Source organism: Synechococcus sp. O70.2 (genome assembly GCF_047462135.1).
In the GTDB taxonomy this organism is placed as follows: Bacteria; Cyanobacteriota; Cyanobacteriia; order Thermostichales; family Thermostichaceae; genus Thermostichus.
Genome location: NZ_JANSIS010000006.1, coordinates 154,866 through 198,202, shown reverse-complemented (window position 1 = coordinate 198,202; position 43,337 = coordinate 154,866). Strand labels below are relative to the sequence as shown.

Annotated in this window: 41 protein-coding genes, 1 tRNA gene and 1 pseudogene; 14 read left to right on the top strand and 29 right to left on the bottom strand. The window is 60.7% G+C overall.

Translation table 11 applies throughout. From position 1 onward, the window contains the following. Positions 1 to 157: 157 nt before the first annotated feature. Positions 158 to 997 (bottom strand): DUF6671 family protein, encoded by an 840-nt coding sequence (locus tag NW812_RS08665; RefSeq protein ID WP_414395913.1) that lies wholly within the window; start codon positions 995 to 997, stop codon positions 158 to 160. Positions 998 to 1,049: 52 nt separating this feature from the next. Beyond that, complete coding sequence (locus NW812_RS08660; protein WP_414395911.1) at positions 1,050 to 2,741, bottom strand: SulP family inorganic anion transporter; 1,692 nt, start codon at positions 2,739 to 2,741, stop codon at positions 1,050 to 1,052. 201 nt (positions 2,742 to 2,942) lie between these two features. On the opposite strand from NW812_RS08660, the gene gyrA reads away from it, so the two are divergent. From gyrA to psb28, 4 genes are all read left to right on the top strand, one after another. Next, entirely contained in the window at positions 2,943 to 5,456 is a 2,514-nt protein-coding gene (gyrA, locus tag NW812_RS08655) for a DNA gyrase subunit A (RefSeq protein WP_414395909.1), read from the top strand. Between the two features lie 184 nt (positions 5,457 to 5,640). Then, positions 5,641 to 6,036 carry a DUF760 domain-containing protein gene (locus NW812_RS08650; protein ID WP_414395907.1) on the top strand — a complete coding sequence of 132 codons (396 nt, stop codon included), beginning with the start codon at positions 5,641 to 5,643 and terminating at the stop codon, positions 6,034 to 6,036. 44 nt (positions 6,037 to 6,080) lie between these two features. Beyond that, positions 6,081 to 7,253 carry a glycerate kinase gene (locus NW812_RS08645; protein ID WP_414395905.1) on the top strand — a complete coding sequence of 391 codons (1,173 nt, stop codon included), beginning with the start codon at positions 6,081 to 6,083 and terminating at the stop codon, positions 7,251 to 7,253. 26 nt (positions 7,254 to 7,279) lie between these two features. Further along, a complete protein-coding gene (psb28, locus tag NW812_RS08640) occupies positions 7,280 to 7,594 on the top strand; it encodes a photosystem II reaction center protein Psb28 (RefSeq protein ID WP_414395904.1) in 315 nt (104 codons plus the stop codon). Here psb28 and gatA read toward each other — a convergent pair. The 6 genes from gatA to NW812_RS08610 all read right to left on the bottom strand — a co-directional run bounded on the left by gatA (position 7,591) and on the right by NW812_RS08610 (position 11,036). Next, positions 7,591 to 9,090, bottom strand: a complete 1,500-nt coding sequence (gene gatA, locus NW812_RS08635) for an Asp-tRNA(Asn)/Glu-tRNA(Gln) amidotransferase subunit GatA (RefSeq protein ID WP_414395902.1) — start codon at positions 9,088 to 9,090, stop codon at positions 7,591 to 7,593. The two genes, psb28 and gatA, sit on opposite strands and share 4 nt — an antisense overlap. 45 nt (positions 9,091 to 9,135) lie before the next feature. Continuing rightward, positions 9,136 to 9,474 carry a hypothetical protein gene (locus tag NW812_RS08630; protein ID WP_414395900.1) on the bottom strand — a complete coding sequence of 113 codons (339 nt, stop codon included), beginning with the start codon at positions 9,472 to 9,474 and terminating at the stop codon, positions 9,136 to 9,138. Between the two features lie 81 nt (positions 9,475 to 9,555). Beyond that, a tRNA-Ala gene (locus NW812_RS08625) sits at positions 9,556 to 9,628 on the bottom strand. After that, positions 9,619 to 10,257: a Uma2 family endonuclease gene (locus tag NW812_RS08620; protein WP_414395899.1), complete on the bottom strand. Its 639-nt coding sequence runs from the start codon at positions 10,255 to 10,257 to the stop codon at positions 9,619 to 9,621. The genes NW812_RS08625 and NW812_RS08620 overlap by 10 nt, the downstream gene beginning before the upstream one ends. 70 nt (positions 10,258 to 10,327) lie before the next feature. Beyond that, a complete protein-coding gene (locus NW812_RS08615) occupies positions 10,328 to 10,603 on the bottom strand; it encodes a hypothetical protein (protein WP_414395927.1) in 276 nt (91 codons plus the stop codon). Positions 10,604 to 10,736: 133 nt separating this feature from the next. Then, positions 10,737 to 11,036: a ferredoxin gene (locus NW812_RS08610; protein WP_414395897.1), complete on the bottom strand. Its 300-nt coding sequence runs from the start codon at positions 11,034 to 11,036 to the stop codon at positions 10,737 to 10,739. Positions 11,037 to 11,477: 441 nt separating this feature from the next. On the opposite strand from NW812_RS08610, the gene NW812_RS08605 reads away from it, so the two are divergent. Continuing rightward, positions 11,478 to 13,265 carry an Ig-like domain-containing protein gene (locus NW812_RS08605; RefSeq protein ID WP_414395895.1) on the top strand — a complete coding sequence of 596 codons (1,788 nt, stop codon included), beginning with the start codon at positions 11,478 to 11,480 and terminating at the stop codon, positions 13,263 to 13,265. Between the two features lie 90 nt (positions 13,266 to 13,355). Then, positions 13,356 to 16,199 (top strand): tetratricopeptide repeat protein, encoded by a 2,844-nt coding sequence (locus tag NW812_RS08600; protein ID WP_414395893.1) that lies wholly within the window; start codon positions 13,356 to 13,358, stop codon positions 16,197 to 16,199. Here the strand turns inward: NW812_RS08600 and NW812_RS08595 are convergent. Genes NW812_RS08595 through NW812_RS08585 form a run of 3 tightly spaced genes read right to left on the bottom strand, consistent with a single transcriptional unit; the run spans position 16,186 to position 19,735 of the window. After that, positions 16,186 to 17,304 (bottom strand): glycosyltransferase, encoded by a 1,119-nt coding sequence (locus NW812_RS08595; protein ID WP_414395891.1) that lies wholly within the window; start codon positions 17,302 to 17,304, stop codon positions 16,186 to 16,188. The genes NW812_RS08600 and NW812_RS08595 overlap by 14 nt on opposite strands. Before the next feature lie 20 nt (positions 17,305 to 17,324). Beyond that, positions 17,325 to 18,194 (bottom strand): FkbM family methyltransferase, encoded by an 870-nt coding sequence (locus NW812_RS08590; RefSeq protein ID WP_414395889.1) that lies wholly within the window; start codon positions 18,192 to 18,194, stop codon positions 17,325 to 17,327. A gap of 26 nt (positions 18,195 to 18,220) precedes the next feature. After that, a complete protein-coding gene (locus NW812_RS08585) occupies positions 18,221 to 19,735 on the bottom strand; it encodes an FkbM family methyltransferase (protein ID WP_414395887.1) in 1,515 nt (504 codons plus the stop codon). Positions 19,736 to 19,857: 122 nt separating this feature from the next. On the opposite strand from NW812_RS08585, the gene NW812_RS08580 reads away from it, so the two are divergent. Both NW812_RS08580 and NW812_RS08575 read left to right on the top strand, forming a co-directional pair. After that, complete coding sequence (locus NW812_RS08580; protein ID WP_414395885.1) at positions 19,858 to 20,463, top strand: hypothetical protein; 606 nt, start codon at positions 19,858 to 19,860, stop codon at positions 20,461 to 20,463. Positions 20,464 to 20,478: 15 nt separating this feature from the next. Then, on the top strand, positions 20,479 to 21,327 hold the full coding sequence (locus NW812_RS08575) for a hypothetical protein (protein ID WP_414395883.1): 849 nt from the start codon (positions 20,479 to 20,481) through the stop codon (positions 21,325 to 21,327). Positions 21,328 to 21,329: 2 nt separating this feature from the next. Here NW812_RS08575 and NW812_RS08570 read toward each other — a convergent pair whose 3' ends face one another. The 15 genes and pseudogenes from NW812_RS08570 to rpmJ form a co-directional block, all read right to left on the bottom strand. Continuing rightward, positions 21,330 to 22,598: a class I SAM-dependent methyltransferase gene (locus NW812_RS08570; RefSeq protein ID WP_414395881.1), complete on the bottom strand. Its 1,269-nt coding sequence runs from the start codon at positions 22,596 to 22,598 to the stop codon at positions 21,330 to 21,332. Positions 22,599 to 22,650: 52 nt separating this feature from the next. Next, positions 22,651 to 23,771: pseudogene (locus tag NW812_RS08565) on the bottom strand (ABC transporter ATP-binding protein). A gap of 263 nt (positions 23,772 to 24,034) precedes the next feature. Beyond that, the gene (locus tag NW812_RS08560; RefSeq protein ID WP_414395879.1) at positions 24,035 to 24,475 is read right to left on the bottom strand and encodes an Hsp20/alpha crystallin family protein; all 441 of its coding nucleotides are present in this window, start codon (positions 24,473 to 24,475) and stop codon (positions 24,035 to 24,037) included. A 154-nt stretch (positions 24,476 to 24,629) separates the two neighbouring features. Continuing rightward, complete coding sequence (locus tag NW812_RS08555; protein ID WP_414395878.1) at positions 24,630 to 24,923, bottom strand: PepSY domain-containing protein; 294 nt, start codon at positions 24,921 to 24,923, stop codon at positions 24,630 to 24,632. A 68-nt stretch (positions 24,924 to 24,991) separates the two neighbouring features. After that, the gene (gene acnB, locus NW812_RS08550; RefSeq protein ID WP_414395926.1) at positions 24,992 to 27,625 is read right to left on the bottom strand and encodes a bifunctional aconitate hydratase 2/2-methylisocitrate dehydratase; all 2,634 of its coding nucleotides are present in this window, start codon (positions 27,623 to 27,625) and stop codon (positions 24,992 to 24,994) included. 61 nt (positions 27,626 to 27,686) lie between these two features. Next, positions 27,687 to 28,769, bottom strand: coding sequence for a peptide chain release factor 1 (gene prfA / locus NW812_RS08545; RefSeq protein ID WP_414395876.1), 1,083 nt, complete (start codon positions 28,767 to 28,769; stop codon positions 27,687 to 27,689). 53 nt (positions 28,770 to 28,822) lie between these two features. Further along, entirely contained in the window at positions 28,823 to 29,047 is a 225-nt protein-coding gene (gene rpmE / locus NW812_RS08540; RefSeq protein WP_414395874.1) for a 50S ribosomal protein L31, read from the bottom strand. Between the two features lie 78 nt (positions 29,048 to 29,125). After that, positions 29,126 to 29,539: a 30S ribosomal protein S9 gene (gene rpsI, locus NW812_RS08535; RefSeq protein WP_414395873.1), complete on the bottom strand. Its 414-nt coding sequence runs from the start codon at positions 29,537 to 29,539 to the stop codon at positions 29,126 to 29,128. Further along, positions 29,536 to 29,991, bottom strand: a complete 456-nt coding sequence (rplM, locus tag NW812_RS08530; RefSeq protein ID WP_414360726.1) for a 50S ribosomal protein L13 — start codon at positions 29,989 to 29,991, stop codon at positions 29,536 to 29,538. Before rplM ends, rpsI begins: the two co-directional genes overlap by 4 nt. Positions 29,992 to 29,996: 5 nt before the next feature. After that, the gene (gene truA / locus NW812_RS08525; protein ID WP_414395872.1) at positions 29,997 to 30,842 is read right to left on the bottom strand and encodes a tRNA pseudouridine(38-40) synthase TruA; all 846 of its coding nucleotides are present in this window, start codon (positions 30,840 to 30,842) and stop codon (positions 29,997 to 29,999) included. Positions 30,843 to 30,847: 5 nt separating this feature from the next. Then, entirely contained in the window at positions 30,848 to 31,198 is a 351-nt protein-coding gene (gene rplQ, locus NW812_RS08520) for a 50S ribosomal protein L17 (RefSeq protein WP_414395870.1), read from the bottom strand. A 66-nt stretch (positions 31,199 to 31,264) separates the two neighbouring features. Beyond that, entirely contained in the window at positions 31,265 to 32,257 is a 993-nt protein-coding gene (locus NW812_RS08515) for a DNA-directed RNA polymerase subunit alpha (RefSeq protein WP_414395924.1), read from the bottom strand. 114 nt (positions 32,258 to 32,371) lie between these two features. After that, entirely contained in the window at positions 32,372 to 32,758 is a 387-nt protein-coding gene (gene rpsK, locus NW812_RS08510) for a 30S ribosomal protein S11 (RefSeq protein ID WP_414395869.1), read from the bottom strand. A 58-nt stretch (positions 32,759 to 32,816) separates the two neighbouring features. Beyond that, positions 32,817 to 33,200 carry a 30S ribosomal protein S13 gene (gene rpsM, locus NW812_RS08505; RefSeq protein WP_414395867.1) on the bottom strand — a complete coding sequence of 128 codons (384 nt, stop codon included), beginning with the start codon at positions 33,198 to 33,200 and terminating at the stop codon, positions 32,817 to 32,819. A 149-nt stretch (positions 33,201 to 33,349) separates the two neighbouring features. Further along, positions 33,350 to 33,466 carry a 50S ribosomal protein L36 gene (gene rpmJ / locus NW812_RS08500; RefSeq protein WP_414395865.1) on the bottom strand — a complete coding sequence of 39 codons (117 nt, stop codon included), beginning with the start codon at positions 33,464 to 33,466 and terminating at the stop codon, positions 33,350 to 33,352. A 130-nt stretch (positions 33,467 to 33,596) separates the two neighbouring features. Here rpmJ and NW812_RS08495 point away from each other — a divergent pair, with 130 nt between their 5' ends. The 5 genes from NW812_RS08495 (at position 33,597) to NW812_RS08475 (ending at position 40,397) form a co-directional block, all read left to right on the top strand. Next, complete coding sequence (locus tag NW812_RS08495) at positions 33,597 to 35,501, top strand: carboxypeptidase regulatory-like domain-containing protein (protein WP_414395863.1); 1,905 nt, start codon at positions 33,597 to 33,599, stop codon at positions 35,499 to 35,501. Positions 35,502 to 35,561: 60 nt separating this feature from the next. Then, positions 35,562 to 36,617, top strand: a complete 1,056-nt coding sequence (locus NW812_RS08490) for a carboxypeptidase-like regulatory domain-containing protein (protein WP_414395861.1) — start codon at positions 35,562 to 35,564, stop codon at positions 36,615 to 36,617. 81 nt (positions 36,618 to 36,698) lie between these two features. Further along, positions 36,699 to 38,318 (top strand): phospholipid carrier-dependent glycosyltransferase, encoded by a 1,620-nt coding sequence (locus NW812_RS08485; RefSeq protein ID WP_414395859.1) that lies wholly within the window; start codon positions 36,699 to 36,701, stop codon positions 38,316 to 38,318. Between the two features lie 107 nt (positions 38,319 to 38,425). After that, positions 38,426 to 39,478 carry a Gfo/Idh/MocA family oxidoreductase gene (locus NW812_RS08480; protein WP_414395857.1) on the top strand — a complete coding sequence of 351 codons (1,053 nt, stop codon included), beginning with the start codon at positions 38,426 to 38,428 and terminating at the stop codon, positions 39,476 to 39,478. Positions 39,479 to 39,545: 67 nt separating this feature from the next. Then, positions 39,546 to 40,397: a sulfite exporter TauE/SafE family protein gene (locus NW812_RS08475; RefSeq protein WP_414395855.1), complete on the top strand. Its 852-nt coding sequence runs from the start codon at positions 39,546 to 39,548 to the stop codon at positions 40,395 to 40,397. Here NW812_RS08475 and pheA read toward each other — a convergent pair. Then, positions 40,388 to 41,302, bottom strand: coding sequence for a prephenate dehydratase (pheA, locus tag NW812_RS08470; RefSeq protein ID WP_414395853.1), 915 nt, complete (start codon positions 41,300 to 41,302; stop codon positions 40,388 to 40,390). The genes NW812_RS08475 and pheA overlap by 10 nt on opposite strands. Positions 41,303 to 41,307: 5 nt before the next feature. Next, positions 41,308 to 41,685: a late competence development ComFB family protein gene (locus NW812_RS08465; protein WP_414395852.1), complete on the bottom strand. Its 378-nt coding sequence runs from the start codon at positions 41,683 to 41,685 to the stop codon at positions 41,308 to 41,310. A gap of 444 nt (positions 41,686 to 42,129) precedes the next feature. Here NW812_RS08465 and gap point away from each other — a divergent pair, with 444 nt between their 5' ends. After that, positions 42,130 to 43,143 (top strand): type I glyceraldehyde-3-phosphate dehydrogenase, encoded by a 1,014-nt coding sequence (gene gap, locus NW812_RS08460; protein ID WP_414395850.1) that lies wholly within the window; start codon positions 42,130 to 42,132, stop codon positions 43,141 to 43,143. Between the two features lie 4 nt (positions 43,144 to 43,147). On the opposite strand, the gene NW812_RS08455 is transcribed toward gap, so the two are convergent. Continuing rightward, positions 43,148 to 43,337: 2-amino-4-hydroxy-6-hydroxymethyldihydropteridine diphosphokinase (locus tag NW812_RS08455; protein WP_414395848.1), on the bottom strand; the 190-nt coding region annotated here is incomplete at its 5' end.

Below are 43,337 nucleotides of genomic sequence, written 5' to 3'. Positions count from 1 at the left end.
AGAAAAGATGTACTCGCAAGCCTACTAGCTCAGCCCATCTCCGTCAAGGCAGGAGGTTGGTCATGCCACAAAGTGGCTGATTGTCCAGTGAATCAAGGACTAGAGGAGAGCCCTCGCCCTGGGATCCATTGAGGAAGTTGGAGGGGGCGCCGGGAAGCTAGGGGTTGCAAAAGGGGCACTGAGCCGGATCCGCCCAAGTCTCTGCCACAGGCTCGGTGTGGGTGTGGGAACAGCGGGCACAGCCATAGATCCATGCCTTGGTTACAGGGGTGGGAGCACCACACTGGCCGCAGGGCAAGCCTGCCAGGGGGCGGATGCGCCAGTAGCCGGGAGTGCCGCAGGCTGGGCAAAGGCTTTGGGCTTTGGCAATGAGGTTTTGGGTGGCTGCCGCGATGACCTGCAGGCGGGTTGGGTTGTACAGGGCCCGCATGTCGGTTTCCAGGTGCAGCCCCTGCTGCCGGGCCAGCAGCTCCTCCACCACCTGCCTCAGGGTTGCTTCGTCTTGGATCCCTTTGTGGATAACTTGGGGGTTTTCCGGCTGGTCGAGGGCGATCAGGGCATGCTCGGGGAAACCGACTTTTTGGGCAAAGTCAAGCGCTTCCGCAAAACTTTGCACCCAGCGATGGCTGAAATTGGTTTGGGTACTTTCTGCATAGCCCACCAGCTCCAAGGGATCCGCGCCGGATTCAAAAACCTTGAGCATGACCCATTCCTGGTTCCAAGGAATCCAAGGGATCTGGGGATGGGGGCCGAAGGATCCCTCGCTGGCCAAAACCAAGGGGGCAGGGTAAGCTTGGCGGGCTCTCTCGATCTTTAGACGTAGGGTGTGGAGGGGATCCCCTGGCCGGGGGCGCTCCCGCGAGAAGGTGCCGAATTGGTCGGTGTCTAGAGGTATCACCTGCACCTGGATCCCCAGATGCTCGGCCAAGAGAGGGGCAATCACCTCCTCTTTGCGATGCAGGGTTGCCAAGTAGGCAATCCGGCCCTTCCAGTCCATAGAGGTGCTGCAAAAAGCCTACAGCTTTTGTCCTCGGGCCAGTCGAGATGGCTCAAACTAGGGGGCTGGGTTTTGCCGCCAAGCCCAAGTGGGCGACGGCCTCGGCCAAAGCGGCCTCTCGGCTTTCCACAAACCGCTCCGCCGGTAGGGGCAAACGTAGGCTTTCCAAGCGCTGCCGGATGCGGCCTCTGGCGCCGACGATCCACACCTGTTTGCCGCGATCTAGGGCCTCGCGAATGGCATTTTCCAGGGAGAGGGTCGCCGAAACCCCCAGCATCGGCACATCCGATAGGTCCACCACCAAAGCTTGGCAGGAGGCTACCGCCTGATATTGGCGGGAAATGGCCTGGGAAACCCCGAAGATCATCGGGCCGCTCAAGTAAAACAACAGCACCTGGCCGCGGCCCTGGCGCAGCAATTCCTTTTCCCGCGGGTTGAGGTCTACGGCATCGTCCGCATCGGTAATGGCTTTCACCTCTTCCGACTGAAGCTCGCTCAGGCGCTGGATGGTGAGCAAGTTGGCCACGAACACCCCCACTCCCACGGCGGCGATGAGATCCACAAACACGGTCATGAACATCACCCCGTACATAATGGCTGCCCCTTTGAGGGAGAGGCGGTGGGCCCGCTTCAGGAAGCTCCAGTCGAGGATGTCCACCCCCACCTTGAAAGCAATCCCCGCCAGCACGGCCATCGGGATCCCTTGGGTCAGGGGAGCAGCAAACAGCACCACCATCAAGAGGATGAGGGCGCGGAGGATACCGGCCAAGGGGGTACGTCCCCCCGACTGGATATTTACCACCGTGCCCATGGTGGCGCCGGCCCCCGGCAAGCCCCCCAGGAAGCCAGAGACCAGGTTGGCAATTCCCTGCCCAATCAGCTCTTGGTCAGAGTCGTGGCGGGTGCGCGTGAGGTTGTCGGCAATCACCGCCGTCAAGAGGGTATCGATGCAGCCCAGCATGCCCAGCACCACCCCGTCCAACACCAGGCTGGCCAAGGCAGCAAAGGGCAGCTGCGGCCATTGCACCTGCGGCAAGCCGGTGGGGATGGGGCCAATGCGCCGCAAATCCCAATCCGCCATGAACAAGCTGGCCACCAACGTTCCCAACACCAGGGCCACCAGCTGGGGCGGCACCGCCCGCCGCCAAGGCTTGGGATAGCCAAAAAGGATTGCCAGCGTTAGCAGACCTAACCCCAGTTCCGGCACCTTGAGGTTGAGCAGGTAGGTCGGCAGGTTCCGCACGGCCCCAATGACTCCCCCCTGGCTGGCGTGGCCCAACAGCGGCGGGATCTGCAGCAAAATCATGATCCAGCCAATCCCCGACATAAAGCCAGAGATAACGCTATAGGGCATGAGGGTAATGTATTTGCCCAGCTTTAGGGATCCAAACACGATCTGAAACAGGCCCCCCAGCATGACCACCGTGAAGGCCGGCGCCAGCCCCTGCTCGGGATAGCGGGCGGTAACCTTGGCAATGACTGCTGTCATCATCACCGTCATCGGCCCGGTGGGCTCGGAGATGAGGGTGGGGGTACCGCCGAACAGGGCCGCAAAAAAGCCCACACACACCGCTCCGTACAAACCTGCCACTGGCCCCGCCCCGGAAGCCACTCCAAAGGCTAGGGCCATCGGCAAGGACACAATTGCCGTCGTCAGGCCACCGAAGAGATCCCCGCGCCAGTTTTCTAGACTTAGACGCTGACGCCAGCCCCTTAGAAGATTGCCTCCGCCAGCCTGTACCATACCTTGCCACTCTCAACGCTATAGGCAGCCTATCATTGAGGGTTACCCTAAGGCTAAGTTAGAGAATAGACTTTTATCTATGAACTTCTTCAGGGATCCCCGAGTAGCCCCGGCGGGAAGCTCCTCACAAGGCCGATGGTAGACTGAGACTAGGGCTACCTTGCCTGCGTCAAGCTAACTGGCTGGCATTCTTCCCATCCCATGAGCGACAACGAGTTGGCCGCGCGCATCATCTCCACTGACCTGCAGCGGGAGATGACGCAGTCCTACCTGGAATACGCCATGAGCGTTATTGTCGGGAGGGCTTTGCCGGACGCGCGGGATGGCCTCAAGCCGGTGCATCGTCGCATTCTCTATGCCATGTACGAGTTGGGCCTGACGGCGGATCGGCCCTTTCGCAAGTGCGCTCGGGTGGTGGGGGATGTAATTGGAAAATACCATCCCCACGGGGATCAGGCAGTTTACGAGGCCCTGGTGCGCATGGCCCAGGACTTCTCCATGCGGGAGCGCCTGGTGGATGGGCACGGCAACTTCGGCTCCATTGACAACGATCCGCCAGCGGCCATGCGCTACACCGAGTGCCGCCTCACGGCCTTTGCCCAGGAAGCCCTGCTGCAGGACCTCGACGCTAACACCGTTGACTTTGTCGACAACTACGACGGATCCCAGCAAGAGCCGCTGGTGCTGCCGGCTCGGATCCCGCAGTTGCTGCTGAACGGCTCTTCCGGTATCGCCGTGGGCATGGCCACCAACATTCCCCCCCACAACCTGGGAGAGCTGGTGGACGGCCTGATTGCCCTCATCGAAAACCCCAACCTGAGCAGCCTGGAGTTAATGCAGTGGATCCCTGGGCCAGATTTTCCCACGGGCGGGCTGATCCTGGGCCAGGAGGGCATCCGCGAAGCCTACGCCACCGGGCACGGCTCCATCACGCTGCGCGGCGTGGCCACCATCGAAACCCTCGAGCAGCCGGGCCGGCCAGCGCGAGAGGCCATTGTCATCACCGAGCTGCCCTACCAGACCAACAAGGCAGCCATGATTGAAAAAATTGCCGAGTTGGTCAATGAGAAAAAACTGGAGGGCATTGCCGACATCCGCGACGAGAGCGACCGCAGGGGCATGCGGGTAGTCATTGAGCTGAAGCGGGATGCCCAGCCCCAGGTGGTGCTCAACAACCTCTACAAACAGACCCCCCTGCAGACCAGCTTTGGGGTCAACATGCTGGCCATCCTCAACGGCAGGCCCTGCACCTTGACGTTGCGGGACGCGCTCCAGACTTTTCTGGACTTTCGGGTAGAGCTCATCGAGCGGCGCACCCGCTACGAGCTGCAGAAAGCCGAGGAGCGAGCTCACCTGCTCCAGGGGTACCTTGTGGCTTTGGGGCAGCTGGATCGGGTCATTGCTCTCATTCGGGAAGCGGCTGATACTGCCACCGCCCGCGCCGAGCTGCAGAGCCAACTGGGGCTAAGTGAAGTGCAGGCCGAAGGCATCCTCCAAATGCAACTGCGCCGGCTCACGGCCCTGGAAGCCGAGAAGATCCAGGCCGAGCACGAGGACTTGCTGCGGCAAATTGCCGATTTGCGGGACATTCTCACGCGGCGGGAACGGGTGATGCAGATTATCCGCGAGGAGCTGTTGCAGCTCAAAGCCCGCTTTGGGAGCCCGCGCCGCTCCCGCTTTTGCCTGGAGGACGGTGAGCTGGAGGTGGCCGATCTCATCGAAAACCGCGAGACGGTCATCTTCCTCACGGAACAGGGCTACATCAAGCGCATGGACCTCGAAGAGTTTCGGGTGCAAGGACGAGCTACCCGCGGCAAGGCTGGCGCCCGCATCAAAGAAGACGACGCCATTGCCCAATTTTTTGCCTGTTGCAGCCACGACACCCTTCTCTTTTTCACCAATCAGGGGGTGGCCTATACTCTGCCCGCCTACCAGATCCCCCAAGGGAGCCGCACCGCCCGTGGCAGTGCCATTGTCCAGTTGCTGCCGCTGAGCCGGGAAGAGCGGGTTACCTCGATGGTGCCCGTGGGCGAGTTTAGCGAGGACGAATACCTGGTGATGCTCACGCGTAGGGGCTACATCAAAAAGACGGCCCTCAGCGCCTTTGCCAACGTTCGCTCCAATGGCCTGATTGCCATTTCTCTTGAAGAAGGTGACGAGTTGTGCTGGGTGCGCCGTGCCCGCCCGGCTGACGACGTGGTCATGGCAACTCGCCAGGGCATGGGTATTCGCTTCCGGGCTGACGACGAGCAACTGCGTCCCCTGGGGCGGCCAGCTCGCGGTGTGCGGGCCATTACCCTCAACGCCGGCGACGCCATCGTCAGCATGGATATTCTCTCTGCCGAGGCGGTGAGGGCTGCTGAGCAAGAGGGAGAGCGGCTTGCCAATCCCTGGGTGCTGGTCATCACCAAGGAAGGTCGGGGCAAGCGCTTGGCCATTGACCATTTCCGCCAGCAAAACCGTGGCGGCAAGGGGGTGATCGCCACCAAGTTCCGCCAGGCGTCGGATGAGCTAGCGGCCCTGCGCATCGTCAATGCCGAGGACGAGATCCTCTTGGTCACTGCCAGGGGCATGGTCATGCGCCAGCTGGCTAAGGCCATTCCTGCCCAGTCGCGCGAGGCAACGGGTGTGCTGGTGCAGCGCCTGGATCCCGAGGACAGCATCGTCGGGGTAACAGTGGTGCCGGCCTCATTTGTCGGGGATCCCTCGCCCTAGAGCTCCGGCTGCTTTTAGGTACGGCATTTGCCGCCTCAAAAGGGTGGGATCCCGTACCGAGGGCGGCAAGGTGTAGGTGGTAAGCTGGGCGTAGCCCAAGTTGGGGGAGCGGCAAGAGCCTGACGGATCAGGCAGGCCATCCCGTTGGGCTTTAGTTGCTGTGTTTGGGGAGCTTGGTAACTCCATGTCCAGCCCAATCAACTTCATTCCTGGCTTTGAGGCTGTGCCAACGCCTAGCCCCAACAACCGGCTCTGGCAATACCTCCAGGCGCAGGATCCCAGCGTTTTTCAGGATATTGCCCGCAATTCTTCTCCAGAAGTGCTAGAGATCTTGGGCTATAACATCCGCAGCCTGCTGGGCAGTCTGCCGTCCGACCAATTTGGCGTTCAAATCGTTACCAACCGTGAAAGTTTGGCAAAGATGCTCTCTGGAGCGATGATGGGGGGCTATTTTCTGCGGGTGATGGAGCAGCGCCTGGCCCTGGAGCAGTCTCTGGGCAACTCACCCGCTGCCATCGACGCCTCCCAGGCCTCCAGCGCGGATCAACCTTCGCCAGCAGAAGGCGAAAGCGCTCAGTAGCCGGGGGCTAGGCTTTGTCGGCCTGCAGCCCAGTCCACCCTCTGGTGCCACCAAGGACAGTCAAGGCATCCCAGCTCAGCCGCCCGCTGCGGCGAATTTTAGTCTGCCCGGATAGCTTCAAGGGATCCCTGACGGCTAAGGCCGCCGCAGAGAGCATTTCCCGGGGCCTCCGCCAGGTCTTGCCCGAGGCAGAGGTGGAGCTGCTCCCCTTAGCCGATGGGGGAGAGGGCACGCTGGAGGTATGGCTAGCGGCGCTAGGAGGCGAGAAGAAAGGCCTATGGGTTACTGGCCCCCTAGGGGATCCCGTCTGGGCCGAGTACGGGGTGGCAGGGAAGTGGGCGCTGCTGGAAATAGCCCAGGTGGCGGGCCTGACCTTGCTACCCCCCGAGCGGCGGGATCCTACCCGCACCACCACCTACGGCTTGGGGGAGTTGGTGCGGGTTGCCTGTCGGGAGCCCGTTGCCGAGATCTGGATAGGGCTGGGGGGATCTGCCACCGTGGATGCAGGAGCAGGCATGGCCCAGGCCTTGGGCTATCGCCTCTTGGATGAAGCGGGGGATTCCCTGGCCTGGGGCGGGGGAGAGTTGGCCCGGCTGGCACGCATCGAGCCACCTGAGCAGCCGGTCTGGCAGGGCAAGCGCATCCGCGGCCTCTGCGACGTGCAAAATCCCCTCACCGGCCCGCTGGGGGCAGCCGCCGTCTTTGCCCCCCAGAAGGGAGCCACCCCCCGGCAGGTGCAGCAATTGGAGCAAGCGCTGCAGCGCTGGGCTGAAGTGGTCAAGCGCGACCTGGGTCGAGCGGTGGAGGGGATCCCTGGTGCTGGCGCTGCCGGTGGGTTAGGAGCAGGGCTGGTGGCCTTTTTGGGGGCCACCCTGGAGTCCGGGATCCAGCTTTTGGCTCAGCAGTTGAACCTGGCGGATCGCATCCGCCGCTCTGATCTCGTGGTCACCGGCGAGGGCCGCTTTGACGAACAGAGCACCATGGGCAAAGTGGTAGGGGTGGTGCTGCAGCAGGCTAGGGCAGCCCAGAAGCCTCTCTTGATTCTCTGTGGCCAGGCCTCCCCCGCCGCCCGCACCGACTTGGCAGTCGAGTCCCACCCCATCCGGGTAGGCGCTCTCTGTGACTGGATCCCGGATGTGGCCGCAGCCCAGCGCCAGGCCAGCCATTACCTAGAGCAGCTGGCTGCTCAAGAGTTGCGGGCCTTTTGCCAGCTATAATGCTTGAATCGTAACTCTAGGAAGCCATGGCCAGAATTGAGTTTTCTCCCGGCATCGAGGAAGTACCCACCCAGGTACGGCTGCTGAAATCCAAGACTGGCAGCCGGGGATCTGCCATTTTTCGCTTCGAGGAGTTGAAGACAGATACGCAAAACATCCTCGGCATGCGGATGATTGACGAAGAGGGGGAGCTAACTACCCGCAACATCACGGCCAAGTTCCTCAACGGGGAATTCAAAGCCCTGGAGGTAGTCTACGACATGGAAACCGAAGCCGAGTGGGAGCGCTTCCTGCGCTTTATGGAGCGCTTCTCGGCAACTCACCAGATGGGCAGGGCCTAGATTCTGCTGGGCTGGTGTTGGGCCTTGGATCCCCTCGCCTCTTCAACCGAGGGCTGCGGTAGCGGGGGGCGGCGCTTGTGCCAGTCAGTGCTCTGCTCGTAGGCATAGGCCACCCGCAGCACCTTGCTCTCTTGCAAGACGTTGCCGATGATCTGCAGGCCAATGGGCAGGCCGTTGGCAAAGCCACAGGGCAAGCTCAGCGCTGGCAAGCCTGCCAAATTGACGGGGATTGTCATTAGGTCGCACAGGTACATGCTCAAAGGATCCTCCCGCTCCCCCGCTTTGAAGGCTGGCGTGGGGGTGGTGGGGCTGACCAATACGTCCACCTTCTCAAAAGCCCTGAGGAAATCCTGCTTGATTAGGGTGCGCACCTTTTGAGCTTTTAGGTAATAGGCGTCGTAGTAGCCGGCTGAGAGGGCATAGGTGCCAAGCATAATGCGCCGCTTCACCTCTGGCCCAAAGCCGCGGGCGCGCGTCTTGCCATACATAGCCAAGAGGGAGTCGGCAGGCTCCCGCAGGCCGTACTTGACCCCGTCGTAGCGGGCCAGATTGGAAGAAGCTTCCGAAGGGGCAATGATGTAATAGGTAGCCAGGCCATAGCGAAAGCTAGGACAGTCGATCTCCAAGATCTCTGCCCCCAGCTCCTCTAGGTGTTGGATGGCCGCTTGCACGGCAGCGCGGGTCTCTTCCCCACACCCTTCTCCCAGCAGGTCGCGGATGACTCCAATCTTGAAGCCTTTGATCTCGGGGATCAGGGCCTGGCTATAGTCCGGGATCTCCACCCTAAGGCTAGTGGAGTCCAGGGGGTCATGGCCGGCAATCCCCTGCAGCAGCAGGGCCACATCCTCCACCGTGCGCCCAAAGGGCCCCACCTGATCCAAAGACGAGGCAAAGGCCACTAGCCCATAGCGGGAGACTAGCCCATAGGTAGGCTTAAGGCCGACCACGCCACAAAAAGCTGCCGGCTGGCGGATCGATCCCCCCGTATCGGATCCCAAGGCCACCACCGCTTGGCCTGCCGCCACCGCTGCTGCCGACCCCCCCGAGGATCCCCCCGGCACCCGCGTCAGATCCCAGGGGTTGGCCGTGCGCTGAAAGGCCGAGTTTTCCGTGGAGCTGCCCATGGCAAACTCGTCCAGATTGGTCTTGCCCACCATCACCATGCCGGCTGCTGCCAGCCGCGCCGTCACCGTCGACTCGTAGGGTGGAATGAACCCCTCCAGGATCCTGGAAGCGCAGGTGGTGGGGATCCCTTGGGTACAGAGGTTGTCCTTGACAGCCAAGGGGATCCCGGCCAAAGGGCCGATCTCCTCCCCGGCGCGGATGCGGGCGTCCACGGCTCTAGCTTGTTGCAGGGCCAGCTCCTCCGTGACGGTAATGAAGCTCTTAAGCTGCGGCTCCAGTTGGTGCAGGCGATCTAGGTATTCGCGGGCAATCTCCTCGGCAGAGCGCTCTTTGGCTACCAACTGGCGGTGGAGGGTGCGGATGACAGACATAGACCAACTTGCAAGGAAGGGCAAATGCCAATTGGAGGGCTTGGGCTACCGCCGTTCCAAAAAGTCGCGGCGCAGATCCCGGATCTCTTGCCGCATCTCTCTCATCTCTTTCGCCATCTCGTCAGTGCGGCGCTCTAGCGCTTCCGTGCGGCGTTCCAGAGCTTCCGTGCGGCGCTCAATAGCCCGGGTGCGCTCGTCAAAGCGATCCAGGGCCTCGCGGAAAAACTGCGCCAGCATCGCCTGCCCCTCGCGCAGCTCTTGAATGAGAAGCTGCTGGTTTTGTTGGACGAGGCGCATCTCTTGCTGAGCAGCTTTCAGCTCTTGCTGGGAAGCTTGCAGTTCCTGGATGGCGCGAATCAACCACTGCTCTTGCTCAGGTGTCATCGCTAGCGGCGCTACAGAACAAAAAACCCTAGCACCCCAAACCCCCCCTCTTTTTGGGAGAGAGACTGGGAGAAAGGGAAATGGAGAGTAGGGAACTCGAATCCCTGACCTCTGCGGTGCGATCGCAGCGCTCTACCAACTGAGCTAACTCCCCGTGCTCTTACTAGGATAACCTGAATCGGCAGCCAAGATCTCCCCCGCCTGCAACTCTAGCTCTACAAAAACCTTTGAGGGCACCCGCTCGGATCCCTTTAGCTCCAGCAGGTCGTACCAGCCTTCATAGAGCAGCAGCAGGCTTACTTTCTCTTCCAAAGGGTCCACAATCCAGTACTCACCAATCCCCAAGACGCAGTACTCCGCCCGCTTGGCCCGGTAGTCTGCTGCCCGGCTGGACTCGCTCACCACCTCCACCACCAATAGCGGCGGCGGGTCTTCTAGACGAATCAACGCCTCTCGGGATCCCATCTCCTGCCACTGCTGCAAAGGCAGCACCACCACATCCGGGATCCGCACCGTATCCCAGCGGTTGCCCCGCGGCGACTGGATCCCTAGGCCGCCCTGGATTGTTGTCCAGGGCAACTGCTGCCGCGCAATCTCTGCCTCGAAAACCTGGCTGAGAAACTTTTGAATCTGCACATGCCGTCCGGTTGGAAGGGCCATAGGAACCAACTCCCCCGCCACCAGCTCATAGCGGGTGTCGCTGCCATCTGAATAAGCAAGGTATTCCGCCAAGCTCAGGCGAGCTGTTGGGGGTGCGGAAACGGATCCCATGGCCAGAGCCATAACTTCTCTGTTGTCATCCTAGACTTCCAAAATAAAACCCCTTAGGAAGAGGGGCTAGAGGTCGCTTGGGCTAGCGCCGTTCCAGAAAGTCGCGGCGCAGATCCCGGATCTCTTGCCGCATCTCTCTCATCTCTTTCGCCATCTCGTCAGTACGGCGCTCCAACGCTTCCGTGCGGCGTTCAATGGCGCGAGTGCGTTCGTCAAACCGCTCGAGGGCCTCCCGGAAGAACTGCGCCAGCATCGCCTGACCTTCCCGCAGCTCTTGAATCAAAACCTGCTGGTTTTGCTGGGCAGCTTGCAACTCTTGGACGGCACGGATTAGCCACTGCTCCTGCTCAGGTGTCATGGCTAGCAGGTGTTGCGGTGCTACAGAAATCATACCGCCCTAAACCTCTCGCTCTGGGAGAGGGGCTGCTCAAAGCAAAACCCCCCTTCCTTAGGAAGAGGGGCCAAGGGTAGGGACGGAAACTCAAGCTCGATCAGTAAAGGGCTTCTTCTTGGTGGGTGATGATGGTGCAGTCAGAAGTAGGGTAAGCTACGCAGGTCAGCACATAGCCCTGGGCGATCTGGTCGTCATCCAGGAAGGATTGATCGCTTTGATCCACGGTGCCGCTCACCAGCTTGCCAGCACAGGTCGAGCAGGCTCCGGCGCGGCAGGAGTAGGGCAGGTCGATCCCTTGTTCCTCCGCCACGTCCAGAATGTACTCGTCGTCCGGCACATCGATGGTGACGTCCAGGCCCCGCTCTTCGTTGATCAACCGAACTTTGTAGACAGCCATCCTGCTTGGGTCTCCAGAAAAAACGTCCACTCCTCATCCTGCCACCCTTCTGCCCCGGGTCAAGCACCATTTTTTGGAGAAGTAGGCAAATCTTCCGGTTTCTTAGGGTCGGAGCGGAGAAACCTTTCCGGCCACGTCACACCTCACCTGCCCTGCTGCCTTGGCCAAGCCTCAACCCCGCCCATTCGAGCAAGCTGATGTTCGTTGTCTGTGACCCAGATCACTCCCTATTGGCCCGGAAAAAGTCGACAACTCTTGCCAAAGCTGCTGCATCTGCCTGTATGATCAGCACAGTGGTACAGACTAGCCACCAAACAGGCGTGTCTGCGTCTCCCCCCGATTGGTTATTTCCAGGAGGCTTAGATTGCCCTAAGCGGGCCAATCGGGTAAGTTAAGGAAAGTGTCTAGCCGAACCCTGCTTTTTTGGTTAAGAGGAGCAACATGAACGGAACAATGCACAAGTGGCTCTTGAAGTCACTGGGGTCTCTGTCTCTCGCTTCCACGGTGGTGATGCTGCCCCTGTTGCTCACCGGTTGCGGTGAAGAAAGCAGCACCGGCACTGTCGCACCCACACCGACTCCTACCCCCACGCCGACTCCTACCCCCACGCCGACTCCCACTCCCACACCCGTAGGCCGCGTCATCAGCATCAGCCCTGCAGATGGGGCGACCAACGTTGCTATTAATACTCGCATTGTCATTCGCTTCAGCGAGCCGGTGCGGGAGGCTCCTTTGGCCCAGGCTCTTAGCATTACTTCCGTAGCGCCGCAAGAGGGGAGGGTGCCGCCGCGAGACATCGCCTTTAACGCCGACCGCACCGAAGTTACCATCACCTTCCGCGAGCCACTGAGCAATGACTCGGTGTATCGGGTTACCATTTCGCGGGCGGTGCCAGATCTGTTTGCCTCAGGGCGCAGTTTGCCGGAAGATTTTGTAGCCACCTTCACCACTGGCAATTTGGCTGTTTCGGGCGAGCCGATTAGCCTGCTGCCGACGCAACTGGCAGCAATTACGCCTGGCGGGCAGGTATTCTCCAACCCAGTTGCGGTGCCAGTGGGCTTTGGCATTCGTCGCGCTAGCCCAGCCGAGAACATCCCAGTGGGGGTTTACACTGACTACCGCGCTGTGCTTTCCTTTCCAATCCCAACCAGCATCCCAGCCAACGCGGTGGTGCAGGAGGCGCAGTTGACGCTGGTGCAGTTGCCCTCCAACGACTCGGCCACCATTCCTGGTTTTGGCGACCGGGGACGGGGCTTCTTCTTCCTGGATCCGACGCCCCACAACCTGCCGGCCAACAACGTGGTGTTCCAGGAAGTGACCTTGGGTGCGCCCAACAACGTGGTTTCCAGCGACTTCTTTGCGCCGGCTTCCAGCCCCACCTTTGTGGCTCTGAGCATCAACGGCAACGTGCTGGGGGGCGATACGTCGGCGGGGCCGCGTACAGCAGATGTGCGACCTGGGGTGCAGCGGGCGGTGTCAGGCTCCCGCTTCTACCAGGTGCGGCTGCAGTGCGCCAGGGAGGTGTGGAACAACCAGGCTACCGCTGCGTTCCCCACTCTCTCCATCTCCGTCTCCACCTCGGTCAGTGGCACGGCCAGTGGAGCTCCTCAGTTTAACGCAGTGGCTCCCGTTGTGTTTCGGTTTACAGGAACCGCCACCGTCGGTGGCTTCCAAGCTGACTCTACCAACCCAGCCACTGCTACGATTACGCTGCTGGCCACCAGCCCCATCACGGTGAGCTTCAGTGCGGCGGGCAGCACCTTCTCGGCCTTCTTGCCCACCACTGCCACGACGATCAGCCAAAACGTTGCCCGGCTGGCTGACCTGGGTATCAACGCACCCATTACATTCACAGCCGCAGTAGGTACTGTTTTCACTACTATTACCAGTACCTTTACCGACAACGCAGGCAACACTGTCACCATTACCCTCCTTACCACCACCACTGACCTCACTGCCACCGCCACTTCCCAGGCAGGCCCTGTCAACCTGACCCTGGTTATCCCCAACCAGACCTTCTCCTACACGGCCAGCGTCTCGGCCAGCTTCAGCACCAGCGCCAGCGTGGCGGGGACGCCAGCTAATGCGGCTGGTTTTGAGATTAGCCAGGGGGCTACGGGCACCTGCCGGGCCGAGTTCGACCGGGAGCCGGCTACAGGCACGGGTGCTGGCCCTATCACCACCGCTCGCGGGCCGCGGCTGGATATCCGCTTCACCATCCCGCGCTAGTGGCTGCCTAGCTGCTTGAAGCACTGCGGGCCTGAGCAATCAGGCCCGTTTTTTTCTCATGGGATCCAGGTAGGTATAGAATCAGGAGCTATGGAGTCTAGGGATCCAGGCCAAGTGACACTCGACACCTTTGTGGCCATCTTGGAAGCGGCCATCCGCCAGCACGAAGCCGGGGATCTGCAGCAGGCGGAAGGGGCCTACCGTCAGGTGCTGGCTCTGCAGCCCGAACAGCCCGATGCCCTCTATTTTCTGGGCATCCTCTGCTACCAGACGGGCCGCCTAGAGGAGGCTGCAGCTCATCTAGCCAAAGCTGCGCAGCTTCGGCCGGATCAGGCCGCTTTTCAGAGCAACTTGGGGGCAGTGTACCAGGCCCTGGGCAAGCTGGAAGCGGCCATTGGCTGCTATAGGCAAGCAGTGGCCCTCCAGCCGGATCACCTGCAAGCCTTCTACAACCTAGGCCTCTGCCACTTTCAACTGGGCCAGTACGACCAGGCTGAGCTGTATTACCGGCGGGCCCTGGCCCTGCAGCCCCAAGATCCTCAGATTTTGACAGATTTGGCCCACATTGAGCGGCAAAAAGGGCGGCTGGCAACGGCCATCGACCATCTAGAGCAGGCGCTGGCGCTAGAGTTTACCCCAGAGCGGGCGCAAGAACTGGCAGAGCTCTGCCGCGAGGCGGGGCAGTTGGAGCGTTCTGTTGAGCTCTATCGCCAGCTCCTGGAGCAGGATCCGCAGCGGCCAGAGCTACACAACGGCCTGGGCCTGACTCTAGCAGAGCAGGGGAAGTGGGAGGAAGCGATTGCCGCCTTCCGGCGGGCGCTGGAGCTGGATCCACAGCGGGTGGAAGCGCACATCAACCTGGGCACTGCTCTATTGGAGCAGGATCAGCCGGAGGCGGCCATCGAGGCCTATCGGGCAGCCCTGGCTCTGCAGCCGGATCGCCCGCGGGTTTACTTCAACCTGGCCACGGCTTTTCGCAAGCTACAGCAGCCGGAACGCGCTTTGGACTACTACCATGTGGCCATTGGCCTGCAGCCAGACTACGCCGAGGCCCATCGCGGCTTGGCCAACCTTCTGTCAGATCGCAAGCTGCGCAAGGTGTTCTCCAATGGACTGCTAGACAGCATGGCCCACCTCAGCCGCGCTTTGGGCGTGCGGCCCGACTTTGCCCAAGCCTACTTTGAGGCCGGCTGCCTGCTGCTGGATCAACTAAGGTTTAAGGAGGCCATCCCCCTGCTGGAGAAGGCGCTGGAGTACAAGCCCGATTTTGCCCTGGCCTACAACAACCTGGGCCTGGCCTACCGCCACCTCAACGAGCCGGAAAAAGAGGAGATCCAGTATCGCCAGGCGCTGGTGCACGACCCGCAACTGGCGGAAGCCTACTGTAACCTGGGGCTGCTGCTGCAGAGCCAACACCGCAACGCCGAGGCTCTGCCAGTGCTGCAGGAGGCGGTTCGCCTCAAGCCGGACTTTGTGGAAGGGCACCGGGCGCTGGGATCCGCCTACAAGGAGTTAAACCGCCTCAGCGAAGCCCTGGAAGCCCTCGAGCAAGCCCTGGCGCTCAAGCCGGACGACCCTTCCACCTACGCCGTGCTGGCAGGGGTTTACCTACAGCAGTGCCGCCACAAAGAGGCCATCCAAGCCTACCGCAAGTCGGCCAAGCTGGCGCCGGGGGTGATCGCCTTCCACGGCAACATCCTCATGGGCTTGCACTACGCTCCCGACTTCGACCCTGAAGAGACGCTGCGAGAGCACAAAAAGTGGGGGGATGCCACTCAGGCTGCAGTGGCCCATCTGCGGCGGCCCTACCACCGGGATCGCGACCTAAAGCGGCCTCTGCGCATTGGCTACATCTCCGGCGACTTCAAGCTGCACTCGGTAAGCATGTTCTTTGAACATGTCTATAACCACCACGACCACGAGCGCTTCCAGATCTACTGCTATTCCAACACACCGCACTCAGACATGGTGACCGAGCGGATGAAAGAGAAGGCCGATGGCTGGCGGGATATCTACAAGATCCGCTCCGACGTGGAAGTGGCCGAGCTCATCCACGAGGACAAGATCGACATTTTGGTGGATCTGGCTGGCCACACCGCCTACAACCGCCTGGGGGTGCTGGCGCTCAAACCTGCCCCCATCCAGGTTACCTATCTAGGCTACCCCAACACCACTGGTTTAACCTTGGTGGACTACCGCATCACCGACGCCTATGCCGATCCGCCGGGCATGACGGAGAAATACCACACGGAAAAGCTGATGCGGCTGCCCAAGAGCTTTCTTTGCTACAACCCTGTGGATATTTTCCCGCCGGTTTCCGAGCTGCCGGCCCTCTCGGCGGGCTACATTACCTTTGGCTGCTGCAACAACCCCACCAAAATTACCCCCAACGTGGTGGCCGTGTGGGCAGAGATCCTCAAGCGGCTCCCTAACGCCCGTATCTTGCTCAAGAACATGCGCTACACCGACAGCAGCGTGCGCGAGATCTTCTGGGGGCACTTTGAGGAGCACGGGGTGGATCGGCAGCGAGTGCATCTGGTGGGGGATCGCCAGAGCATTCCAGAGCACCTCCAGATCTACAACGAGATCGACATTGGCCTGGATCCGTTCCCCTACAACGGCACCACCACCACCTGTGAAACTCTCTGGGGCGGTGCGCCGGTGGTTGTCCTGGCGGGGAATGCCCACGTCTGCCGCGTGGGGGTCTCCATTCTCACCAATGTGGGGCTGCCGGAGCTAGTGGCCCAAACCCCGGAAGAGTATGTGGAGATCGCCGTCAACCTGGCCAATGACCTGGAGCGGCTGCGGCATCTGCGCCACAACCTGCGAGATATGATGGAGAAATCGCCCCTGCGGGATCCCCAAGGCCACGCCCGCGCCCTGGAGCAGGCCTACCGGCAGATGTGGAAAAACCTGGTCGCTAGCGGGCAGTAGCTTTTTCTGCGGATTCTTTGCGAGGGGGAGCAACCCGGTCGAAGATCTCCCAGATTTTGGCGGCAACGGTTGACCAGCTCAGCTCCTTGGCTTGCTCTAGCCCTTTGGCAATGAGGGGAGAGCGCACGGGATAGCTCTGGATGCGCTCTAAAGCGTTGGCCAACTCCTGAAGGGATCCTTGGCAGAGCAAGGTCGCTGCCTCCTCTTTCTGGGCAACACTCCCTTGCCCCTCTCGGTAATGCACCACTGGGCAGCCACAAGCCATGGCTTCCAAAGGACTGCTGGGGCGGAAGGTGGCGTGGAAAATCAAAGCCAGGGCGGAAGAGTAGGCGCAGGCCAGCTCAGGATTGCTGAGGCTGAGGTAACGAATGCCTTCCCGCTGCGGCAGTTGCGCCCTAATAGGATCCACCTGAAGAGGAGTAGGAAAGGCGAAGACTAGCTCGGTGCGGGAGAGCTTTTGGCCTTGCAGGATCTCCCACGCCTGGCTAACGGCTTGAATGCCACGGTAATCAGCCAGCTGTTCGGGCAAAACGGCCAAGAAGAAGGGGCGAGTCAACTGAAACTTGCGGCGAAACTCGGCCATGGCATCGGGAGCAGCCGGCTTGGCCCAGCCCTCAATAGCAGGGTAGACCAGCGAAATCTGATCTGGAGGAATGCCGGGGTAGTAGGTTCTAAGGCCAGCTAGAACCTCATCGGAAAAGACAATGTAGTGGGAAGCAGCTAGGATGGCATTTTTTTTCTCCAGATACTCTGAAGAAAACTGGCTGCCGGCTTCTGCCTCCAGATCGTAAACAAAGGCAATGGAAGGGGTGGAAAGGGGAGTAGTGTAGCCAGTGGAAAGAAACAGGCGTGCCTCGAGTTGGTCGCAGACACTCTGCAAGCCAGTGCGATCTTCTGCGGCTTCCTCGAAACTAAAGCGAGGGATCTCCGAAAAAAAAGTTCCCGGCGGCAGCCAAGTCCGGCCACGGGTGAGCACCACAAACTGCGTCGCCTTCTTTGCCTTCACCCACTCTTCAATGAGGCTTAGCCAGAGATAGGACTGATCTAAAGCTGGCGAGCGGAAGAACCCTCCCGACTGCCATATCACCCCATCGATAACGATCATCCTTCCCCCTCTTAATCTGGTTAAGAGACGTTGAGAGCGGCGAACATCTTGGCCAGGTAGAAGTCTTTGTAGCGCGTCTTAGCTATTTGATCGTGAACGCCTAGAATGAAAGCCACTAGGTCATAGGAGAGGTAAACCTTGTGCAAGACTACTGCCATGGCCAGCCGCTGACGAGCAGAGAGGTGATCTAAGTGCATGAAGTTTTTCACGTAGACATAATCGCACCAGAGGACTTGCGTGTAGGGCCGATAGGTCCTGGCCGAGAAGGGCTTAAGGCAAGCGCCAAAGTTACTCGTCATGCCGTGGAGCAAGAAACCCTGCTCCCTAATGGCAATATCCACGTCACTAAAAAGGGGCTGATTCTTGTAGAGGGGAATGTACTCCACCTCGGTTTGGATGACAGTTACATGCTGTAGGGTTTTGCTGGCACCGCGGATAACATCCGGCTCCGCCCCTTGAACGTCGATCTTGAGAAAGTCCACTTCGCCCAGCTCGGGGATGTCATCCAAGCGGGTAGTCTGGACTTCCTCAACTCGGTTTACCTTGCAAACTTCCGACAGGTTCTCAAAATGCTGCGCCAGATCCTGGTCGGGCTCGTAAAGAGAGGAAGTGTAGCCGACGTTGGTGAAATAGAACTTGCGCCGGGATCCATCCCCAATGAAGTAGGGAAAGTACTGCCGTCTGACCTGGTCGGCGCGGGGAGCCTCAGCCAGAGCCCTAGCATTCAGCTTTTCGCATTCTTCTTTTTGGGGCTCAAATCCTATCACTTGAGCATGCCCTTGCTGAACCAGCTTGTCGAAGTTATCGCCGCCCAGGAGCATTGCCCCTACGTCCACAATCCTAATCAGGGGCATGTCATCGCCGAGGATCTCACTAATCGGGAAAGGCATCTTTTTACTCCAAAGAATGAAAACGGCTAGATTAGACCGGCTTCGCTCACCCAAGAAAACCGACGGGGGTGCACAGCAACCAGGTTGAGCGCAGTTGGCATTTGCACAGAAGCCTGAACAGTGCTCAGATCTTGGATTACTGGGTTATAGACATAAATAAGATAACCCCACTCAGCAAGCAGCTTTGCCGATTCCAAACCGGAAAACTGGCCGGTATTTTGATTATCAAACAAGATCACCGGAGCGCAAGTCTCAATGAGCTTTCTACCGCCCTTCAAAACAGGAACCTCCGCCCCTTGCGCATCGATTTTGACGAGATCAATGTTGGGGCTGCCCTCTGAAATCCATAGCTCATCTAGGGTAACCTGCTGCACCGGACGGGTTTCTTCCACAACCGACATGGGATCCGTGACGATGCGGTTGAAAACGCTGGCCCCTTCGCAAACTAGATAAACCTCGCGAGACTCTTCGCCTACGGCTGCTTCGACAACCTGCACAGTTTGATCGAGCTTGTTCTGGACAACAGTTGCCTGCAAGCACTGCACACATCCCGGCGTAGGTTCAATGGCATAGACTTTCCCAGTTTTGCCCACACAGCGGGCAAAGAGAAAGGTGTAAACCCCAACGTTGGCCCCAACGTCAATGGCGTTCATGCCCGGCTTGAGGATTTGCCGACACAGCTCGATTTCACTTTCAAACCAGCGATCTTGAGCCAGGAGGACGAAGGTCACAATGCTTTTAAGATCTGGCTCTAGCCTTAGCTTGTACCCCTCATACTGAGTCCAAATTTCCATACTGGCCACCGCCTCCGAGGCTGGATCTCCGTTAGGAGGCGTTTCTAACTCTTGCTCTGCTGAATCCGACTCCGCCTTGGAGGGATCCTGCCGCGGAATGTAGCGATCTAGAGCCAGTTGCAGCACTTGCATGGCCCGATCTTTTTGGCCAGGGAAGTGATCCGCTATTTTCTGCAGCAAAAAAGGCCCTTCCGGCTGCGCTTGGGCCGCCGCATTCATGGCAACCACCATTTGCGCCTCTAGATCCTCTGGGTCGATGGCCGCAGCCAGCCGCCAATAGGGCAATGGCTCCGGTCGGTAAACGACTCCGCTGTGGTGGGCTAGCCAACGGGCTAGAGTGTGGAGGTAGCGCTCGCGGGGGCCAAGGCGGGAAGCAGAAGCGGCCTTAGAAGAGCGGCGGGCCTTTTTGCTAGCAGAAGCCAGACGAGGGGGATCCCAAGCCAGCCTGGGCTGGGATCCAGTTAGGCCCAAGCTGGGATCTTCTAGGTAACGCTGGGTCAACAGCCGGGAGAGCAGCTCTTTTCCCTCTTGGAGGGCCGTGTAGTAGCTTCCCAAGGCCAAAAGGGCATGGAGGCGATTAAACTGACAGGGGAGATGATTGGGATCGAGATCCAAACCCTGCCGCCAAGCTGCCAAAGCCAGGGCCCAAGCCGCACGTCGCTCCCGCGAGGTTTTGGCTTGCTGGGCCTTCAGGCAATGAGAGATGCCCAGCTCGTTACATTCATCGGCAGTGGTGGGGATCCCCATGGCTTGGCTGACTAAGCTGCTGGACTATCCTATCACTTTGCCGGAACTCATCCTTCTCTGAAGCAGCAAAAGAGAGGTAGTCTATCTAGGGAAGCAGTGCTGCTTGTTGTTGAGGAGTGTTCATGGTACGCCGTTTCCCCGTCTGGATTGCTGCTGCCGCCCTGGCAGGAGGGATCGCCTGTACGCAGGCAGCTCCTGTGCAGACTCCTGACCAGGTGGTGAGCACTTTCATCGCTGCTGCCGAGAAGGGGGACTGGGGCACGGCAGACAGCTACCTGACGGAGCGCTTCAGCAATGCCCTCCGGCCGGGATCCCTGCCTTCAGCTTGGGGCATGGCGGGGAAAAACGTGCAGGTGCGCAACCAAGAGGTGAGCGGGAAGACGGCCTATGTCTGGGTGGAGGGCACCGACTCGCTGGAGGATGCAGCCCAGCGCCTGGGGCTGGATCCCTTGACGTTGCGCAAGTATTTGACCCAGCCGGATCTGGCGGATCCCACCTATCAGCAGTTGGCCCCGCAACTGGTGGGCCTACGCCTGGAAGGAGACACAGTGATCTCCCGCGTCAAGATCACCCTCTACCAGCAAGACCGCGGCTGGCGAATTGAAGTGTGGCAGCCAGACAAGCCCCCTGCAGAGGGATCCCAGCCGGAAAAGGTAGAAGAGTCGGCGGATCCCAAGCCCTCTCCCTCTCCGACAGAGGCTGGGCAACCTGCCAAAAATCAGCAGTGAAGTGGCGAGGGAAAGGTGCTGAAAAAACCCTGGTTCTTGCTGGCCCTGCTCTTGCTAAGTGGCTGCGGGCAACCCCAAACCGCCAAAGAGACGCTGCAGGTGTTTGTGCAGGCGGCCAACAAGCGGGACTTTGCCACAGCAGAATCCCTGCTGACGCCGCGGCTGTTGAGAGGGATCCCGCCAGGGGCTTTGGATCAATCCTGGCCATCCGCCGAGGAGTTTAATCTCACTTCTATCGAAGAGGTGGGCAATACGGCCATTTTCCGGGTGGAGGCAATCCTGAAGCCAGAAGCGGTGGTGCCGACTTTGCGTTTCCAGTTCACTGCCGAGGAGCTGCAACGATTTTTAACAGAGCCGGATCGGGAGGATCCCCGGTTTCGTCCTTTTCGCTCTCAGTTGGGCTTCTACGAGCCTTTGCCGGAGGGTCGGCTGCGCGCAGTTATGGAGGTTACCCTCTATCGCCAGGCTCAAGGGTGGCGGGTAGAGCTAGCCCGTCTGCAGCCTCTAAATACGAAAGTTCTCTATGAGCCGATCAAGCTGGCGGAAGAAGTGCAGTTTTTCCAACTGACCGGAACGGTGCGGCTGATAAATCGCAACGAGGGCTGGATTGGGGTCAACTTGGAAAAAGTCAGCCCCAGCTTGGAGCGCTACGCGGGCACGTGGGTCTCGGTGGTTCCTGCTGAGGAGGTGCAAGTGACTCGCCTTGGCCGCTCTGCCAGCTGGCTGGAGCTGCGCCCAGGGGATGAGGTGGAGATGGAGGGCAAGGTGCGCTTTGCTGTCAATGCCGACGCCAAAGGACGGATCCCAGCGGCCATCCGGGCTGAGCGCATCCGGGTGGTGCAGGCCGCCAGCTCTTCTCCCTGAACCTAGCGCAAAGGCGAGTGCAACAACACCACCAGCCGCTCTTCCAGGAACTTGAGGTTGGCCACCACTTGGTTAAAGGCCTCCTCGGGAGTCCAGTCCATGAGATCTAGGGCCTTGGCCGCCAGGGCCTGTACAGGAACAGGCTCTTCTCCAAAAACATCGATCAACCAGCGCACCGAGAAGGGATCGATGACAATGTTGCCTTCAGACCCCGGCCAGCCGTTGATGTTGACCGGGCCATTGTCGCGGATAGCATTCTCGAAGGCAACTCTGGCATTGAGCCGCAGCAACAGGGGGTGGGCTTGCACAGATCCCTCCCGCCATTCTTCTGGCGTAAAGGGAGGTGCTGGACTGGGGCGTGGGTGGCCGCACCAAAAATCAATCAGCCGGGTTAGGTTGGGAAAGATCAGCTCGATAAAGTGCAGCAGCTCCTCTTGGCTGAGCTTTTTAAGGTGGCGTAGGGTATAGGGAACCGGCTTGGTGAGGACTCGCTCCAGCTTCCACTGCTGCCAGTTGACCATGCTGATGAACTCCAGCCCGGCCTGGCGCAGCATCTCAAACACCTGGGGCACCGTAAAGCCTTTGTCGCTGCGCAGCAGGAAGTTGGCCAGGATCCCGTTGGTGGTTTTGATGGCGTCCCCCTTCCAGTGGCTTTTGACGAAGCTGCCCTCGTGAAGGGCATCCATCAGCTCCCTGAGGATGGGGACAGCCTTGGCAGCGGGCTCGTCCATCACCCCCAGCAGCTCCATGGCATTTTGCATGTTGAAAATAAACTGCCGCTGATAGAGGCTGTGGACATTGGTGCGGATAATCCCCTCTGGCTTTAGCACCTGGCGCATGCCTTTGAGCCCGGCCACCGGATCCTCTAGCAGGTAGAGGACGTCGTTGCAGGCGATGAAGTCGAACTGTTGCCCCAGCGCCCTCATATCGGTGATATCCATCACCTCGAAGCGCACATCCGGGATCTGGTGAAACTCAAGGCGCTGCCGGGCTATCTCCAGCGACTTTGGCGAGATATCCACCCCGACAAAGGTAGCACCTGGATTGGCCGTGGCTAGAACCAGCGTTTCCCAGCCGGAGCCGCAGCCGGCGTTGAGCATCACTTTGCCCTCGGGCTTGACCACCTTGCGATCTCGCACGTAGTAGGCGGTGGTGTAGCTGTTGGCAAACAGGGCAAAGGTATCCGTAACCGTCTGCTCAATCGGGACATTCGGGTAGGGAAATTCGTCAAACTGCGCCTGAACCAAGCGGGACGTCGATTGCTCCGGCATAGGGATCCCTGCCTCTGTAGGACTGATTAGGATTCTAAAGCGATTCCAGGGTTTAACCTAGGCGCTGCTCGGTTTCGGGATCGAACAGGTGGAAGCGCTCCATGTCGAAGATCACTTCCGCCCACTGGTTGACGCGCAGCTGGGTACGGGGATCCACGCGGGCAATAAACTCCTGCTCGGCCAGGATCCCTTCTCGGTCGCTGGTGCTGAGATAGAGGATTACTTCATGGCCCACCAGCTCCGTTACCGAGACCTTAGCCCGCACCGGGGCAGGTTGGATCCCTGGGGGTTGGTAGTGGGGATCGTGGATGTTTTCTGGGCGGATGCCGAAGATGACCGACTTGCCGACGTATTGCCAATAGGGCTCTGCCTGGTGGGTCGGGATGGCCACGCGGAAGGCGCCGGTATCGATCCAGAGGGTGCCCTCCTGTTCCCACAGCTTGGCCTGGAAGAAATTCATGGCGGGGCTGCCGATGAACCCGGCCACAAACAGGTTGGCAGGGCGGGTGTAGAGGGTGTGGGGGGTATCCACCTGCTGCAGGCGGCCATCCTTCATGACGGCGATGCGGTTGCCCATGGTCATGGCCTCCACCGGGTCGTGGGTAACGTAGATAAAGGTGGTGCCCAGTTGCATGTGCAACTTGCTGATCTCAGCCCGCGCCTGTACCCGCAGCTTGGCATCCAAGTTGGAGAGGGGCTCATCCATCAAAAACACCGCCGGATTGCACACGATGGCCCGCCCGACGGCAACCCGCTGCCGTTGCCCACCCGAAAGTTCCTTGGGCTTGCGGTTGAGAAGGTGCTCGATCCCAAGGCGCTTGGCCACCCCCCTAACCCGGCTTTCGATCTCCGCCCGTGGCAGGCCGCGCAGCTTGAGGCCAACGGCCATGTTCTCGGCCACGGTCATGTGGGGGTAGAGGGCATAGGATTGGAAGACCATGGCGATATCCCGATCCTTGGGGGGACATCGTTCACCCGTCGATCGCCAATGTAGATGGAGCCGGCGCTCACTTCTTCCAAGCCGGCCAGCATGCGCGGGGAGGTGGTTTTGCCGCAGCCGGAGGGGCCGACAAAGACGAGAAATTCCCCGTCTTCGACGGTGATGTTCAGGTCATGGACGGCGGTGGTGTCTCTGTAGCGCTTGGTAACGTGTTCGTAGGTAACGCTGGCCATGCTCTCAACCTTGGCTCCGTTGCGCACTCAAACCCTATCCAAAGCGGCGGGCAAAAGTCCAATGGGGTTCGGTTTAAGTTCGCTAGGGAAGGCTGGGGATCACTGCAGCGAACCCGATTTATTCCTGCTTGAAATGAGCGCAAGCTGAAAAACCAAAACGCAAAAAAGGACTAAAAAAAAGGGTAGGCGATGAGCCTACCCCTATGGGATCTTTTTTCCTCATGGAAAATTGCCTAACCTCAGAGCAGCTTCAGCTACGCCCATCAGGAGACAACGCTCACTTTGACCACTTGGGCTTTTTCAGAGTCGGCCTTGGGCAAGGTGAGGGTGAGGATCCCATCTTTGTATTCGGCTTTCACCTGGTCTTGCTTGATCCGGCTGGGCAGCGGGATCACCCGTTGGAAGCGCCCGTAGCGGAACTCGCTGCGGGTTACGCCTCTGTCCTCGGAGCGTTTCTCAAAGCGCCGCTCGCCGCTGATGGAGACTGCCTCCGCCGTTGCTTGGATATCCAGATCTTGGGGGTTCAGGCCGGGCAGCTCCAGCCTCAGGGTAATGGTCTCCGGATCGTCGTGCATTTCCACCGCCGGCACGAAGGCAAACGCCTCGGTCTCCGTAGGACGAGCCATCAGCCGGTCAAACATCCGGTTCATTTCCCGTTGAATTTCGTCAATTTCCCGAAAGGGATCCCAGCGAACAAGGGCCATATCCACCCACCTCCTGTTGATTTTCTTTAAGCTTTGCCTCGGAGACTTTAGCATAGCCTCCGTACATCAGCCTAAGCCGTCTGGCCCAATCAAGGTGTAGAGTTTTCTAGAAATCTGTTGGGGTATTTCCCCTACGAAAAGCAAGCAAAAGCCCTTAGGGCTCTGAACGCCGATAGGGGCGGTGGGAGCTTGTTTGCAACCACAGGCTCAGGCCAGTAGCTACCATAACCAACAGACCCAGTCCGTTTAAGAACGGGTAAACCCCCTGCAGATCGAGGGGGCCCCACTGCCCTTTGTGGATTTGGATGAGCCAGGAGTAGTCGAAGTTTCCGGTGAGGCGGGCCATTTGATAGAGGGATCCCGTTACCACCGTTACCAGCAAGGGCAAGGCCACGATAGGGGCCAGGGCACGGTGGATGCGGCGGAGGATTCTTTGACTGAGGGCCATTAGGCTTGCTCCCAGGTAAGCGCCACCATCCTGCCATGGTAGCAGGCTCGACGCCTTTGCCCCTCTGCTCAAGACTGGATCCCCACCGCCTCTTCCAGCTTGGGCATTTGCTCTCTGGGGATGACCCGTCCCTCGTCCTCAAAGCCAGGGATCTCGTGGAAGTTGAGGTAGCGGTACACTTCGCCGGCAAAGGGCTGGATCTTGGTGGCAACGATCTGCCGGTATTCCTCCACCGTTGGGATCCGCCCCAAGAGGGCGCAGACAGCAGCCAGCTCGGCGGATCCCAGGTAGACCCGTGCGCCTTTGCCCATGCGGTTGTCAAAGTTGCGGGTGGAGGTGGACATGACGGTGGCTCCATCGGCCACGCGAGCCTGGTTGCCCATGCACAGGCTGCAGCCAGGCATCTCTGTTCTCGCTCCAGCAGCGGCAAAGATGCTGTACACCCCTTCAGCACGCAGTTGCGCCTCGTCCATGCGCGTGGGGGGACAGATCCACAGTTGGCGCACCTTAACCCGCCCCTGGCCTTCCAAGATCTTGGCAGCGGCGCGGTAGTGGCCAATGTTGGTCATGCAGGAGCCAATGAACACCTCGTCAATGTGGATGGGCGTATCGGGGTTGCCGGCCGCGTGCTGGGCGTGGACTTCGCTCAGAGTCATTACTTTATCGGGATCGTTGGGGGCGCAGACAATTGGCTCGGTGATGGTGTTGAGATCAATCTCAATGACAGCGGCGTATTCGGCGTCGGGATCCGCTTCCAGCAGGGTGGGGTTGGCCAGCCAGGCCTCCATCTTGGCAATGCGCCGCAGCAGGGTGCGGGCGTCCTGATAGCCGCGGGCAATCATGTTTTTCAGCAGCACCACGTTGGAGCGCAGGTACTCGGCAACGCTCTCAACGCTTAGCTTAATGGTGCAGGCGGCGCAGTTGCGTTCCGCCGAGGCGTCGGTAAACTCGAAGGCTTGCTCCACCTTCAGATTGGGCAGGCCCTCGATTTCCATAATTCGCCCAGCGAAGACGTTTTTCTTGCCCTGCTTCTCGACGGTAAGCAGCCCCCGCTGGATGGCCACGTAGGGAATGGCGTGAACAAGGTCCCGCAGAGTAATCCCAGGCTGCAATTCCCCCTTAAAGCGCACCAGCACCGACTCCGGCATGTTGAGGGGCATCACCCCCATGGCCGCGGCAAAGGCCACCAGACCCGATCCAGCCGGGAAGGAGATGCCCAGAGGAAAGCGGGTGTGGGAGTCGCCCCCCGTGCCGACGGTATCGGGCAGGAGCATGCGGTTGAGCCAGGAGTGGATGATGCCATCGCCTGGCCGCAGGACAACCCCTCCCCGCGAGGCAAAGAAGTCGGGCAGCTCTTTGTGGATTTGGATGTCCACCGGCTTGGGATAGGCGGCGGTGTGGCAGAAGCTCTGCAGCACCAGGTCGGCGCTAAAGCCCAGACAGGCCAGCTCCTTGAGCTCGTCGCGGGTCATGGGGCCAGTGGTGTCCTGGGATCCCACGGTGGTCATCAGGGGCTCGCAACTCGTGCCAGGGCGCACCCCTGGTAGCCCACAGGCTTTGCCCACGATTTTCTGGGCCAGGGTATAGCCTTTGCCCGTGTCGGGGGGCGGGGTGGGGCGGATAAAGAGAGGAGAAGGATCCAGCCCCAGGGCCTGGCGGGTTTTGTCGGTGAGGGCCCGGCCAATCAAAAGGGGGATGCGGCCCCCGGCCCGCACCTCGTCCGGCAAGGTGACAGGACGCAGGGAAAAGCTGGCGAGAATTTCGCCCGTCTGGGAGCGGATCACGCCCTCGTAGGGATAGATCGTGACCACCATGCCCGTCTCCAATGGGGAGACATCGCACTGGATGGGCAGAGCGCCCGCATCCTCGGCGGTGTTGAAGAAAATCGGTGCAATCGTGCCCCCCAGGATAACGCCCCCGGTCCGCTTGTTGGGCACATAGGGAATGTCGTGGCCAATGTGCCAAAGGAGGGAATTGAGGGCGGACTTGCGGGAGGATCCCGTGCCCACCACATCCCCCACAAAGGCCACCGGATGGCCGCGGCGCTTGAGCTCAGCAATGGCAGCTATGGCCCCCGGTGCCCGCGACTCCAACATGCTCTGGGCGTGAAGGGGGATGTCTGGGCGGGTGGTGGCGTGGGCGGCAGGGGAGAGGTCGTCGGTGTTGATTTCGCCGGCAACCTTGAACACCGTGACGGTGATGGCCTCAGCTAGAGGCGGCTTGGCAGTAAACCACTCCCCAGCGGCCCAGGATTCCAGCACCTGCCGCGCATAGACGTTGCCGGCCTGGCTCAGCTCCAGTACGTCGTGAAAGGCATCGAAGACCAGCAGCGTGTGGCTGAGGGCGCGGGCCGCCGCCGCCGCGATCTCCTGCCGCCTATCCTGCAGCAGCTCCAGCAGTACCTGGACGTTGTAGCCCCCCAACATCGTGCCCAGGAGCTCCACTGCCCGCAAGGGAGGAATGAGGGGGGAGCGCACCTCCTCCTTGGCCACAGCGGCCAAAAAGCCGGCCTTCACATAGGCTGCCTCGTCCACCCCCGGCGGGACGCGCTCCGTGAGGAGGTGCAACAGAAAAGCCTCCTCTCCAGGCGGGGGATCCTTAAGCAGCTCGCACACCTGGCTGGTCTGGGCGGCATTCAAGGGCAGTGGCGGGATCCCTTGCGCCGCACGGGCGGCAGCGTGTTGGCGGTACTCAGCCAGCATGAGGATTCCTTGGGTCACTGACGCAGGCATTATTCTACCGCCAGAAAGAACCCAGCCCTCCTCAAGAGAGCTCCGCCAACAGCTCCTTTTGGTATAGGCCAATACAAGCTTGGATTAACTCGTCCAGCTCCCCTTCCAAAATTGGCTCGAGCGGGAAATTTTGGTTGAGGCGGTGGTCGGTAACCCGATTGTCCTTGTAGTTGTAGGTGCGAATTTTTTCTGAACGGGCTCCTGTTCCTACCTGCATGCGGCGGGCGGAGCTAATGGAGGCCTGCTGCTCGCGCAGCTTCATCTCGTAGAGCTTGGCCCGCAAAATCTGCATGGCCCGCTGCCGGTTTTGCAGCTGGGAGCGCTCCTCGGTGCAGAAAACCCGGATCCCAGTGGGCTTGTGGAAAAGATCCACCGCTGTTTCCACCTTGTTCACGTTTTGTCCCCCTGCCCCGCCGGAACGCGCTGTCCTAATCTCGATATCTTTGGGATCGATGACCACCTCCACCTCGTCCGCTTCTGGCATTACCGCTACCGTGGCCGTCGAAGTGTGGATGCGCCCCTGGGCTTCCGTGATGGGTACCCGCTGGACCCGGTGCACACCGGCCTCGAACTTGAGCTTGCTATAGACTTGATCGCCGCGGATTTCCAGGATGGCCTCTTTGTAGCCGCCCATGTCGCCCTCAGAGAGGCTGACCAAGCGCACTGACCAGCCCATCTTCTCGGCGTAGCGGGTGTACATGCGGGCTAGATCAGCTGCCCACAGGGCTGCTTCCTCTCCCCCAGTGCCAGCGCGGATCTCCAACATGATGTTCTTTTCGTCGTTGGGATCCCGGGGCAGCAGCAGCAGGGTAAGCTTTTCCTCCAGTTGCTCCTGACGGGCGCGCAGCTGCTCCAGCTCTGCCCTTACCATTGCCTCCAGCTCCGGGTCAGAGGCCGCCTCGCGCAAAAGCTCCTCCGTCTGCTTGAGGTCGCGAGTTAGCTTTTGCCAGTCATGGAAGGCCTGCACCGTTGCTTCTAGGGAGGAGCGGGCCTTGGCGATTCGCTGCAGCTCCGCAGGGTCTGTCGCCACCTCGGGATCCGCCAGGCGCACCGTCAGCTCCTGGAAGGTAGCTTCGACGTTTTTGAGCTGCTCGATGAGTTGAGCAGAAGCCATAGGTCTAAGTCAGCAAGAAACCCAAGCCGTCCTGAGCAAGGCAAGGGAAAGCTCTACTGGGCTTTCTTGCCACTGCTCATGCCGTACTTGCGCATGAACTTCTCCACTCGCCCTTCGGTGTCGATGATCTTTTGGGTGCCGGTGAAGAAGGGGTGGTTGCCAGACCAGACTTCAACCCTGAGCTCTGGCTTGGTGGATCCCACCGTCATGACCACCTCGCCGTTGCAGATGACTTTGGCCTCGGGGTACCACTGGGGGTGAATGCCTTTCTTGGGCATGAGAGCCTCCTCCCTGGGTGGATATAAGCCTGTAATAAATGTCTATCAACCCAATACCTACCGCCGCAATGCCGGCCCTTACCGCTTCGAGTACTGAGGAGCTTTGCGGGCTTTGCGCAAGCCGTACTTCTTGCGCTCCACAGCGCGGGGATCGCGAGTTAGGTAGCCCTCGGCCTTGAGGGGGCCGCGGTTGGAGGGATCCAGCTGGCAGAGGGCGCGGGCCACCCCGAGCTTGATGGCATCGGCCTGGCCGTGGAGGCCGCCCCCATGGGCTCGCGCCAAGATGTCGTAGGAGTTCTCCAGGCCAAGGAGCTCCAGCGGCGCCTTGACGCTGGCCAGGAACGCCGCCTGGTACTGCAGGTACTCCTCGCCAGGCCGGTCGTTGATGATGATCTTGCCCGTGCCAGGAACCAGGCGCACGCGAGCAATGGCAGTTTTGCGGCGCCCAGTTCCCCAGTAGACGGCTCGCGGGTTGCTGGCTGTCTGGGTCATGCTTGGGCTCCTGGGATCGTGTGGATGGGATAGACCTGTGGCTGCTGGGCCTCGTGGGGGTGGTGGGGGCCGGCGTACACTTTCAGCTTGGTAAATTGCCGCCGCCCTAGGCGGGTGTGGGGCAACATCCCCTTCACCGCTTTCTCAATCACCCGCTCTGGCAGGCGGGCTTGCAGTTGGGCAAAGGTCTCCACCTTCATCCCGCCGGGACGGCCAGAGTGGCGGCGGTAGAGCTTTTGGGTGCGCTTTTTGCCGGTAACCACCACTTTCTCAGCGTTGATGACGATCACGTAGTCCCCCGTATCCAGGTGGGGGGTGAAGTTGGGCTTGTGCTTGCCGCGCAAGAGGTTGGCCACCACTACCGCTAGGCGGCCAAGGCGCTGGCCAGCTGCATCAATTACGTACCAGCGCGGGGCTAAGGTGGAAGGGGTAGGAAGGGGAGTCTTGTTCATGGCAGCTAGGAGAGAGAAGGGACAAGAGAAAGAACACCTGCCGGCCAAGAAAGGGATCCCCAGAAGGGCAAGGAGGGAGGAAAGCGTTGGCCAAAGGGATCCCTAGCATAGCCCACATCCAACAGGCACAGGCCCTGTGGAGGGGCGCTGTAGCGGGTGCGCATCTGGCTCCAGTCGTTGTGTTGCCAGAGGTGGACAAATTGCTGGGGGCTGAGCTCGCCCCGGCCCACCACCTCGAGAGACCCCACCAGCAGCCGCATCATCCGGTAGAGGAAGCCGCTGGCCTGCACTTCGATGCTGATGAGATCCCCTACTCGCTGGCAGAGCACCTCCTCCACCCGCACCCACGAGTGCGGTCGATCGGATCCCCGCCGGCGGAAGGCTTCCAGGTTGTGCTCCCCCAAAAGGGAGCGCAGCGCCTCGGCCATTGGCTCCACCTGCAAAGGCCAGCGCACTTGCCAGCTAAAGGGCCGCCAGAACACATCTGGGCGCTCGCGATTGAGAATGAGGTAGCGGTAGCGGCGCCACCTGGCGGAAAAGCGGGCATGCCAGTCCTCGGACACAGGCGCTGAAGCCAGTACCACTATATCTTCCGGTAGGCAGTCGTTGAGCACCCGTGCCCACTCCGTGGGCGGAATGCCGCAGGTGGTGTCGAAGTGAGCTACTTGGCCAGCCGCATGTACCCCGGCGTCGGTGCGCCCTGCTCCGTAGAGGGTAACGGGGTGCCCGGCCCGCGAGGCAATGGCCTCCTCTAGTACCCCTTGTACGGTGCGGTGGCCCACCTGCCGTTGCCAGCCGCGAAAGTCCCTGCCCAGGTACTGAATCTTTAGGGCAATGCGACGGCTTTGCATGAAGCCTACACCAACTCGATGACGGCCATTTCTGCCCCATCGCCCCGCCGGCGCACGGTGCGCAAGATGCGGGTGTAGCCTCCCGCTCGATCTCGGTAGCGCTCGGGCGCCTGCTCAAACAAGGATCGCACCAGATCCTTGTCGTAGATGTAGGCCAGGGCCTGCCGCCGCGCTGCCAGGGAGCCGTCCTTGGCTAGGGTAATCATCTTCTCGGCTGTGGCCCGAACAGCTTTGGCGCGGGCTTTGGTGGTAACAATTCGCCCTTCCCGTAGCAAGGCCGTGGTCAGGGCCCGCAGCAGAGCCTTGCGTTGGTCAGCAGGCTTGTTGAGGTGAGGGGTACGACGGCGGTGGCGCATGGTAGCCTCTGTTTTTTGTCCTCGAGTTTCAGGCAGCTTGGGGTTTTGAGCCCCACCCTGGGCAGGCTAGGTTCTGCTCCTTTCGCGGGGCAGCGTCAGGCCAAAGCGATTTTTCAAAGCTTGCACCACCTCTTCGGCGGATTTCTGGCCAAAGTTTTTGATCTCCAGCAAATCTTCCTCGGTATGGAGCAGCAGATCCGCCAGAGTGTGGATCTGGGCCCGCTTGAGGCAGTTGTAGGCCCGCACCGAGAGCTGCAGCTCCTCGATGGGGATTTGGTTTTTCTGGGTGTCCTCTGCTGGCTGGGGGGCTGCTGGGGTGTCAAAGCTAACCTCCTGCAGCGGCGAGAACAGACCTACCAAAATGCGAGCTGCTTGGCTAAGCGCTTCCTGGGGAGTAAGGCTGCCGTTGGTCCAGATCTCCAGAACTAGGCGATCTTTTTCCAAAGACTGCCCCACCCGGGCTGGCTCGACGGTGTAGTTGACCTTGCGCACCGGCATGAAGACGGAGTCAATTTGGAGAAAGTCAATGGCCATGGATTTGCTGTCGGCGTAATCGACGGCGCGATAGCCCCGTCCACGGCCAATCATGAACTCCATCTCCAGGATGGCTCCCTCTGCCAGCGTGGCAATGTGGTGACGGGGGTTGATCACCTCTACGCCGCTGGGCAGCTGCAGCTTTTCAGCGGTCACTTCCCCCGGCCCCTGGGCTACTAGGCGGCCCACCTGCGGCTCAGGGGAGCTGGAGCGCAGAACCAGCTCCTTCATGTTGAGCAGGATCTCCATCACGTCTTCCCGCACCCCGGGCACGGTGGAAAACTCGTGGCTTACCCCGGCAATGCGTACGGCCGTCACTGCCGTGCCTTCGAGGTTGGAAAGCAGCACCCGGCGCAAGGCGTTGCCTACCGTGATCCCCTGACCGCGCTCCAGCGGCCCCAGGGCAAATTTGCCGTAGTAAACACCATTGGCTTCCTGATGGGATTCGAGGCACTCAGTTTGATAGGGAGCAGCACTGGCTGCTGCTTTGCTGGTTGAATGGTGGAGGGTTCGGCTGGTTGGCATCATGGCGTAGCCCTGTCTGTCTGGCTAGCTATGCGTTGGAGAAGGTAGTCCCCCTCTGGTGCTGGGGGCTAGGATTCTAAAAACAAGCTCTTGGCTTCCCTAAAAGTCGGGATCCTAGACGCGCCGCCGCTTGGGAGGCCGGCAGCCGTTGTGGGGAATGGGAGTGATGTCGCGAATGAGGGTGATTTCTAGGCCTGCCGCCTGGAGAGCTCGAATGGCTGTCTCTCGACCGGCTCCGGGACCGCTGACCATGACCTCAATCTGCCGCATGCCGTTCTCCATGGCTTGCCGCGCTGCGCTCTCTGCTGCCACCTGAGCGGCAAAGGGAGTACCCTTCTTGGCACCTTTGAATCCAGTAGAACCTGCCGAAGCCCAACACACGACGTTGCCGTTGGGATCGGTAATGGTGACGATGGTGTTGTTAAAGGTGGACTGGATGTAGGCCACGCCGTTGGGGATATTTTTCTTGACCTTGCGTCCGCGCCGTTGCTGCTGAGCCATGACCTCTGCGTCCTTGTTGACTTAAAGTAAGGTGTGCGGAGATTGGGGGGAACAGGACTTACTTCTTGGCTGGCGGTTTCTTCTTGCCAGCTACCGTTTTCCTAACTCCTTTGCGGGTGCGGGCGTTGGTGCGGGTGCGCTGGCCACGCACGGGCAACCGCAGGCGGTGGCGCCGACCTCGGTAGGTGCCGATGTCAATGAGGCGCTTGATGTTCATCGCCTCCTGACGGCGCAGATCCCCCTCCACTTGGTACTCGTTTTCCACCACAGCCCTTAGGGCGGCTATCTCCGCGTCGGTGAGGTCGCGGGTGCGGGTATCGGGGTTGATGCCCGTCTTGGCCAGAATTTGGCGGGAGCGAGTTAGCCCAATGCCGTAGATGTAGGTGAGGGCAATCTCAATTCGCTTGTCTCGGGGGATGTCAACGCCCGCAATTCGTGCCATGGTTAGGGGTACCTTTCCAACAAACTCAAGTAAACTGGCTTCCTAAAGTTGAGTTGTTGCAGTCGGGAAGCGTCTTGCCAAAGGCATGGCTTAGGCTGCACCAACTGCCCCTTGTCTCTAGCGCTGCCTCACTCCTCCGTCCCCTACTTTTACCCTTGCCGCTGTTTGTGCTTTGGGTTGGCAGGACAAATGACCATCACCCGGCCACGGCGGCGAATGACTCGGCACTTTTCGCAGATTCGTCGGACGGAGGGCCGCACCTTCATGGCTATCCTGCCAAAACCAGCGAATATCCATTCTAAGGTCACCGGGACAAGCTGTCAAAAATCGTTTGGGCTTTCTCGGTGGGTTGGCTATGCTGGTTGGGCAAAGGAGCAGAGCAGGGCTGGGGATCAAATGCGCTGGCAGTGGCTGGTTGTGGTGGGCGGCCTGCTGGGCCTGGGATCTGCAGTTTGGGCCCAGGAAATGCCGGTGGCCTCTCAAGACGCTGCCGGGCCCCTGACGGTGGAGAAGTTGTTACCCCTGCCCAGCTCGGCGGATCGCATTGACGGCGTGCCGGAGCGGGGGTGGCTGGCGGTGGGGCTGCTGGAAGCCCAGGCGGTAATGCTGCTGGAGGGGTCGAGCGGGGATCCCCTGTGGCAAGTGGCGGTGGGCTTTGCCCCCAGCGTGGTGCGGGTGGATGCGGCCCGGCAAGTGGTCTATGCCTCTGGCCTCGAGGCTCCTGGGGTGGTGGCCCTCGATCTGCTCACGGGGGATTTGCTCTGGACTTATGGGCTGCCGGCAGGAGTCTTGGATATGGCTGTAGATCCTGCCAGGGGACGGGTTTTTGCCTCCCTGCCCGCCGCCCAAAGCTTGGCGGTGATCCATTGGGGGGAAGCGGATCAGCCCCAGGCTCGCCACTTGCCGCTGCCCGGCCCTCCTTTGGCTTTGGCCTATGACGTCCGGCAGGGAGTGGTATTTGTGGGCCTGGGTGGTGGGGATCCCCTCAGTGTGCTGGTGGTCAACCCCGACAATGGCGAGCTGCTGGCCCGCTGGCGCGGCGGCCATACTCCAGAGGCGATGGCTCTGGATGCCCAGCGGCAACGCCTGGTGGTGCTCAACTCGGGTAGCCAAGAGCTGACCGTGCTGGATCTGAGCCGCAGCGGCAAGCTCCTGCAGCGAGTTGGCCTAGATTGGCGGCCGACGCGGCTGGCCCTTTCCCCCGATGGGCGCTGGGCCTACGTGAGTGCCCGCAGCAGCGACCGCCTGCAAATTGTGGATCTAGAGGCGGGGCGACTGGTTACCTCCCTACGGCTGGAGAGACAGCCGGCAGGCTTGGCGATGCTGGGCGATGGGGATCTGTGGGTGGTGGCGGCAGGGATCCCAGCTCTGCGCCGTCTAGAAGCGCAAGTGGGCAAGAGCAAGACGGAGGCCCGCCAGGAGGAGCTTCCCTCTGCAGGCCAGCGCGGTGTGGTGACGGGACGGGTGCTGGATATTGCCGGCCAGCCTGTCCAGACTGGGGTTGTCCGCCTTGCTGCCACTGCCACCCAACCCCAACAGACAGTTCCCATTGCCGCCGACGGCACCTATGTCTTGCCAGAGCTGCCGGCGGGGCTGTACCTGGTGGATGTGGAGGTGCCGGGGTTTCCCCCCACTAGCACCCAGGTGGAGGTGCGGGCTGGTTTTGTGTCCACCCAAAACATTCGCCTGCCGCCAGGGCAGCCGGCCCACCAGCCGGAGGGCATTGGCCTGTTGCCGGATGAGCCGGTTTACTCGGATGAGCTGGCCCGGCACCTCAGCGTTGCCCTTCAGGAGCTGCAGCCACAGCGGCCCGTGATCCTCCTAAAGGGACCGCTAGGGCCAGATCCCCGCTTTGAGCCGCTCCTGCCACTTGTCCAGGGCCTAACCTTGTTGGATCGGGATGAGCGCTACACCGCCGACTTGGCCAAGCTGAAGGCCATCGGCGACGCCCTCGGCTTGCGCTACATTCTCCTAACCCACCTGCAAATCTCGCGGGATTACAACCGACAGGGCAGCCCGCTGCTGAATATGGCCCTGCGCTTGCTGGCGCCGGCAATCCCGGTGGAGATCCCCAACTTTACCCCCAACCAGCTGCGCAGCCGTGGCGTAGTGGTGGTGGTGGACTTGCAGAAGGATCGGCCAGGGGATCGGGCTCGCTACTACGAGGCCTATGGGCGGGATGACGTGGGCGGGGAGCCGCTGTTTGAAGATGCGGCGGCGGGCCTGTTTCGGCTGCAGGTGCGCAACATGGTGCCTCTCTTTATCCAGCAATGGCAGGCCAATAACCCCTTTGCTGGGTAAACTACCCCACGGCTAAATCTGGGGGCTGCCGCGCCGCCTCCTTCAGTGAGGAGCTTGCCTGTGGAGAACCCCCTGCAATTGGCGGACGTCGTCATGGCTGTTCTCGTTTTCCTTTTCTCGCTGCAGCGCAGGATTGGCCTGGGTAGCTTGGCACTTGGCAGTTGGCTAGCCCTGGCTGCGGAAGTCTCGGCCCAGGCTCTGGCCACCCCCCCTCTCCCTTTGACGGCCTTGTTTCCCCAGCGGAACCAGGTAAAATCCCAGGCGCGTCTGGTGGGGCAGGTGAGCAACAGCCTGGGGCAGCCGGTGGCCGGGGCGCAGGTGCACTTAGAGGGCTTGGAGAACCTCGCTCAGCCCATCCAAACGGACGAGCAGGGCGCCTTCGAGCTCAACCAAGCCCCGGCTGGGCGCCGGCTGCTGACGGTGTGGCACCCCGATTACGAAAAGGCAGAGCAGGAGATCCTGCTGCAGGCAGGCCTGACCACCCCTGTGGAGGTGGTTTTGCAGGTGCCCCTCCGGCCCCAGCCGCGGCGTCGCCTTGGCATTTTGGGGGTGGGAGGGCTGGACCATACCCGGCTTTTGAGCCAGCGCCTGGCCATAGAGGTGGTGCGCCTGGGCCTAATCCCCAACACCGAGAAGGTGGTGCCCCTGGACAACCGCCGCCTGCAGCCGATCCTGCGGCAGGTGGGCTGGCCCATCTACGAGCTGTTTGAGTGGGATCGCCGCAAGCCAGAAGCGGTGAGCCGGTTTTTCGACTACCTAGGCCTGGAGGCCATTGTCATCGCCCGCGTCGATGTCCTCACCCGCCCGACTTCGCCCACTGAGGTAAGCCTGCGCTCCCGCAGCCGCCTGGAGCTGTGGAGATTTGACGAGCAGGGCAACCTTGTGGCGGAGGTTCTGGCGGAGGCTAGCCGCAACCAGGTGGAACGGGGCAACCTCAACGCCGACGACCTGGCCCAGCTCTACCAAATCCAGGTCACGCAAATGGCCGCCGAAATCGGATCCCGCTGGAAAAAGAACCACCCGCTGGCCTCTTACCTAGAGCTGGCCCCAGGCGAGGCCCCAGTGCCACCTTCGCGCCTGGATACAGCCGTGGAGCTGGTCATTCCCACCTCCTGAGGGCTTTAAGTAGGGACTGGCCTAGCAACGGCGGCAGGTTAAAAAAGTAGCACTGAGGATCTCTGCTGCCGTCCCCTGCCCATGGCTTCTTCTCAACCCCGCCAACCCGCAAGGCCGGAAAGGGATAAGCCCCTCCTTGCTGCCTCTGCCCGCGAAGGGGTAGCCGCTGGCAACTTGCCCCCAGAGGCAGCAACTGCCGCTCTAGCTGCAATTGGGTCCGCAGGAGAGCGCCGCTGGCTGTTGGGGGGAGCGCTTGGGATCTTTCTGATGAGCCTGGGGCTGCGCTTATGGCGACTGGCCGAGTTGCCGGCGCCGGTGTTCGACGAGGTGTATTTCCCTCAGTTTGCCCAAAATTACCTCGACGGGAAGCCCTTCTACGACGTACATCCGCCCCTGGGGAAGTACTTCATCGCCCTCAGCATCCAACTCTTTGGTCGCAACGAGTGGGGCTTTCGCCTAGCTACCGCCTTGTGTGGGTCCTTGATTCCGCTTTTGCTGGCTGGCTTGGCCTATCGCCTTACCTACCACGTGGGCTTTGCGCTCCTAAGTGGGGCTCTGCTGCTCACGGACGGGGTGTTTCTCGTGGAGTCCCGCTTTGGCCTGATTAACGTGTACCTGGTTGCCTTTGGCCTAGCGGCCTTGATTTTGCTCCTAAGCGGGCTGGAACGCCGCGGTTGGCAGCGGACTCTTCACCTCACCGGCTCCGGCATCCTCCTGGGGGCGGCGGCTTCTGTAAAGTGGAATGGCCTCTGGTTTGCTTTCATGTTTGCCCTCCTGGGGATCCTGGTCTGGGGGGTGGTCTGGCTGCGCCCGCAGTGGCTCCCAAGGCTAGGGATCTTGAGCCAGATCCGCCACCTGCGCTGGTGGCACTATGCCTTTTGCTTTGGCCTTGCGCCGCTGGCCTTTTATGCCCTTCAGTGGATCCCACACCTGCAGCTCAACCCGCAGCAGGGGCTGACGCTGGATTGGAGCTGGACCGGGATCCAGAACTACTTTCGCTCTCTAGTGCTCATCAATCAGGCGGTTTACAGCGGGCACCTGCATGCTGATCTTGTGGTCGATGAGAACACCCCCGTCCACCCCTATTGCTCCACCAGCTTGCGCTCCCTGGTGGCCTGGTTCCCGGCGCTGCGCCCTTGGCTGACCACCCCCTTGGCCTCGGCAGGGGCCTGGTCTTGGCCAATTATGGGCCGCCCGGTGGGCTACTACTTCAGCAGCCAGGGCAACCTGTGGCGAGCAGTCCATGGCCTGGGCAATCCCTGGCTGTGGTGGCTGGGGACAGGCTCGATCCTGGTGCTGGTCTGGCGCGGGATCCGCCGCTTCCACGGCCTGGAAGCCTTTATCTTAATTGGCTACGCGGCCAACTACCTGCCCTGGTTCCTCGTCAGCCGCTGCGTCTTCATCTACCACTACATGAGCGCTCTGGCATTCAGCACCCTGGCCCTGGCCTGGCTGGTGCTGCTGGGCTGGCGGCACTACCGTCGCTTCTGGCGGCGGGTGAGCTGGATGGCGGTGAGCTTGGTTTTGGCGTCTTTTCTCTTCTTCTTCCCTGTTTGGTTTGGCCTTCCCCTCAGGCCAGACCAGTTTTATGCGCGCATGTGGTTCCGCCCCACCCCGACACTGCTCTTCTGCTTTAGCCCCCAGGCCTGCGAGCGAGCACCCCTACGCCTGCCGCCTGTTCCTGGCTTGAACTGGATTTGAGGGGGGCATGGTAAGCTTTGGGCAGTTTGTCTAGGAGAAGCTGGGCTTCCTTGCCGGAAGGCGGGGTGTGGTTTGTCAAGCGCTTGTGGTGGAGGTAGTGGTAACCTATGGCTCGATCCTGCCCGCGTCCTGCCAACTCTCCCCGCCGTTACCCTAGCCAGCCGGTTCCTGTCGGCGTCATCGGGGTCGGCAACATGGGCCAGCACCATGCTCGCGTCTTTAGCCTGATGAAGGACGTGCAAGTGGTGGGCGTGGCCGACATCAACGTGGAGCGGGGCCTGGATGTAGCCAGCCGCTATCGAGTTCACTTCTACGAAGACTACCGGGAGCTGCTGCCCCACGTGGCCGCCGTGGCCATCGCCGTTCCCACCGTTCTTCACCACGAGGTGGGTATGGCCTGCCTGGAGGCGGGGGTACACGTGCTCATTGAAAAGCCCATTGCCGCCAGTATTGCCGAGGCAGAATCCCTGGTCAACCGCGCCGCCGACTGCAATTGTATTCTGCAGGTGGGACACATCGAGCGCTTTAGCCCCGTCTTTCAAAGGCTGGGGCAAGTTTTGCAGCGCGAAGAGCCGCTGGCTTTTGAGGCCCACCGACTCAGCCCCTATTCCGACCGGGCCAGCGACGTGTCGGTGGTGTTTGACCTGATGATCCACGACATCGACCTGTTGCTGGAGCTGATCCCTTCCCCTGTAACCCAGATTACTGCTAGCGGCAACCGCGCCTCCAACTTAGGCTATCTCGACTACGTCACGGCCACCCTCACCTTCGCCAACGGCGCCATCGCCACCCTCACCGCCAGCAAGGTTACCCACCGCAAGGTGCGCACCATCGCCGTCCACTGCAAAAATGCCCTCGTGGAAGCCGATTTTCTCCACAACGAGATCTCGATTTACCGCCAGGGAGGCAGCAGTAGCCACGAGTACGGCCAAGTGCCTTACCCGCGGGAGGGCCTTATCGAGAAGGTTTATATCGAACCTATTGATAAGCTCCATGCCGAGCTAGAGCATTTCATCAACTGTGTGCGGGGCGGCAGCCAGCCTTCGGTGGGCGGGGAGCAGGCCCTAAAGGCCCTAAAGCTGGCCTCAGAGGTGGAGCGGATTGCTCTAGATGGCTGTGCCTGGCGCGAAGCCAAGCCTCGCTGCAGTTTCTTGCCGTAGCCTCCTAGGGGAAGTAAGGAGAGCCAAAGCCTTGGTAGGAAAAAATCTAGCTTTGGCAATAGGCGGCGTGGCAACAGGGATCTTGGCCGGCCTTTTGGGTATCGGCGGCGGCACGATCCTGGTGCCCTTGCAGGTCAGCTTGGGGATCCCGCCGCTGCAGGCGGTTGCCACGAGCAACTTTTCCATGCTCCTCACCTCCCTAGCAGGCAGCTTCCAAAACTGGCGCAGGGGAATGCTGGATCCCAAGCGGGTAATTCTGCTGGGGATCCCGGCTCTGTTCACAGCCCAAGGAGGGGCGATCCTCGCCAGTCACCTGCCCGGCTATCTGTTACTAGCGGCCTTTGGGGTGCTGTTGCTAGCGAACATTTACCTGGTGGAGCTGGGCAAAACCGCGGTCGCCCACGCCCAAGGGTTGGGGAGGCCAGGTGCTGCGGCCGGCAGGACGAAGTCCCCCGATGCAGGGAAACTCGGCAACCGCTCTGCTATTAGGATCCCGATGCCTCCCTGGCTGGCCCGCATCCTGACCGGGGGCGCTGCCGGCTTGTTGGCGGGGCTTTTCGGCATTGGCGGTGGCATTATCCTGGTACCGCTGCAGATCCTGCTGTTGGGGGAAGCCCTCAAGGTGGCCATCCAAACCAGCTTGGGAGTGATTGGGATTACAGCCGCTGCTGCCACCTTCGGCCATGCTGGCCTGGGCGATTGGATGGCGAACGCCCTGGGCTTTGGGGAGGGCACCCTCCGCCAGAACGTGCTCTGGATTCCCGGCCTCATCTTGGGGATGGGGGGATTAGCCGGCGTTCAGGTCAGCACCCGCCTCTTGCCCAGATTGCCCGAGGCAGTGGTCAGGCTACTGTTGCGCAGCTTTCTGGCCCTGGTTTCTCTCTACGTTTTTTGGCAGGCCTGGCAAAGCTACGAATAAACCGGATTGCCTTGGCCAAGCAGATCCCTGTAGTTCTGCTTGCTGAGGTCATGGACAGGGTAGCTGCCAAAAAGTTTGAGGATCTCGGCAATGGCCTCCAAGGCCGCAATGACCTCATCAGGCAGATAGGGTTGGCCGACCGGGTTTTCCAGATCGACAAAGAAGACGTAGGTTCCCGCCGATTTCTTGGTGGGGCGGGACTCAATGCGCGACATGTTCAGGCCCCGCTCGGCAAAAACTTGCAGCGGCTTCAGCAGCGCTCCTGGCACATTGTGGGGCAGGCTAAAGGCCAGGGAAGTGTGGGATCCCCCCGGTGAAGATCCGCAGCGGCCCACCACCCAAAAGCGGGTGGAATTGTCCGGGTGGTCGTTGATTGGGCAGGCCAAGACCGGCAGTTGGTAAAGATCTGCAGCCCGCTCTGAGGCGATGACAGCAGCTTTGGGCCGGCTTTGCAGCCGCTCCAGTTCTTCGGTGGTGGAGCGGGTTGGGATCAAGGTGGCCTGCGGCAGGTGGGATCGCAACCAAGCCTGACATTGGGCCAAAGCTTGCGGGTGGGAATAGACCTGCTCAATCTGCTCTAGCCGGGAGGCACAGCTGATGAGGGCATGGCGAATTGGCAGGATGAGCGCCTGGCGAATGCTTAGCCCTTCCAGTTGCCAGAGGGCATCTAGGGTCATCGAGACGCCGCCCTCGACGGAGTTTTCTACCGGCACCACTGCCCAGGCCTGCTCGCCGGCAGCCACCGCTTCCAAGCAGGCGCTAATGGTGGGGTAGGGCACCAAGGGATGGGATCCCTGGCTGTGGAGGTGGGGCTGCTCGGGACAGGCCAGCAGGGCAGCCAACTCCGTGTAGGTTCCGGCAGGGCCTAGAAAAGCCACTGGCGCAGACGAGACGATGGAGTCCATTCCCTCTAGCTTTCTTGTTCAGAATTGCTGTCGGCTAGCTCTAACTCTACCGTCTTGGCGTTGCGCAGCCGCAGGGGACAGTCAGGTTCTGGACAGAGAGGATTGGCCGCCACCCGCTCCATGGCCTTGGTCACTTCCAGGCGAATTTGCCTCTGCAACTCCTGATCCGCCTGGATAGCCTCTAGGGTGTATATAGAGCCTTCAAAACTAGTAGTGTAGCGGGGCTGGAGGTTGTTGAGGGCCAGCGCAGCGGCATCGTGACAGAATCTTTCGCACAAGCAGTAGCGCTGCTGGCTTTCCATGAGCAGCAGCTCGTTCACCATCTCCAGAACAGCCCGCTCCATCTGATTTTCCAACTTCTTCAGAGGTTTGCGTGCTTCCATGGGCGGGATCCCCTCGCCGTTGTTTTCGTTGTCTTAAAAGTCTTATAAAGGCTTAAGGCCGCTGCCAACCTCTCTGGAAAAGTTGCCGCTCTTTGGCTGGGAAATAACTTCTCCCGCTTTCCTTCCTTCACATAGAGATGGGACTCGGGACTTGTGTTCCCAGTTTCGGGAGCGCTTGCACCTAACGTACCCAAAAGCAACGCGGTTATCAACTTGCGTCTCAAAGGGTCTGGGGGGAAGAACTAGTCGCCCGGCCAGGGAAGTCCGACCCTAGATTCCCGGGTCAGCCCCCTGCTGCAACCCTGCCTTAGAGCCTTGCAAGAAGCCGGCCATACTAAGCCTCCCCTTCCGGCGGCTGGGAGTGTCACTCTATCTCTAGGGGACTGGCGTCTCCTGCGCTACAGCCCCCAACCCGTCGTCCTAGACTGCTACTGGAGGATTGCTATGACCACACGGGTAGCCATCAATGGATTTGGTCGCATTGGCCGCTCGTTTTTGCGAGCGCTGCTCTCCCAGCCAGAGCGGGGGCTGGAGGTGGTAGCGGTTAACGATCTAACCGAGCCGGAAAACCTAGCTTACCTGCTCCAATTTGACTCTGCCTACGGCCGCCTGCCCCAGACGGTGAGCGTTGCCGATGGCCACCTGCACGTCGGCAGCCACAAGATCCGAGTTCTGGCAGAACGGGATCCGGCGCAACTGCCCTGGAAAGATCTGGGCGTCGAACTGGTCATAGAGTCCACTGGCCTGTTTACCAAGCGGGAGGGAGCAGCCAAACACCTGGAAGCTGGCGCCAAAAAGGTGATCATCTCTGCTCCTGCCAAGGGTGCCGACCTAACGGTGGTGATAGGGGTCAACGACGACCAGTACGACCCAGAGCGGCATCACATCGTCTCCAACGCCTCCTGTACCACCAACTGTCTGGCGCCGCTGGCCAAGGTCTTGCTGGATCGCTTTGGCATCGAGACGGGCTTTCTCACCACGTGCCATGCCTACACCGCCACCCAGGCCATTGTGGATCGCCCGGATCCCAAGGACTATCGCCGGGGCCGCTCGGCGGCGGTGTCGATTGTGCCTTCCACAACAGGGGCAGCTACGGCAGTTGCCGAGGTCTTGCCTGCCCTGAAAGGGAAGATGGACGGCCTAGCGCTGCGGGTGCCCACCTTAACCGGCTCGATTGTGGACTTTGTGGTGCGCACTGAGCGGCCCATTACCAAAGAGGCGGTTAACCAAGCTTTTGTCGAGGCTGCGGAGGGGCCGATGCGCGGGATCCTGGCCATTGCCCCGCCGCACATTGTCTCGGCAGATATCATCGGCGATCCCCACTCTTCAATTGTGGATCTGGAGTCGACGATGACGCTAGGGGATCGCACAGTGAAGGTGCTCTCCTGGTACGACAACGAATACGGCTACGCCTCGCGGCTGGTGGATCTGGCAGCCAAAATGGCGGCTGCACTGTAGAGCTTTAGTCCCAGCCTAGGTCGGTGCGCTCGAGCCAGGAGCTATCCAGGGCAGCCAGCGCCTCGGCTGCGGCTATGCCGGTTTCCGGGTGGCGCCAGTGGGGATTGATTTCGCACAGGGGGGCCAGGACGAAGGGGCGCTCCATCATGCGAGGGTGGGGCAGGGTCAGGGCGGGGCTGTTGAGAATCCAATTG

Bases quoted from the DNA above. Each gene is read 5' to 3' on its own strand.
- NW812_RS08665 (WP_414395913.1), bottom strand. From the start codon at position 997: ATGGACTGGAAGGGCCGGATTGCCTACTTGGCAACCCTGCATCGCAAA.
- NW812_RS08660 (WP_414395911.1), bottom strand. From the start codon at position 2,741: ATGGTACAGGCTGGCGGAGGCAATCTTCTAAGGGGCTGGCGTCAGCGT.
- gyrA (WP_414395909.1), top strand. From the start codon at position 2,943: ATGAGCGACAACGAGTTGGCCGCGCGCATCATCTCCACTGACCTGCAG.
- NW812_RS08650 (WP_414395907.1), top strand. From the start codon at position 5,641: ATGTCCAGCCCAATCAACTTCATTCCTGGCTTTGAGGCTGTGCCAACG.
- psb28 (WP_414395904.1), top strand. From the start codon at position 7,280: ATGGCCAGAATTGAGTTTTCTCCCGGCATCGAGGAAGTACCCACCCAG.
- gatA (WP_414395902.1), bottom strand. From the start codon at position 9,090: ATGTCTGTCATCCGCACCCTCCACCGCCAGTTGGTAGCCAAAGAGCGC.
- NW812_RS08630 (WP_414395900.1), bottom strand. From the start codon at position 9,474: ATGACACCTGAGCAAGAGCAGTGGTTGATTCGCGCCATCCAGGAACTG.
- NW812_RS08620 (WP_414395899.1), bottom strand. From the start codon at position 10,257: ATGGCTCTGGCCATGGGATCCGTTTCCGCACCCCCAACAGCTCGCCTG.
- NW812_RS08615 (WP_414395927.1), bottom strand. From the start codon at position 10,603: ATGACACCTGAGCAGGAGCAGTGGCTAATCCGTGCCGTCCAAGAGTTG.
- NW812_RS08610 (WP_414395897.1), bottom strand. From the start codon at position 11,036: ATGGCTGTCTACAAAGTTCGGTTGATCAACGAAGAGCGGGGCCTGGAC.
- NW812_RS08605 (WP_414395895.1), top strand. From the start codon at position 11,478: ATGAACGGAACAATGCACAAGTGGCTCTTGAAGTCACTGGGGTCTCTG.
- NW812_RS08600 (WP_414395893.1), top strand. From the start codon at position 13,356: ATGGAGTCTAGGGATCCAGGCCAAGTGACACTCGACACCTTTGTGGCC.
- NW812_RS08595 (WP_414395891.1), bottom strand. From the start codon at position 17,304: ATGATCGTTATCGATGGGGTGATATGGCAGTCGGGAGGGTTCTTCCGC.
- NW812_RS08590 (WP_414395889.1), bottom strand. From the start codon at position 18,194: ATGCCTTTCCCGATTAGTGAGATCCTCGGCGATGACATGCCCCTGATT.
- NW812_RS08585 (WP_414395887.1), bottom strand. From the start codon at position 19,735: ATGGGGATCCCCACCACTGCCGATGAATGTAACGAGCTGGGCATCTCT.
- NW812_RS08580 (WP_414395885.1), top strand. From the start codon at position 19,858: ATGGTACGCCGTTTCCCCGTCTGGATTGCTGCTGCCGCCCTGGCAGGA.
- NW812_RS08570 (WP_414395881.1), bottom strand. From the start codon at position 22,598: ATGCCGGAGCAATCGACGTCCCGCTTGGTTCAGGCGCAGTTTGACGAA.
- NW812_RS08560 (WP_414395879.1), bottom strand. From the start codon at position 24,475: ATGGCCCTTGTTCGCTGGGATCCCTTTCGGGAAATTGACGAAATTCAA.
- NW812_RS08555 (WP_414395878.1), bottom strand. From the start codon at position 24,923: ATGGCCCTCAGTCAAAGAATCCTCCGCCGCATCCACCGTGCCCTGGCC.
- acnB (WP_414395926.1), bottom strand. From the start codon at position 27,625: ATGCTGGCTGAGTACCGCCAACACGCTGCCGCCCGTGCGGCGCAAGGG.
- prfA (WP_414395876.1), bottom strand. From the start codon at position 28,769: ATGGCTTCTGCTCAACTCATCGAGCAGCTCAAAAACGTCGAAGCTACC.
- rpmE (WP_414395874.1), bottom strand. From the start codon at position 29,047: ATGCCCAAGAAAGGCATTCACCCCCAGTGGTACCCCGAGGCCAAAGTC.
- rpsI (WP_414395873.1), bottom strand. From the start codon at position 29,539: ATGACCCAGACAGCCAGCAACCCGCGAGCCGTCTACTGGGGAACTGGG.
- rplM (WP_414360726.1), bottom strand. From the start codon at position 29,991: ATGAACAAGACTCCCCTTCCTACCCCTTCCACCTTAGCCCCGCGCTGG.
- truA (WP_414395872.1), bottom strand. From the start codon at position 30,842: ATGCAAAGCCGTCGCATTGCCCTAAAGATTCAGTACCTGGGCAGGGAC.
- rplQ (WP_414395870.1), bottom strand. From the start codon at position 31,198: ATGCGCCACCGCCGTCGTACCCCTCACCTCAACAAGCCTGCTGACCAA.
- NW812_RS08515 (WP_414395924.1), bottom strand. From the start codon at position 32,257: ATGCCAACCAGCCGAACCCTCCACCATTCAACCAGCAAAGCAGCAGCC.
- rpsK (WP_414395869.1), bottom strand. From the start codon at position 32,758: ATGGCTCAGCAGCAACGGCGCGGACGCAAGGTCAAGAAAAATATCCCC.
- rpsM (WP_414395867.1), bottom strand. From the start codon at position 33,200: ATGGCACGAATTGCGGGCGTTGACATCCCCCGAGACAAGCGAATTGAG.
- rpmJ (WP_414395865.1), bottom strand. From the start codon at position 33,466: ATGAAGGTGCGGCCCTCCGTCCGACGAATCTGCGAAAAGTGCCGAGTC.
- NW812_RS08495 (WP_414395863.1), top strand. From the start codon at position 33,597: ATGCGCTGGCAGTGGCTGGTTGTGGTGGGCGGCCTGCTGGGCCTGGGA.
- NW812_RS08485 (WP_414395859.1), top strand. From the start codon at position 36,699: ATGGCTTCTTCTCAACCCCGCCAACCCGCAAGGCCGGAAAGGGATAAG.
- NW812_RS08480 (WP_414395857.1), top strand. From the start codon at position 38,426: ATGGCTCGATCCTGCCCGCGTCCTGCCAACTCTCCCCGCCGTTACCCT.
- pheA (WP_414395853.1), bottom strand. From the start codon at position 41,302: ATGGACTCCATCGTCTCGTCTGCGCCAGTGGCTTTTCTAGGCCCTGCC.
- NW812_RS08465 (WP_414395852.1), bottom strand. From the start codon at position 41,685: ATGGAAGCACGCAAACCTCTGAAGAAGTTGGAAAATCAGATGGAGCGG.
- gap (WP_414395850.1), top strand. From the start codon at position 42,130: ATGACCACACGGGTAGCCATCAATGGATTTGGTCGCATTGGCCGCTCG.